This window comes from Nostoc sp. LPT (genome assembly GCF_017115165.1).
Classification (GTDB): domain Bacteria; phylum Cyanobacteriota; class Cyanobacteriia; order Cyanobacteriales; family Nostocaceae; genus Nostoc.
In genome coordinates, this window is sequence record NZ_JABXKF010000005.1 from 57,672 (window position 1) to 115,342 (window position 57,671).

The following is a 57,671-nucleotide window of genomic DNA, read 5'->3' on the forward strand; positions in this document are numbered from 1 at the left end:
CTGGATGTTGTGTGCAAAACCTAGAAGGGCATCAGCACTGGATAAAAGCGATCGCCTTCAGTCCAGAAGGGCAAATGTTAGCAAGCGGCAGTTTCGATCAAACTATAAAACTGTGGGATTTACATACCGGGATGTGTTTGATAACTTTGCAGGGACACGCAGGAGTTGTCACCTCGCTAGCGTTCAGCCCCAAGGGTGAACATCTGGTAAGTGGCAGCTATGACCAAACCGTGAAGATTTGGGACATAAACAAAGGGAAATGTTTGGATACATTGGAAAAGCATACAAATCGGATTTGGTCAGTTGCTTTTCACCCTCAAGGGCACTTAATTGCTAGTGGTGGAGACGATCACGCGGCTAGAGTCTGGGAACTTCAGACGGGACAGTGTACCAAAACCTTCCAAGGACACAGTAATGCTGTTTATGGGATCGCACACAGTTGGCAGCAAAACTTACTTGCTAGTGGACACGAAGACCAGACAATTAAACTCTGGGATGTCAATTCTCCGCAACACTTAAAGCTTGACCTCCAGCCGTTTCGTGTGCTACATGGACATAGCAATCGTATTTTCTCTGTTGCCTTCAGTCCCAATGGACAGTTTCTGGCCAGCGCCAGTGCAGATCGGACTATTAAGCTTTGGAGTCCCCATACAGGGCAATGCCTTAAAACCTTGCATGGTCATGTTAGCTGGGTCTGGGCAGTTGCTTTTAGTCCAGACAGTAATTTTCTTGCTAGTGCCAGCTACGACCATACAATCAAGATATGGGATGTGCGTTCTGGTGAATGTTGGCAAACATTGCAAGGTCATCCTGGTTCTGTGTTGGCGATCGCCTTTAGCCTTGACGGAAAAACTCTCTTCAGTAGTGGCTATGAAAAGATTGTTAAACACTGGGATATTGAAACAGGAACCTGTCTTCATAGTTGGGAGGCAGACTCCAACCGTGTTTGGGCAGTTGCGGTAAGTCCAGATACTCAATACGTTGCTACTGGTGGTGATGACTGCTTAGTGCGACTGTGGGATATTGACACAGGGGTTTGTCTGCGTACATTCTCTGGACATACCAGCCAGGTACTTTGTATTCTATTCGCCGATGATGGCGATCGCATGATTACCAGTAGTGGCGATCGCACGATCAAAATTTGGAATACACTTACTGGAGACTGCCTTGCAACACTACAGAATCATTTCAATTGGGTGTGGTCGCTTAGTCTAGTCCCAGATGCTCAAACTCTTCTCAGTAGTAGCTGGGATGAAACAATCAACTGTTGGGATATGACTACAGGGCAATGTCGGCAAACGTTAAAACCAGCCCGCCCGTATGAAGGCATGATTATTACTAGGGTGAAAGGGTTGACTGAAGCAGAGGTAGGAACTTTAAAAGCTTTGGGTGCGTTAGAAGTATGATATATAAGACTCACTCATATTTGATTGCGTGAAAAAAACTCAGTACACCTTTATTCCTTCTTAAGAGTCCCCAGTCTCTACGAGTAATTCACCGAATCAAATCGGATTGCTGTATGTTCCAGTCCCTAATCCCTAGTCCCTAATGCCCAGTCACCAGTTCACTTAGTTGAAAAACGTTTCAAATCTTGTAAAACTGCGGTGGCTGATTGATAGCGATCGCTAAAATGATAGCAAACCATTTTATCTAAAATTGCCGCTAATTCTTCGCTGACTGGCGCTGTTTGTCGCCAGATCACATTCCCTGTTTCTGGATCTGGGTGGAGTTCTTGCGGTAGTATCCCAGTTATGGCTTGAATCGCAATCATTCCTAAAGCATAAATGTCACTACATAAACGGGGATGACCAGCAAATTGTTCTGGAGGTGCATAACCCCGTGTCCCGATGGCTACTGTCGCTAATTCTGTTTGCTCGCTACTCGGCGGTTGCATCAATTTGACAGCACCAAAGTCAATCAATACCAGCCGATTATTTTGAACGCATCTGATAATATTAGTCGGTTTGAGATCGCGATGAATCACTCGATGTTGATGAACAAATTCTAGAACTTCTAAAACTTGTTTGAGCATTTCCATCACAAATAATTCGTTTTGCACATTTTGTACAGGTGGTAATTCTTCGCTTAAAGTATGTCCCTCAATATATTGTTGAATTAAATAAAATTCTTGGTTATCTTCAAAATAAGCAAGTAGTTCGGGAATCTGATGATGTTTACCCAAAGTTTCTAAAATTTCAGCTTCACTATGAAACAACCTGCGAGCGACTTGCAAAAATCGTGTATCTTGACGGGCTGGCATTAACTTTTTAACTACACAAGTAGGATTACCCGGTCGTTGAGTATCCTGTGCTAAATAAGTCCGACCAAATCCACCTGCACCAAGAGTTTTAGAAATTTTGTAGCGTCCACTCAAAAGCAAATCACCTGATTTTGTTTCTGGTGAATCAATTGGGGGAAGAAAGTCAACAGAGGAATCGGGAAGTGCTGTTTTATCTTCTAAGAGTACATTTAATTGGGCGATCGCTTCTTGTTGTTTTTCAACTTGCAGAACAATCACCTGAGTTTGTCGTTGATTTTGGTAGCTAGTATAAGCAATTACACAGATACTACTAATAACTAAAGCAAGAGCAGAGGGAATTAATGGTACCCATCCAGCTTGCAAAAACAAAGCAATGCAGATTACTACTAAGCCAAGTAGAGTTATCGCTTCCATCACTAGCAACAGCAACGGATTTTGCCACCGCCATGCTAAAACACTACCTAATAGCGACCAGCCCCACATCCAAATAAGTTCTGCCCAATCAGGCCAATACCAAATCAAGGGTCGCCCATCCAACACTGTACTGATGAGTTGACTTGCTATCTGTGCATGAATAAACAGAGCAGGCATTCTGGCTGGTTGATCTGGTAAAGCGCTGTAGGGCGTATAAAAGCCACCTGGAGGAATGTTAGCCGCTGTAGTGCCAATAATTACCAGACGGTCTTTAAATAAACTGGGGTTGACTCGACTACTAAGAACATCTGTAAGGGTTACTTGGTCGGCGAGGCTGTTGGGGTGACGGTAATTTAATAATATTTGATAGCCATGTGCATCCAAATGTTGGTAGCTAGCAGAATTAGGTTGTAAACGCACAAACAGGGTTTTACCTAACAGAAAATCTCCTTTCTCAGTGAAATCGTATTTAATGCCTTGTTTGTCCAGATAATTAATTGCAATTAATGCACCAAATGCAAATGATGTTGTACATTACTTGTCTGTAGAGTTAGCAAATAATAAAGTACGGCGGAGAATTTGGTCGTTTTCATTGTCAGGAACTACATCGCTAAACCCAACATTATCTATAGGAGCATTCGGCGGTGGGGGAATTTCATTTCTACCCAAGCTGCTGAACAAACAGGTAGTGACAATGTTATCTTGATTTTGGAGATTGGCCGCCAAATTATTGTCTTCTGGTCGGAAAAGATATAAACCAACAATTCGCGGTTGATAAGACTCGATTTTCTTTAATAGCTGATTGATTGTCCGATCTGATATGGGCCATTTCTCTCGTTTGATATCCTCATCAGTAATTTTTACTAGCAAAATCCGCCGATCGGGTGCTTGTGGGGGACGCGATCGCAACATCTGGTCATAAACTCTTAACTCCCAAGGTTGTAACCATTTGAGTTCTCGAACTCCCCAGATAAAGGCGGTGACTCCTATACTGGTAACAAAAATAATTTGCAGCCATGTGCTCTTAGAAGTTTCACGGGAATCCTGAACTTTGACAAAAGGTACACGGAGTTTTTCTAATAGTCTACTAATCACGGCGTTGAGGCGGTAGCCTGAATTGGGTAGATGTTGCAGGCGCAGAAGTCAATTTTCGGAATCTAGGTTAAAAGCTAGTTAACCTGAAGCTCCTATTAATGTAGTAATTTACTTGCTAGTTAGAGACTTTGACGTATTCTTACTTTGAAAGTAAGCTTACGCCCTGTGTCAACTATAGAATCAGACAAGCGCTAATTATCTGTTTGAGATGTTTTAACATCTTCAACAGGACTGGTAATTGGGAAAGAAATCGGATTAGTAGATGGAGTTAGTGAATCTAACTGGGGTTGTTCAAGTGATGCTTCCATGCTTGAATCAGCAAAATAGGAGCCAACGATCTTATCATAGTTAGAAGCAACAGCTAAAAAAGCGCCACCCAAAATATAGATAGGTAATGGCAGATTAAATTCTTGCAACCAGTCAAATAGTTCCGCTAAGGCAAACAGCACTAAAAAGCAGGAAAGCCAAACCTTCATATTCTTATCCCTTGAATTGAAACAATTCTATTACTAGCTTAAATAGCTTGAACGATAGTTGATGTAGTATATAATCACCAACTTACAACCTCTATAACCTTAGATGGGTGCAGTTAGAACTATAGCATCTGCTATATTGCATTAGAAAAATAAAAATATATTTAAATTGAGCTTATGCCAGCAATCGAACAGCCAAGGATTGACAGTTGGTTCGTGAGACTCGGCAGCGCCTTAAATTTACACAGGTAAAACTGGCAACGATATTAGAGGTTCCCCTCCACAATAGAAATCAATGGAAAAATAGACGGATACAATCTTCGCTACTGGCGATGAAACAAATTAAAGAACTACTACAGCAGATGAGAAAACCTGATGAGTCGCTTTTAGCCAAATACTTTTAAAATGAGTGAGAACCTGAAAGCTCAAGAGGTTATTGAATTGCAGCAATATTTGAGCGAACAGCAAGCTGCACTGCGCGATAGTGAAGCACGTTACCGTTCACTGGCAGAGGCAAGCGCATCAATTGTCTGGAGGGCAGCACCTTGGGGCAACGTTGTTGATGATATTCCAACTTGGCAGGCGTTCACAGGGCAAAATCCCGAACAATATAAAGGATGGGGTTGGGTTAAGGCACTGCACCCAGAAGATCGTGCCTCGATAGCGGAAATTTGGAAACAGGCATTTCCTACACGCAGGGTTGCAGTTGCTGAGTATCGAGTTCTGCGGCATGACGGCGAATACCGTTATATGAATATACGCGGTGTGCCCATACTCGACGAAACAGGTGAAATCCGCGAATGGGTGGGAATGTGCGTCGATATTACCGAACGCAAACAGGCTGAGGCCAAATTGCGCGAGAGTGAGGCGCGTTTTCGGCTACTGGCTGAGAATTCAACTGATATTATTTCCCGGCATACAGTCGATGGAATTCTTCTCTACATTTCACCAGCTTGCTACACAGTGCTGGGATATCAACCAGAGGAATTAGTCGGTCATCCCAGCCATGAGTTAGTCCACCCTGACGATTTGGTAGAGATTGCGAGAAATTACCCAGTCAATGGCGATTTACCAGATATTTATACTATTACCCACCGTGCGCGTCACCACCAGGGGCATTATATCTGGTTGGAAGCAACTATTCGAGCGATTCGCGATCGCCAAACTGAAGAAATTTTAGAGATGCAAGCATCTTCGCGAGATATTACTAAGCGCAAACAGGTGGAACAAGAGCAGCGTTTTCTGGCTGAGGCTAGTGGGATTTTGGCTGCATCATTAGACTACGAGACAACCTTAGCAGGTTTAGCGCGTTTGGCAGTGCCGGAAATCGCTGATTGGTGCTTAGTTGATATCATTAGTGACAATCAATTACTCCGTCGGGTTGCAGCAGCCCATGCCAATCCGGGGAAACAAGAATTGGTAGAACAGTTACAAAATTATCCGCCTGATTTGGCCCAAACAGCAGGTATTGCTGAGGTAATACATACAGGCAAATCACAAATTACTCATTTTATTTCTGATCAACAGATCCAAGGGTTAACCTACAACGCCAGTCACTTAAAAATATTGCAAGAACTAAATCCGACATCTGGTATGAGTGTACCGCTAATCCTTCGGGGACGGGTGTTGGGAGTTATGACTTTGGTATCTTCTTCAGGTCGTCGCTACGACATCAAAAGCCTGATGTTAGCTGAGGAGTTGGCTGGGCGGGCGGCGATCGCTGTTGATAATGCCCGACTCTACAAAGAAGCACAGCAATCTCAACAGGCGGCTTTACACGCAGCATCTCGCACTACCCGCCTGCAAACCATTACCGCAGCCCTTTCTGAATCTCTAACTCCGACACAAGTCGCTGAAGTAATTGTAGAGCAAGGTATAGCGGCTTTGGGAGCTAGCTTTGTTTTTGTCGCACTACTGACTCAAAGCGGCACTGAATTAGAAATTGTCCGAACTGTTGGCGATCAACAAGAAATAATCGATTCATCGCGTCGATTCTCGATTAATGCACCCGCGCCACTGGCAGAAGCAGTAAGAACTAAGCAACCTATTTGGCAAAAGCCAATCGAAACAAGGATGGCTCGTTACTCAAATCTGCCTCAGGAATACGCCCAGTACAACTACGGCGCTTGGATTTCGATTCCATTGATCATCGAGGGACGAGCTATCGGGGGAATGTCTCTAGCTTTTACCGAGATTCAGAAGTTTAATCAAGACGATCGAGCCTTTATGCTGGCACTAGCACAGCAATGCGCTCAAGCGATGGAACGTGCCCGCCTATACGAGGCAGAGCAAACCGCACGGAAAGCAGCAGAAAACGCCAACCGGATTAAAGACGAGTTTCTGGCAGTACTTTCTCATGAATTGCGATCGCCACTCAACCCAATTTTAGGTTGGTCAAAGCTACTCCAAACTAAAAAACTTGATGAAAAGACAATTCCTCAAGCGCTGAAGACTATTGAGCGAAATGCGAAGTTACAGGCTCAACTGATTGAAGACTTACTGGATATCTCCAGGATTTTACAGGGTAAAATCAGCTTGAATATCTACCCAGTCGATCTGACATCTGTGATTTCCGCAGCAATGGAGACAGTGCGGCTATCGGCAGAAGCTAAGTCAATTAAGATGCACATCAGCCTGGAACCAAGTTTGGGACAAGTTTTGGGAGACTCCAGCCGATTGCAGCAAATCGTTTGGAACCTGCTCTCAAATGCAGTTAAGTTTACACCAGAGGGCGGACGGGTTGATATTCGACTATCATCATGTCCTAAGTCAAATTCCAACTCAGCAATCATTCAAGTCAGCGACACAGGGAAAGGCATCGACCCCAATTTTCTGCCTTACGTGTTTGAATATTTTCGCCAAGAGAACAGCAGCACCACCAGAAAATTTGGTGGACTGGGGTTAGGATTAGCGATTGTCCATCACTTAGTCGAACTGCATGGCGGCACAGTCCAGGTAGAAAGTGAGGGCGAAGATCAAGGAGCAACTTTTACTGTCAGATTACCGTTAATCCAAAATCAATTAAAGATTAAACAAGACAGTAGCGACTCAGAGCCATCTTCAAATTTGAATGGTGTGAAAATTTTAGTAGTGGATGATGATACAGATACGCGAGAATTTATTGTCTTCTTACTAGAACAGTATGGGGCAAATGTGACAGCAGTAACATCAGCCAATGAAGCCCTAGCGACTTTAGCCCAATCCCTGCCAGATATACTTTTAAGCGATATTGGGATGCCAGAAGTAGATGGATGCATGTTTATGCGACAGTTGAGAACACTGCCACCAGAGCAGGGGGGGCAAATTCGAGCGATCGCACTTACCGCCTATGCTGGAGAAATGAACGCTCAACAGGTACTAAAAGCCGGATTTAACAAGCATATTGCCAAACCAGTAGAGCCAAGCGAGTTAATAGATGCGATCGCCAACTTAATCGCTGAATAAACCGCAACGCGAGAGTCATTAGTCATTAGTTCTTGAGATACCACGCCCACTGGCAGTGCCTTCGCCCACAAGGAGGGAGGTTTGTACCTTTTCCGGCTACCTTGTCCCCTGCCTCTATAGCAAAGTGCTGAGTGCTGTTAGCGGAAGCGGGGCGTTTAGCCCGTGCTGAGTGCTGAGTAAAAACCCAGTTTTGTCAAGGCTTTGAGCGATCAACACTGTCCTAACATTGGTGACTACGGCTATAAGTGCTGATCGTTATTTGAGACGAGCAGGCGTAATAGCTACATTTAGTTGAGTAGGAAGGATTGCATCTCTAATATCTATTTTACGGGGAATGATTTTTTCTTGGAAATAAAAGTCAGCAACGCGCTGTTGTTCGGCAATGATAGCAGGTGTAAGTTTTCTCAACCTAAAAGTACGTCGGCGTGCCACCTTTTCTAAAACTGATACCTCTAATTTCAGTTCGGGAGCAAAAGCTTTGGCAACTCCAGTTGGGTTTTTTTCAGCCCATTCTCCTACCTTGTCTGCTTCTTCTAAAAATACTCGCACCAATTCGGGATTTTGGCTGACAAATGCACGCCTACCAAGATAAAAGCCGCCTAGAGTGTTAATTCTTGCTGCATTTCTCAGATTACGAATTGGGATAATTTTTTCCACAAGAGCCAAAAAGGGGTCACTAGCTACCCAAACTTCAACTTTGTCTTGAATAAAAACGTCACGGGCTTCAGATGGAGTCAAACCAACAATTTTAACATCTTTAATTTTTAACCCCACCTCTTGCAAGGCTTTTGCTAATAAATAGTGTGCATTCGACCCCCTTTAAAAAGCAATTTTCTTACCTTTAAGATCCGCTACTTTCTTAATAGAAGAATTAGCTCTGACTACAATCCCTTGGTTTTCACCCTTACTGGGTGTGCGTCCAGCAATATAAATAACTTCTGTGATACCTGCGGCTTGGGAAAATATTGGCGGTGTCTCTCCCACATTGCCGATATCCACCTTACCTGCATTCATCGCTTCTATTAATTGCGGGCCAGCTGGGAATGGCCCAACCCAATTCACGGTTACGCCTAATGCTTTAAAACGTGGCTCAACAACTTTTTTGACTTTGACAATATCGCCAGAAGTTTGATATGCCAAGTTGATGACTTTAGCAGTATAACCAGTTTTTTTTTGTGCTTGAGCGTTATTTACTAAGCTGCCTATTAAGGAAGTTGATAGAGTAAACAATCCCAATATAGAAAATCGGATAATGCGTTTTAAAACTGTGCGGCGTTGTGGAATAAATGGTATTTTCATCACTGGAATATTTTAGTTAAAACTAATTGTCAATCCCAAATCATATTTGTAAAAATATTCGCGATCGCTTGTTTCTTCCTTAGTTTTTACTTAAGCAGACAATAGGCTTAACAAGTTAGTTGAGCAACTTGTTAAGCCCCTTGTTAAAGTTAGGCAAACTTTCGCTACAGTGTAATAGCTAGCTAAGTTAATAGCTAAATAAACCTGCCTCTACCTGTTTACCGTTAATTGATATTACCAGGTATGATCGCTTTATATTCTAGATCAAAAAGAATCCCTTCTTTGATATTTATCTTACACGAGATGACTTTTTCATCAAAATAAAAATCAGCAACGCGCTGCTGTTCGGCAATGATCGCAGGTGTAATTTTTCTCAATTTATAAGTACGACGGCTTGCCACCTTTTGTGCAACTGCTAGAGGTAATTTCTGTTCATCAGCTAAAATTTTGGCATAATCGCTTGGATCTTTTTCAGCCGCTTCTCCTACCTTCTGTGCTTCCTCTAAAAACACTCGCACCAATTGCGGATTTTGGGTGACAAATGCACGCCTGCCAATATAAAACCCGTTGAGAGTGTTAATTCCTTTTGCATTTCTCAGATTCCGAATCGGGGTAGTACTTTCCACAGCAGCTAAAAGGGGATCGCCACCCACCCAGGTGTCAGCCTTGTCTTGAAGAAAGGCGTTTCGGGCTTCAGGTGGAGTCAAAGCAACGATTTGAATATCGCTAATTTTTAACCCTACCTCTTTCAACGCTTTTGCTAGTAAATACTGTGCATTCGACCCTACCTGAAAAGTAATTTTCTTACCTTTAAGATCCGCTACTTTCTTAATGGGAGAATTAGCTTTCACCACAATACCTTGGTTTGTACCATCGGTGGGCGTGCGTCCAGTAAGATAGACAACATTAGGGATGAGGCCTGGGCGTGCGGCTTGGTCAAATATTGGAGGTGTCTCTCCGAGAGTACCGATATCCACTTTACCTTCATTCAGCGCTTTTATCAATTGCGGCCCTGCTGCAAATGGCCCAACCCAATTCACGGTTATACCCAATGCTTTGAAACGTGGCTCAACAGCTTTTTTGGACTTGACAATATCACCAGAAGCTTGATAAGCCAAGTTAATTACTTTGGCTGTCTGCGCTTGGGTACTTTGCACAAGGCTACCCACCAAGGAAGATGATAAAGTAAACAGTCCCAATGCAGAATATTGGACAATACGCTTTAAAACTGTACGGCGTTGTGGTTGAAATGACTTGTTCATCAGTTGTGATTTTCCTTGTAAGTTTTAGCTTTTAGTTGTCAGTCTTACTTTCTTTCAGCAAGTAAGATAATAGGAAGTTGCTATTTAAACCTCCTAAAACACCAATTCATGAGAAGAATTTGAGATTATGCTAATTTAACAAATCTCCTTTTTCATTTAGTAAATTTGTATTTGAGTTTGTTTAAAAAAAAACAAACTTCATATCTGATTATTCTCTAATTTTCACTTATCAGTGTTGGTGGAGTAATAGCTGCATATTCTTGAGGCGTGAGTAATGCTTCTTTAACATCAATTTTTTTGGGTAAGATTTTTTCGTTATAGAACAAATCAGCAACATTTTGTTGAGCTTGCATTAGTTCTGGAGTAATTCCTTTTAAGCGATAAGTAGCACGGCTAGAAATTACTTCCTGAATAGGTAAATCAATTTTGAGTACAGGTGCTATGAGTTTCGCTACTTCTTTACGATTCGCTTCTGCCCATTGACCATTTTTCTCAATTTCTTCTAAAATGATGCGAACTAATTCGGTATTTTCCTTAGCAAATTCTCGTGTTCCTACATAGTATCCGCCTGGAGTGCCAATATTGGTTGCATCTCTCAGCACACGCGCACCGTGGAGTTTTTCTACCAAAGCTAAATGAGGATCACCAGTTACCCAAACTGGAATAGTACCCTGAATAAATGCACCATGAGCTTCGACATTGGGCATACTCAAAACTTGAATATCACTATATTTTAAACCTACTTCTTTTAAGGCTTGGATGATAAAATAGTGAGAAGCAGAACCTTTTTGAAAGACTACTTTTTGACCTTTGATATCAGCTAAAGTTTTAATTGGAGAACTTTTAGGAACTGCGATCGCACTACCTTTACCTGAATTAGGACCAAGTCTTCTACCAGCCAAATAGATGATTTTTGCACCCGCAGCTTGGGCAAAGATCGGAGGCGTTTCTCCAACTGAGCCAATATCAATTTTGCCCACATTCATCGCTTCCATCAGCTGTGGCCCTTGAGCAAATTGTGACCACTCTACTTTCAAGCCCAAAGGCTCCAAACGTTTTTCCAAAACTCCTCTGACTCTAACTAAATCACCAGAGCTTTGATACCCTATTCGCAGTAACTTTGTTTTAAAAGTTATAGTTTTAGCCCCTGCTGGTTCTGCTTTTGGCTCAGTTCCTGTATTTGTGTTAGATACAGTTGACGTACAACTGATTAAAGTAGTAGATAAAGCTAGAAAACCAGGTATTACAAATAAGGCGAATTGACTGATTACTGTTGTCTTAGCTTTTCCGAAATTATTAAACATTTTTGCACCTCAATTTTTGATTAACTACTGATTGAAAACATTAATTATTAACGTAAGTTTTTCAATTTTTTAAGGTTGATTACAATTATTTACTTATTAGATTTAATTGAATCAGGTGTGAATGCTGCATATTCTTCTGGAGTAAGTACTCCATCTTTGACATTAACCTTTTTTGGTAAAAGTCCTTGTGCATACCACAAATCAGCTATTTGTTGTTGTTTTTTAATAACTTCATCGGTGATTGGTAGCAAACCATATGCTGCTTTACTATGAATTGTTTTGAGAGTAGGTACATCAATACCAACGTCACCAGTCTCAAGTTCTGCTAACTTATCAATATTTTTCTGCGACCAATCTTCAGCTTTGATAAACTCCTCTAGAAAAACTTTGAGAATCTCTGGATGCTCTTTGGCAAATTTATGTGAGGTAGTATAAAAGCCACCAAGATCCTGAAGCCCTTGTCCATCTATTAATACACGACCAAGATTTTTTTAGACATTTCTGGTAATGTAAGGTTCCCAAATTACCCAAACATCAATTCCTCCCTGACTAAAAGCCACATTTGCATCTGGAGGTGGGAGAAAAAGAGATTTTACATCACTTAACTTTAGTCCCTCTTTTTGCAACGCTTTTAGCAAAACATAGTGGGCAATAGAGGCTTTTTGAAAGGAAATTTTTTTGCCCTTAAAGTCAGCAACACTTTTAATCGGAGAGTTTTTTGGTACTAAAAAAGAAACTGCTCCACCATTAAATCGAGTCGTTGCAATATACACAAGAGGTGTACCTGCAGCTTGGGCAAATATTGGTAGTGACTCAGCTGTAGCTGCGATGTCAAGGGAACCAGCATTTAACGCTTCTAAAGCTTGTGGGCCAGCAGCAAACTCTAGCCACTTTACAGTAAAATTCTTTGCTGCCAAACTTTTTTCTAGAGTCCCTTGCTTTTTCATCACTGCAAGAGAACCAAGCTTAGAAGAAACAACTCGTAGCTCTTGTTTTTGGAGAGTATTAGAAACTGTTTTACTTTGAGATTGTGTACTAATTGGGGATAGTTCGTTTTGAGTCTTTTTAGTTTCTTGGCTACAACCAACTATAACCATTGGTATGGTGAGAGTGCAAGCAGCGATTAATAAAGATATATGTTTAGGCTCACTTTTATATTTGGTTTCTATAGGTTTAATGTTTAAGCGGTACTCACTTACCATCTTGGTATTTATAATTTTTGATTGTGGAGTTTTATTGCTAGACAATTTTAGCTTTTGCAAATATTTTAAAAGCCCCATAATATATATTTTCTGTAGTTAAATTTAATGATTTTTGTTGGAGCGTTTTAATAAGTGCTAACAACTATCAATTTCAGTTTAGAGTGTATCAAGTTTGGTCTGAGAATAAAGTATTCATTAACACTTGTTTTGAAACAAAAAATATTTTTTTACTATTTTTGATTTACAAGCATAAAGTACGATCTTCAGATAAGTTTTATTGGTCAATAGTCCAGAATAACTCTTGACTCTTGACCAATAAAATGTATATTTAAACGCCCATTAGCTTAATCTTCTGAGCTATATAATCCTAAAAGGGACGACTACCTGCAAGACTAACCCGCTTTAATACTCGTCGCTCATTCGGATTGAATGCTTGGCGGTAATGTAAGGTAGCTTGATTATCCCAGTAGACAATATCGCCTACAGACCATTTGTGTTGGTAGTAGAATTTGGGTTGATTTAGATGTTGCCTCAACTGTTCAATCAGTTTAGATCCTTCTTCTGGCTCTAACCCGACAATTTCCACTTCTGTAGCAACATCTAAGTAAAGATGCTTTTTACCACTCTCTGGATGTGTTCTAACTAAAGGATGGGGAAAAACAGGACTGATTAAAGGAATATTCTTATCCAAACGATATAAAGGGCGCGGTGCATTCCGGTCTTGTAAGAATGGGTTGTAGGTAATTAGCTGTAAATCTGCAATCCGTTCTTTGGTGGCTTCATCTAATGCTTGATATGCCAAATTGGTGTTTAACCAATAAGTATCTCCACCATGAGTTGGTATTTCTAAAGCATAAAGAAGCGAACCGCTAGATGGGGTAGGAGTCCATTTGTGGTCAGAATGGAAAGTCAGTTCTCCAGTACCGGTATAGCCGCCATCGACGTTGGAAATCGGAATTACCACTGGGGTTTTTCCCGGTTTAGAAGCTAAGACTGGAGTTTCATCAGATGGTACAAATAGTGCCCCAAAGTATAGAGCGAAGTTCAAAAGCTGTTGATCAGAGAGCTTTTGGTCTTTGAATATTAAGATGTGGCGATCGCGCAGAGCTTGCTTAAGTTGTAATATAACTTCAGGTGCGATCGCTTGACTGGCATCAAAATCGGTAACTATAGCCCCCAAAGGGGCATCAATAGGGTTAATTTTAACCTTTGTCAAAGTCGAGGTAGCCATAATACTCTCCTGTGCTTTAATTTTTTCTTCAGATAATTACTTATTCGCTAGAACGTCAGAGGGAGTGATTTTGCTGTACTCTTCAGGCGTTAAAAAGCCATCTCTAACATTTACCTTTTTGGGGATAAGTCCGAGGCTGTACCACTTATCTGCAACTTCCTGTTGCTTGATAATAGTTTTCTCGGTAATTGGTACTAGCCCATAATCATATTTCTTATGCATTATTTCTAAAGTCGGCGGATCTAGCTGAGTTACAGGAGCAAGCAGTTGTGCTACTTCTTTGGGATGATCCTTAGTCCAGATTTCTTTCTTTTCTAGCTCCTCTAAAAACACTTTGATTACATCAGGATGAGCCTGATAAAATCGGCGCGAGGTTGAGTAAAAGTTGCCCGTATCCCTCAACTTCCCGCCATCTGCTAAAACACGAGCGATTTTATTTTGTACATTTCTAGTAGCAAATGGCTCCCAAATATACCAAGCATCCACCTTATTTTGACTAAATGCGGCATTTGCGTCGGCTGGTGGTAAAAAAACTGATTGGACATCGCTCAGTTTCAGTCCGACATTTTCTAATGCTTTAACTAATAAGTAGTGGCCGATGGAGGCTTTCTGGAAAGCTACTTTTTTACCCTTCAAATCAGTAACACTTTTAACTGGAGAATTTACAGGAACTAAAAGTGAAATAGCTTTACCACTAGGACGCGTAGTAGCTAGATAAACAAGAGGCGCTCCTGCTGCTTGTGAAAATACAGGAGGCGATTCGGCTGTAGATGCGATATCCAGTCCATTTGCATTCACGGCTTCTAACTGTTGTGGACCAGCCGCAAACTCAGCCCACTGCACTTTAAAACCCAGAGGCTCTAATCGCTTTTCTAAGGAACCCTGTTTTTCTAAAACTGCTAAAGCGGTAAGTTGTTTTGAACGTACAATCCGCACTACTTGCTTCTGTGTTGACTTCTCTGTAGTGCTAGATGAAGCAGCCGATTCAGGCGAAGTTGCCGACTGTTGAGTGTTATTTTTGGCTTCACCACAACTCGATAAGACCGTCGATAGCATTAAGCAGTAGCCCAGAGCAAACAACAACGAACGGCGTGTTGCTCTCTGGTTTTTCCTGAATTCAAACTTTCCTTTTAACGCTGGCATGGGTTGTTTTATTTATTCCTCTATCGGTGGTTAAAACGATTATGATTAATTGCGAATTAAATAATCCCAAGAACTCTTCCTTTCCCCTAAGACCTCTCATAAGAAGACAGGGAAGCTTGGTTACTCCTGAATTCTGAATTCTCTTTTAATAAATCAACTTTTAGGTTTCCATACTGCATCTTTGATTTGAAAAGTTTTAGGAATCAGTTTTTGATTGTAGAAAAGTTCAACGACCTGCTGTTGTTCAGCGACAAATTCATCAGTTATATCAAACACCCCAAAGATAGGCCGTTTTTCTAAAGCCCATTTCCAAACTTCTGGTTCTTGTCTAGTTTGCGCTGCTAATAACCTAGCAACTTCATTGGGGTTAGCTTTAGCCCATTCTTCTACTTTCCTTTGTTCTTCCAAAATCACCTTCACTAAGTCGGGGTGATTTTCAGCAAAATTGCGTGTAGCGATATAGTAGGCTCTTTGGGGAGCGACATCAGAACCTTTGGCTAGAGCTCGTATTTCATTTGCTCGCTCTTTCCGAGCGTAAAACGGATCGCTAGTAGGTAAAACATCAACCCTGGCACTTTCAAAAGCAACCTGACTTTCTGGAATAGTCAGGTAAACAGGTTGAATATCATTGAGAGTTAATCCGGCACTTGCTATAGCTTTCAAAAGCAAATATTGCAGAGCAGTTCCTTTTTGGATAGCAACTTTCTTACCTTTGAGTTCAGCAAGAGTTTTGATTGGTGAATCCTTACGGACAATAACTGCTTGAGCGCCTGCGTTGGAGCCAGTTGCAGCAACATAAACAATCGGATTATCACCAGCTTGAGCAAAAATTGGTGGTAGATTCCCAACGTTGCCAATATCAACACTGTTTGCCGCCATTGCTTCCATCATTGGAGGACCGCCCCGAAATTCTATCCACTTGATAGCAATACCATCAGAAGCAAAGCGCTTTTCCAAATAGCCCTGAGCTTTGAGTAGATTCAAACCTGGTGTACCACTCTGATGACCAATGTTGATAACTTCTAGTTTTTTTGAGCTTGCAGTAGTTGGCTCAACTTGGGGAGTATTGCTTTGAGTGCTTGGAGAGCTACAGCCTGTAACTAACAGAAAAGTCGTAAACGCCAGCAAAAAATAACGACCTATATTCGCAGGCAACCATGACTTTCTGTAGCTTATGAACATGATTAAATCTAATTTCTTGAGGTAAGTGGATATTTTGAGTTTTTATTTTGTTAGACTGAATTTTGGAATGTCTAAAATAGAAAAGAGAGTGGGTATTACCCACCCTATAACGACTCGAGGAACTGAGAATTTAAGAGTTGAGAGGGAAAAATTTAGGAAGTGGAGTGAGAAAGGCCCACTCCAGGGTCGTGCTAGTGGAAGATTGAAATTTGTGGCGTCTTGATTCTGACCAAAGGCGGAGCGTCTCCGGTTCAGCTTCTGTTAGCGGTAGCGGGGCGTTTAGCCCATTCTGACTTCTAAATTCTTCAATCATGTTCAATTTTGCTAGTGCTTCCAAGCGACTAAAATTGTAGCTTTGAGTTCTTCTGTAAAGTGTCCAGACGGCTCAACTGCTAGTAGCGCTTCTCTGAGATCCTTTTCAAATGCTGGAGCGTTATCACCATAGAAAATTTTTAGAGAGAAGGCTGTAGTGTATAAGTAGCCAAGATAGCTATCGACAGTCCAAGATTTTTCAAATGGCACTTCATAGGTTTCTTGACGAACAAAAGCCAAATTGCCAATGACGACTTCATGGGGAGGATCGACTGGCTTACGAGTGCCTTGTCCTCGTTGTCCAGTTCGGCGTTCTTCACCTAACCATTTCTTTACTATTCCAACAGCAGCTTGTTTCCAAGGTAGATTGCTTTCCCAAGGGTTGTCATTAGTCTGAAGCAGTGCTAGTCCACCATCATCAGTTAGCAATTCGTAAAGGCGCTCAAGCACTAGTTCGCGTTCCATCCAGTGGAAGGCTCTACCAATAGTGGTTAACTTAAATTTCCCTAAACTAGAATCGATGAATTCGGCTCCTTGTTCTAACCAAGTAATATTATTTGCTCCGACTGCTGCTGCTTGCCGTTTGGCTTCTGCAATCATTTCTGGATCGGGATCGATCGCCACAACTTCCTCAAATCTAGTTCGTAGAGGAATTGAAATTAATCCTGGCCCAGTACCTAAATCAAGGAGTCGTCCTTGACCATTGAGATGAAATATTTCGGCTACTTTGTCGAATACAATCGGTGGGTATTTGGTTCTATATTGAGCGTAGCCCTCTGCGGCTCCCTCAAATAAACTGGGGTCGTAGGTAGGAAGTGTTTTTAGTTGAGTCATATCAATTTTGGATTTTAGATTTTAGATTGGTAAAAGGGAGTGAGGAGTGGGAGTAGGAGCAGAGGAGAATAACCAATGACAAATGACAAATGACAAATAACCAATGACAAATGACTAATGACAAATGCCCTAAGAATATTGCGTGATAACCGGTAGCTGCTCGTTAAGTACCCAATCGCCGATCGCTCGCAATTTGTAGTCCACAGGATCGTGGAGGGTAAAGGTTCGTAAATCCCGCCAGTAACGATCAAATCCATATTTAGTTGCTGTGGCGCGAGTTCCAGTAACTTCAAAGATGCGGTTAGTAATATCTATACCTACACGGCTAGCTAATGCCTTAGACGCAGAAACTGCGATCGCTACTTCTCCCCTCTCTTGATGAGTGAGGTCTACATCTTTTTCCCAGGCTGCTTGCACCTTCTCGGCTGCTCGGTCAGCTAGAGCGATCGCAGCTTGAATTTCCACCCAAAAGTCACCGTAATGATGCAGAATATATGGATCTTGAGTAGCACTATCTACCCCCGATGTAATCCACGGTTTAGTAGTAGTTTTAGTATATTCACGAGCGGCGGCGAAGGCTCCTTTGGTAATTCCCAGATAAACGTTGGTTTTTGTTAGCTGGGCAATAATGCCAAGAAAAGTTGAGAAGGCACTATCATGAGGATTTGGTGGCCCCAAAATCTCATCTTTTTCTACTAGGACATTATTAAATGTATAACTACTACTTTCAGTGCGACGTTGCCCAACATTGTCCCAATCTTGATTGGAAACTAACCCTTCCCTTTCTTTGGGAATTATGAATATGAAGGGCAATTCTACACCATCTTCCAAAGCTGAGAATACCCGATAATCTGCAACAGAAATACCTGTACCAAAGCTTTTAACACCATTAACCCGAAAGTTCTCACCTTCTGGATTAATTTTCAGCCTAGTGTCTTTTGTATTGATGGCGTTTGCCCAAAATAAGTTATTTTTAGCAGTTTCTCTATAATATTTTTCCTTTTGAGACGACGTGCCGGAAACATGACCTAAAGCTGTCAAATTGAGATGATTACCATATAATTGACCAATTGATCCATCTGCTTTTGATAGCTTTCTAACAATTTTCAAGGCATCAATCCAAGTTGCACCAATGCCACCATATTGCTTGGGTACAATCAGTGGTAGCAAGCCCGTCTTACGCAATCGATTAATTTCCTCTTCTGGAATTCCAGCTTTGGCATCCCGTTCAACTGCGGATTGAGCAAGTTCCTTGGATAAAGAAGCTGCTATGTCAATGTAGTCCTTTGTTTTTGTAATATCTAGCACCATAATCAAATCATCCTTATAATTCGTAATTAGGGCAAACACAGAAAAATGCTTATTAATAGAACTTAGGAATTTCCCAAAAATAAAAATAAACGAACCACACAGGCGCAGAGAATACAGAGATAATTTTTGCGTCAGTTTTGGAATATTTTTTAAGCTTTTATTTCTCTCTGTCTTCTGCGGTAGCCTGCGGTAAGTGTCTATAAGTCCTATTTGTGAAATTGGCATTAGATGCAGAATTTAGGAGAAATGCAGAGTGGGTAAGACCCCACCCTACAAGTGAACAGAGGAAATGGAACATGGAACGTTGTAAAAAATTGTCCTTTGTCATTAGTCATTTGTCCTTTGCAAATGACCAATGACTAATGACTAATGACTAATGACAGATATTCATCTGCGGCTTTCTCAACACCTGTACCTTTGAAGAAGTCTTGATTAAGACTGGTGTACAACTCTAAAGGATGGATTGAGAGGAAGTAACGGAGGTCTTCTTCGGTAATGATTTCGCGTTCTGCCATTGAGTAGGCGTTAGCAGTAACGGCGGTGATATCAGGCACATCCCAGTGACCAGAATCGGAACCTAAGAAGGCTTTAACTCTGTCTCCAAAGGGATTAGCGGCACGATTAAAAGCTTGGCTTACACGGGTATCATCTGATTCTGTACCGAAGTAGAAGTGATTCAAAAAGCGATCGCGCACATCTTCTGGCTGATCAATTCCCGCTAGTTCAAATTCGTCGAGTTCGCCTGGATTTTCTGGAGCCAATAGTTGATGGTGGAATCCTAAACCGTCACCAATTTTATCTAAGCGTCCATCTACTAGTTCGCCACCGTAGCGGGTGTACAACTCAACAAGTGCTTCCTTGTCGATAATAGCAGGATTGTTATTTGACAACAAATGTTGTTTGTTGCGGGTTTCCCAGTGCCAAATAATATCAGCGTATAGACTAGCACCCCAAGCTGAACCACCTTCTAAGAAGGCAAACTTTAATTGCGGGAAGCGGCGAGTAACTCCACCAAAGAACAGCGATTTGCATAATGCTTCCGCTGCAAAGGCAAAGTGATTTATGTGATTGTACTGGGCGTTGGTGACAGAACGCTGTGTTGTCCAACCTTGGCTAGAAGCGTGAGTTGTGGGTACAACTTTCAGTTCTACGCACTTAGCCCAGAATGGATCGTAATCATATTGGCTATCTAAGCCAAAGTTATCAATCCAAACCACTTCGTTAGCGACTTCTTTGCCATACTTCTCAAAGGCAGGAATTGGTCGACGAACGTAACCGGGGATTTGTATCGCTTTGAGTCCGAGAACATTCACCGCATATTCCAATTCTTCAATCCCTTCTTCGGGAGTGTGCAGGGGAATGGCGGCGATGGGTGTGAGGCGATCGCTATAAGGGCGGAAAATATCAGCATGGTAGTGGTTAACTGCCCGACAAACAGCCCGCCGCATTTCTTCGTTGCCGATATTTGGAGCCATTGTTGCCAAGTTGGGGTACACAACGGCAAAGTCTGTACCTGCTTCTTCCAAACGTTCATGCAGCAACTTGGGTAAGCTAATGGTAGCCAAATTCAAAGTATTTTTTGTGGGACGACCCCACCAGTTAGGGCGATTGCTGCGATAAGCAAAACGTTCTTCCCAACTTTGTTTGTACCACTTGAAGCGGGAAGCTCCTGGTAAATTCTCTTTGAAACGTTCGACAAGTGCAGTTCCACCAACTTGCTCTAAATAATCCAAGACTGCTGGTTCAAATTCCTGGGTATGTACATCGGTGTCAATTATCGGATAACCAAGTTTTTCCCGAATTTGAGCAGACCTGGTTTTTTGTGGGCGGTCTAGAGCGATCGTCATGATAGTGTCCTAATTTGAGTCATAAGTGGTGAGTAATGAGTAATAGTTTATGAATTACGCATTACTTGCTCGTGGAAAGTAGAAATCTGCTGCATAAAAAAGAGTGAGCCGAGAATACAGAAACTCGCACCAAGGATGATACTATTGACAGCACCGATGCGGCTTGCCAGTGCACCAGCTATCAAGTTGCCTATAGGTACTGCGCCTGTAGATGCCATAACGTAAAGACCCGTGATTTGCCCACGATTTTCATCGCTCACTAACAACTGAAGTAGAGTTCGTCCAGCAATTATCTGCAAAATAAAGCCGAAACCAGCCGCCAAAAGTGAGAGGAACGAAAGCCAGAACACACGGGATAGGGCAAAGACAATCAGGCTCACTCCCATAAAAGCTATGCCCAGTACCAAAACTTTACCTAATTCATTGACATTTCCTTGCCTAGTTAAATAGATACCACCAGCTAAGGTTCCTAAACTAGAAGCTGTCATCAAGAAACCAAAGGTGTTAGGCCCGCCTTGTAAAACCTCCTTGGCAAAAATCGGCCCCAAAGCTAAGTAAAATCCCCAGACGCAGCAGACTAAAGACGAACCAATCAAGATAGAACGAATTGGCAAAAACCCTATGGCGTAGTTAAAGCTAGTTCTCAATTCTTCTAGAGGTTTGCGTCTGGAAATGACAGCTTTTTTGGGATCAAGCTTTATTGCTAAAAGAGCAATAATTACAGCAATGTAACTGATACTATCGACAAGGAAACACAACCCTGATCCTATAGCCGCAATCAATAAACCTGCGATCGCTGGCCCCAGCATACTGGTGACACTCACCAGGGAAGAGTACAAGGCAAACGCATTACCGAGATTTTCCTTACTGACTGTTTCCGGTAAAAAGGCTTGTCGAGTTGGAATATCGAAGGCGTTGATTATCCCCTGCAACACACCAAGAAACGCAATGTACCAGATGTTAATCGTACCGCTTAGGGCTAGCCAGGTTAGAGCTAAAGCACCGCAGCATTCCCAAAATTTGGGCGACAAGGAGAATATGGTGACGCTTGGAGCGATCGGCGATGATTCCACCCAGAGGAATTAAAACCAATGTGGGAATTTGGCTGGCAAAACCCACTACACCCAATAACAAAGCCGAATCAGTAAGGCGATATACCAGCCAGCTAGTAGCTACCTGGGTCATTGACGTACCAATCAGAGAAATTGCTTGACCTGTGTAGAACAGGTTAAAATTTCTAGAATCAAAAGCACGGAGCATGACTTGTGATTTTTTGGTGTCTGTCGCCATACATCATCCCTTTGTTAGTCCTCAGTCTCTATTTCCTAGCCAATTTCTTCAACGCTGAAAAAATGAGCCAACCAAGAGTAATAAGTTATGAGTTTGCTTGATCTCCCCCTACTCCTTGCTTGCCAAAAATTCATCTGCGGCTTTCTCGACAGCCGTACCTTTGAAGAAGTCACGATTCAGGCTGGTGTATAACTCCAAGGGATGAATTGACAGGAAATATTGCAAATCTTCTTCGGTGATAATCTTGCGTTCTACCATTGAATAGGTATTGGCAGCGATCGCAGTAATATCAGGTACATCCCAGTGACCAGAATCAGAACCCAAGAATGCTTTAACACGATCCCCATAAGGATTAGCTTTACGGTTAAAAGCTTGAGCTACACGGGTATCATCTGATTCTGTACCAAAGTAGAAGTGATTCAAGAAGCGATCGCGAATATCCTCTGGCTTCGTTACTCCTGCAACAGCGAATTCATCCAAATCACCTGGCTCTAGGGGAGATACCAAGTCAGCGTGGAAACCTAAACCACTGCCTAATTGATCCAAACGACCATGTACTAGTTCACCACCATAGCGGGTGTAGAATTCTACCAGTTCTTCATAATTAACATTGGCGGGATTGTTATTTTCCACCAAATGGTCTTTATTGCGGGTATCCCAGTGCCAAATCAAATCGGTGTACAAACTAGCACCCCAAGCTGCACCTCCTTCTAAAAAGGCAAACTTGAGTGTGGGGAAGCGGTGAGTTACACCACCAAAGAAGAGAGATTTACATAGTGCTTCCGCAGCCGATGCAAAGTGACCAATATGGTTGTATTGGTAATTGCTAATCGAACGCCGATTTATCCAGCCCATACCGGAAGAGTGGGTGGTGGGTACAACTTTCAGTTCTACGCACTTCGCCCAGAAGGGATCGTAGTCATATTTGCTATCCAAGCCAAAGGTGTCAATCCAGATGGCTTCGTTGGCTACTTCTTCGCCATATTTCTCGAAGGCGGGAATCGGACGGCGGATATGTCCGGGGATTTGAATTGCTTTGAGTCCCAGCACTTTCACCGCATATTCCAACTCTTCAATCGCCTCTTCAGGCGTATTCATCGGGATAGAAGCAATGGGTGTTAAGCGATCGCTATAAGGGCGGAAAATATCAGCGTGGTAAGTATTAGCTGCCCGACAAACAGCCCGCCGCATCTCTTGATTGCCGATGTGGGGTGCCATCGTTGCCAAGTTGGGGTACACAACAGCAAAGTCTGTACCAGCTTCTTGCAAGCGTTCGTGCAACAACTTTGGCAAACTAACGGTAGCTAAATTTAGCGGATCGTTAGTGGGACGAGTCCAGAAGGGAGGGCGGGCGGTGCGGTTAGCGCGGCGTTCATCCCAAGATTGCTTAAACCATTTAGAGCGAGATGCACCGGGTAAATGTTCCTGAAAACGCTGTGCGATCGCAGTTCCAGCAACTTGCTCTAAATAGTCTAAGAATGCTGGGGGAAATTCTTGGGTATGCACATCAGTATCGATGATCGGATAACCCAGTTTTTCCCGAATTTGAGCAGACTTGGTTTTCTGTGGACGGTCTAGTGCAATAGTCATAGCATTTTACCTGAATTTTTAGATAAATTAGTCAAAAGGCATGAGCCAGGAGAAAAACAAAAAGCTTTTGAGCTTGGAAGTTGAGCCTCTGAACCTGGAAGTTGCACCTTTGAGCTTGGAAGTTGAGCCTTTGAGCCTGGGAGTTGCACCTTTGAGCCTAGGAGTTGCACCTTTGAGCTTGGAAGTTGAGCCTTTGAGCCTGGGAGTTGCACCTTTGAGCTTGAGAGTTGCACCTTTGAGCTTGGAAGTTGAGCCTTTCAGCCTGGAAGTTGCACTTTTGAGCTTGGAAGTTGAGCCTCTCAGCCTGGGAGTTGCACCTTTGAGCTTGGAAGTTGCACCTTTGAGCTTAGAAGTTGAACCTTTGAAAGACTTAATTACAGAAATTTGTTTTTCTTGCTGAAAAAAGTTACTGATTTCTGCCTCCTCATCTCCCTCATCTCCCTCATCTCCCTCATCTCCCCCACTCCCCATTTCCTATTTTTCTTCAGTAACCCAGTCTGTTAATTTAAAGTCCGACTTTGCTAAACCCTGCGAGACTAAAAATTTCTTTGTTCCCTCTAAAAGTTTCACTCCCTCAGCTGGTAATGGTTCTTCTGAGACCTGTTTGAGTGGGAACGATACTTTGATAATATCGATGGGATATTTAGTAGTTTGAGCATGGTACTGATAATATTCTTCAGAATTAGCTTTTAAATCCTTAGCTGCTTCTGTGAGAATTGCATTAAATTTTTGGGGAAAATCAGGCTGTTTAGCCAGAAAGCTTTCTGTTGCAACAACTAATGATGTCCCGGAAAGACCCTGATGATTTGCTGAAGAATCAATCACTGGAAACCCTTGCGATTTCAGAAAAGGCCCCAGATCACTTGAAGTTGCATAAGCTGCTATATCACCACGTTCTAAAGCAGCTTTTGCCTCAGTAGTCATCAAGTGAACAACTTTTACATCCTTGGCAATTTTAGCTTCAGCTAACAGACCCAGCAAGTATCGATGCATATAAGAGCCTTTTTGGGTAGCTATTTTTTGACCTTTAAGTTCAGCAAGCGATCGCGCCCCATTCTTTTTCGCTACTAACCAGGCCGTTGTATTAAATTGGCTAATTCGCAGCAGTCGGGTTTCCTGACCCCTAGCTTTCAAAACTATGGCTGGTGTATCTCCTAAAGAACCAACATCTAATTGTCCGGCGACAAGCGCCTCATTTAGATCCGGCCCGTTAGGAAATCTTGCAAAAGTAATGTCTTTAAACCCAGCTTTTTGCAGTTCGCGCTCTAATATTCCCTTTTTTTTTGCCCAACCAAGTGACCCTGTAGGTTCTGCACTACCTACATAACCTATTCGTAGGGTAGAAATGTTATTAGATGCAGCGACAGCATTGTTGACATTAACAGCCTCAATGGATTGAGCAGATTTAGTTTCGCCTTGGCTACATGCTGTAGTTAGTAGCAATAGAACACAAGCCACTGAGGTTGATAATCTGGAAGTAAGTTTATTTTTACTGATAGAACCTGTTCCTACTGGTAACAACAGCATAACTATTTTCTTGGCTGCACTATTTCATTTGCTTCAAAATTTGGAATGTTTGATCCGTTTTGGCTGTTGAAGTGCGTTTATGTCCCCAACCAACGTTTTCCCGATAACTACCCAGTAGCCCAACTTCTGCCAATTCTGCCTCGTTGACTGAAGTCGTCACATCGCTTTCTGGTGCTACATAAAGAGCGTCAACTGGACAATACAATTCGCACATATAACAGGTTTGGCAGTCACTTTGTCGGGCAATGGTTGGCGGCGCATCAGGTACTTTTTCAAACACATTAGTTGGACAAATATTCACGCAGATATTACATTTTATGCACCGCGATTCGCTGACCAACTCAATCACACTGCTGCTCCTATTTTAGATAAAGATTTTTCTGTACTTTGTAAAGGCTGACTTTTCACCCAGACTCGATCTAATCCGCCACTAATCAGGTGATGTTGCTGGTTAGCATCAAGTTCTGGATAGTCTTGATGTTTGTGCATCCCACGAGTTTCTTTACGTTCAATGGCACTGCTGTACATCCATCGCGCTGTGGCTACCATTGCTGTAGCTTCTCGCGCCCGGATTAGCTCTTTATTTGATGTTACCTGGCTACTGCGGAGTTCTTGCCAAAGATGATTTAGCTTACCCAAAGACTCGGTTAAGCCTTGTTCTGTACGGAAATAGTTCTTTTCGTAAGGGAATACTTCGGCTTGGACTGCTTGAATAATTTCATCAGTTGCCAAAGTTTGGGAGCGATCGCTCCCACTCTGTAATCCTACTTCTCCAACTCCCTTAACATGGCGTTGAGTTTTGTATTCCCCCAAACTGCGGGTGTATTCAGCAGCCGATTTCCCCGACCAATAGCCAGAAGATATTGCCCAAGCTGCATTATGACTACCACCGCCAGTAAATCCGCCACAAATTAGTTCCCGTGTAGCGGCATCTCCAGCCGCATAGAGTCCCCGTACAGAACTGGCACAACTCTCATCTACAATCCGAATTCCCCCCGTACCGCGCACAGTTCCTTCTAGGCGCAAGGTGACAGGGAAACGTTGAGTAAATGGATCGATACCTGCACGATCAAAGGGTAAAAAGAAGTTGGGCTGTGCTAAACGCATAGATGCCCGCATCGATTCCGCCGCTTTGTCTATGATGGCGTAAACTGCCTGTTGCAGTAATGTCTGGGCAATTACTGAACGTCTATGAGAACTTGCCCCCGGAATCACAGTACCGTCTTCGTAGGTAAAAGTTGCCCAATTATAAAACAGGGTTTTGGTGACTGAAGAAAAGGCGGGAGAGATGCCGTAAGCATTAGAAAATTCCATACCCGACATCTCGGCTCCTGCTTCTGCCGCCATCAGATAACCATCCCCTGTCAGGACGTTGCATCCTAACGCTTTACTGAGAAACGCACAGCCACCTGTAGCAATGATTGTGGACTGCGATCGCACTATCCATTTCTCACCAGTCTGACGGTTCACACCTGTTGCACCAGCAACAGCACCATCGTCATCAACCAGTAATTCTAAGGCGGGGCTGTTATCTAAAATCTTGACTCCAGCGCGTTGAATTTGCCGCCGCATCAGCCGCATATACTCCGGCCCTTGCAGCGATCGCCGATAGGGTTTACCTTCATCGTCGGTAGGGAAGGGATAACCCCACTCTGCTAACTGATTAACGTTTATATAAGTCTGATTCAGTACCCGATCCATCCAGTTGCGATCGGCTAAAAACCCACCCAACGATTCCCGACTCGCCTTTGCTGTTTCCCGTGCTTCTGGATCGGGTGGCACATACCACACACCATTTCCAGATGCAGCAGCGCATCCAGTTGTGCCGCAATACCCTTTATCTACAAGGATCGCCTTAGCTCCATTTGATGCAGCACTCCATGCCGCCCAAGTTCCAGCTGGCCCACCTCCAATTACAAGCACATCTGCTTCTAAGTCGAGTTCAAAATCGTTTGTTAACGTCTTCAGCATCTACCATTTCCCCCCACTTATAAAGTCTTAAGCATCAAGTCTTCATCCCATCCATGCTGCAAAATAAATATTTAAAATCTAGGAATTGCGATCCTTAATACAGGTTCTCACTAGCTTGATAATGCATAAATACTTTATCTTGATCGGTAAACCGTAGTTTAACATAATAAAGTTTTTCACAGTTTGCGACAAAAAGCAAGCATTTTACTAAACAGCTTCAAACATAAATTTATGTAAACTCAACGCAGTTATTTTTCTCAATAACTTGCTTTTTACCGTATTTTGTGATTTCTCCAATTTTTGTTCATAAAATAATAAAATACTAAATTTCGATAAATTTGCAGTATTTTAATAAATTTTTCTAAACGGTTTTGTCTGGATAGTAGAGACGCGAAATTGGATTGGGCTTTGTCTTGTGTAACGTGTCTCATTTGTGGGTTAAAAGCCAATACAGTTCAGTTAGAGCTAAAAACCTGATTCTTGCGTAGGTTGGGGAGCCACTGCGTTGGACGGGAACACCTGCTTGTACCCCTGCTCTTAAGCAAGCTACGCGCAGCGTCTCCCCTTCTCCCAAAGGGAGAGGCTAGCGCCAAGGGAGAAGCATGTGGCGTTTAAGGAACGAAACCCAACATTTTTGTGGGTTTGTTGGTTTTCACTTCGTTCAACCCAACCTACAAATATTCTTAACCCAAGAGTATTGGGTTAAGAGCGATCGCTCTCTTAAGACTTAAGAATCCCCGGACTTTTAATTAAACAAATGTAAAAATTTTTATTCAGTCCGGGGAGTACCATTCGGTTAAAACCTAAAGACAGTACGAACCCAAGCAAATAAACTATCAGGATTGCTGGCATCCGAATCAGGTGCAGTAATCCAGATCAAACCTGGCGTCACCTCAATATTATCTCCGATTTTGTATTGGTAGAATGCCTCAACGTGCAGAGAAGTATCTCTGTCCGCTTGTCCTAAACCTTTTCCCAAATTTACATTATTACTAAGACTGGTGAGTTTTGGCTCCATACCAACTAAAATCCCCCCTAGAGCACCTTCACTAAAAAGATCCGGGAATGCAAGTCCTACGGCCCAATCCATAGCTTCAGCATCTCCGCGCCCCAAATAGCGGTGTACCCCATAACTTACCCACGCATTGATTGCCAACTTGGAACTAACTTGATAGAACGCCTGTAGACCATAAAGGTTGCCTAGAGTTGCTACTCCAGGCACGGTACTGTTTACTAGGTTACTCCCGACTGCTGGGCCGAAATTTGTTCCGCTAAAACCTATGGTATTTGGTGGACTATAGGTATTAACGTAAGTTGCAGCTACCCGAAAATTCCTATTACCGGAGTAGTATATTAACTGTGCTAAAGCTAAATATCTGCCTGTAAATAAGCCGTTATTAGGTGTGGGATTACCACCGTTTGGTGCGCTGTACGCTATCCCGAATTGAAGCTGTTTGCCTAATCCCTGGAGTATGGCAATTCCGGGGCCGCTATCTCCATAGTTATAGACCAAAGACCGCCGTGAAAATCGTGAAATCCCATTAGCACCAGTCACAGAAGACGATTCAAAATATGGGTTAACCGGACCAGAAAGACCTATCTCACTAGCTCCGTCAGACAAGGGATAAATGTTGACTTGAGTATTTGGAAAAGGTAGAAACCGATAGCGAACACCACTGAGAATAATAGTATTGCGTGCAAAAGTAATACTGGAGTTATCAGCAGTTCTCCCCTCATAAGTTCCCAATAATCCACCTGTTGGATTTTGCTGAGTAGGTGGTGCTTGTCCCAATGATTCAATATTTCCACCTCCTATTGTTATACCTAGTGAATCTTTACCGTTAAAACTGGTGTTTAACCGTAAAGAAGTTGAGCCTTGAAGTGTGACATTGTGAGGTGCTGGTCTCTTAGTGACGACGTTATTGCCTGCTATAAGTTCGCCAAGGACAATCTGAGATCGAGCTATAAGTTTGGTTGTGGTCGTAAACTGAGTTGATTCTAACTTCGCATTTCGTACTTCCAAGCTATCTAAGCGTCCCCGAAGTTGAGCGAGTTCTGGAGAAAATTGTTCTTGTAGTTTTTTGATGGTATCCAAGTCTTCGCGTTTGACTAAATCTGTTGTCGAAGTCGCTATTAGTTCATTGAGGCGATCTAAAGCTGCATTCAACCCAGCTGCAAATTCATAGCGCGTTAGGGAGCGATCGCCTTTAAATGTACCATCTGGATATCCTGCAATTACACCGTAGCGCTCAACTAGAGACTGTAATGCTTGAAATGCCCAATCTGTCGGCTTAATATCTGATAGTTGTGAGACGGATGTTGTTTGCCCTGCTGCATTATTTGGAACTTTTTTGTTAGCTGGCGGTGCAACTTGCAACAATTGCGAGACAGGTGTCACTCGATCTCGGAGATCGTTTGGAGCTTTTTTACGAGTGACTGGTGCAATTGAAGTGTCTACTGTTTGATTGACAACTGCTTCTGGAGCTTTGTTCTCTTCTACTTCAGTCGCAGATACATCAGATTTAGGCAGTTCAGCCTGACTTTTGGCTGGATGAAAAACCAGGATAGCTAGAATATCTAGCAACAAAACCAGGAACACTATAGAGCGATAATTCCAGCGAAATTTTGACATGACTCCTTAACTCCTCAACCTTAAAGATGAATAAGTTAGCCCTTGATTAGACAGGAAAACCAAGGCAAATTATGGTTCTAATATTTATATAAAACGATTAGAACATAGACTCACCAAAGCTTTAGCTGCTGAAAAAAGCGCAAGATTATGATAAATCTCGAAATCAATACTAAGTACTTTAATGTCCAATCCAGAATTCGCCGCAAACTAGCATTCTGATGCTTAAAAGAATCCTAAAAACGTCTTGATATTAGACAATAATGGACTTAGCAAAGACTTCCTATTTTTAAGAGGAACTCAACCACACACTATATGAACTGATACTTTTGAGACATCCTAAAGTCCATTTTTCTAGTTATGCTGTACAAAGTTCATCAATGGCTACTGACATTGACGAAAGCTTGATTTCAATTCAAGCGATTATTTGCCGATTAACATTAGTTGAAAACACTATTTTGTAATCAGCTATATTTTGACAGCATCAATCATCTAAGTACGATACTTCTATCGACTTACCGTATATTATTAGGATTATCTTTGCATAGAGCTTGGTACAATGCAAGACCTAGTATTTTTCCATAAGGCGAAATGTCAAAATTCTTGGCTAAGTCAATTCCAGCAACTGCGACGCCGAATAGCCCGTCGTAGACATCGCCGGAAATAGTCAGTCGGGAAAAACGAATAGACCTCTTGTACAAATGGAAAATTCGCCCTCATCCCCCAACCCCTTCTCCCAATTTTGGGAGAAGGGGAGCCAATTTCAAAATCCCTCTCCAAGCTTGGGAGAGGGATTTAGAGTGAGGTCTTTTTAGGATCTTCTAAATTATTTAGTTTGTCAGAATTACTCGTTGAGTTAGAGGATTTGCGATAAAAACCACCTACCTCTGCCAATGTATAGAGGGGTCTGGCTTTAACTTCTTCATAGATGCGCCCTATATACTCGCCTAAGATGCCAACACTGACTAACTGCACAGATCCGAGGAAGAAAATTGCCATCAAAATAATCGTAAACCCAGTTAAAGGCGAATGGGGGACAAAAAGACGCCAATACAAAACTAATAAAGCCATGAAGATGGCCGCCGCCGCCGCTACTAACCCTAAGTAAGTTGATAACCGCAGTGGCACTATTGAAAAGGACACTAGACCGTTGATAGCAAGGGCTAAGGATTTGCTAAAAGTGTATTTAACTTCCCCAGCAAAGCGGGGGTTGCGCTCGAACCGAATTGCTGTTTGCTGAAAGCCAACCCAAGAACGCAGACCACGAATATAACGGGTACGTTCTGGCATAGAATTAAGAATATCTACGATCTGCCGATCCATTAGACAAAAATCACCTGTATCAGTAGGAATTTCTACATCTGCAAGCTTTTTGAGGATGCGATAAAAGAAGTAGGCAGTAAAACGCTTAAACCATCCTTCCTTAAGGCGTTGAGTGCGTTGAGCGTAGACGACCTGATAGCCCTGTCGCCATTTTTCAACCATGTCGGGAATTAGTTCTGGTGGATCTTGGAGATCGGCATCAAGGATAACGATAACTTGACCCCGGACAAAATTAAGACCAGCAGTAACTGCTATTTGATGACCGAAGTTACGAGCAAAACTCAGATAGCAAATGCGCGGGTCTTTTTGATGAAGGTCTCGTAGTAATTGTAGGGAGCGATCGCGGCTACCATCATTGATTAAAATTAATTCGACAAGCCCATCCATCCGATTCATTACTGCACTCAGTCTGCGGTATAGTTCTGGAATAATTTCTTCTTCGTTATAAATTGGAACAATGAATGAATACTTTGGTAGCATCTATAAATATGGTTTAATTTTTGAACAGCCAAGCTAACAGACTGCTTGCGATCGTAAAGGTTTGCTTCACAGTATACCTAGCAAGACTCAAGTTAGATTCCCATAATTTATTTCTTCTTCGCGTTGACGTTATCTGAAGAATCTGATTCTTTAAGACTTTCTACAGCTTTTTTGGGAAAAGTCCGACGATGGCGATACCAAGTAGACCCTGCTACTAGCGTTCCAGTTAAACCTAATGCAAGTATTAGCGGCAAAAAATCGCCTGTATTCACTGCCTTCAGACCAGAACTACCCAATAGTACAAAAGGTAAGACGCTGGGAACAGTACCAAGTGTTGTACCTAGAACATAATCTTTAAAACTGATCGAAGTCAGTCCCGCGACAAAGTTGACCAAACCATAGGGCATGATCGGTACTAATCGGATGGCAAACATATAAAAAAGCCCTCCACGTCGCACCTCAGCATCCATCACTTGCCAGCGTCCTGCTAATCGTTTTGCAACTGTTTGGCGTCCAATAGTCCGAGTAAAAACAAAGGCAATTATTGCTGCAATCACTGCTGCCATACTAGTCCAGGCAGTACCCAGCCAAGGCCCAAAAATTGCACCTCCAGTCAAATTAAGCACCGTTGAGGGCAAAACTAACATAGTTGCTACAACGTACAAAGCAATATAAATAACAGGTGCCCAGATACCAGAAGATTTCAGCAAAGCTTGAATTTGTGCTGGTTCAATGCCGCCAAGAAGATATACTGCTATACCAGTCGCAATTATGCAACTCAGTGTGAGTAGCAAAATACCAGCTTTCAAGTTCCACACTAGAATACTCCTACTTTTTTTGTAACCCAACCCATCTTTCTCAAATTTCCCCTTTAATTAATTCTTGAAAACTTTGGTTCTGGAAACTAGTACTTTGCTAGATTAATTTTGATCAAAACAGAATTCAGGAGTCAGAAGCCAGAATTCAGAATGAATTTTGTGCGAAAGAGCGGATGAATCAAGGGCGTTTTTGCACCCCCACGCTTATCGAACGCAAGAGCGTCTCTGAAAGAGAACATTTAGTGGTGCAACAATTCAGTGGCGGGTCTAAATCCCCCACTATAAGCGTTGCGTTAGCGAGTCTTCTCCCAAGGGGAGACACTACGCGAACGAGCGTCTTGATTCTGAATTGTGAATTCTTCTTCAAAAATTCGTAGTGTGGCCACATTGTACTAGAGGAAATACAGCAGTTTTCTTTTACATAAAGTACAAAGCTATGGGTTTTGAGGCAGGAAGTAGAAACTCTTTATGTCTTTTGTACCTCATCTAAGTAGGTCGGCGTAAATATTTGTAGTTGGGATAAGGTAGTTGTTGGTGGAGACAGAAGGGAAGAGGATTGTAGGCTAGTTAATTTTTCTTCACATAGTTTGATTTTTTCCTGTTGACTTATCTACCTAAAAACTGCTGTATGTATTAAAGGAGTCCAATCATCCGCGATCGCAACCTTTATTAAAACACAGACTAAGAAACTGCAAAGTAGCAAGGCTTCTGTCGATGAAACCGGAAGCGAACACTTCCAAGTCACAAAAATGTTGGGTAATTGACACAAAACTTGTATTCTTCACGACAGCCATTGTTGCAACAAAAGTGTCATGATTATCAAGTTTGTGTGTGAAAACGTCAATTTGTAGGCAGTTATTCTTTATGAATCGTTAATCTATACTGGTTTTTTAAATAATTTCCTGTAAAATACTGATTAAAAACTACGGTAATTGTGTCGATTTGCCGTAGTTATAAACCCTCATACCTTGACAAACATGCAAATTCTCTGGTTTATTCCTACTGGATCTCATGACGGACGCTATTTAGGCACAGATATTGGCTCTCGTGTTGCCACACCTGATTATTTGCAGCAAATTGCCCAAGCTGTGGATAGTTTAGGCTACACGGGCGCATTGTTACCCACAGGGAGTTCTTGTGAAGATGCTTGGATAACCGCCGCCGCTTTCATATCTGTCACCAAGCAGATGAAATTTCTCGTGGCAATTCGCCCAGGAATTACTTCCCCAGGTGCTGCTGCACGAATGGCAGCAACATTTGACCGGATTTCTAAAGGAAGATTGTTGATTAATGTGGTGACAGGTGGAGATCCTGTGCAACTGGCTGGGGATGGCTTGCATCTTAGTCATGATGATCGCTATGATTTAACCGATGAATTTCTCACAGTTTGGCGGGGTATCGTCAGTGGGGAAACAGTCGATTTTAAAGGAAACTACCTGGATATTAAAGGTGGTAAACTCCTATTCCCACCAGTTCAAAAACCCTATCCACCTTTGTGGTTTGGTGGTTCATCTGCTGCTGCCAAGCGAGTTGCTGCTAAACATATAGATGTTTACCTGACTTGGGGCGAACCTCCACAACAAGTGGCCCAAAAGATTGCTGAAGTTAGGAAATTGGCGGCTGAACAAGGTAGAACAGTCCGTTTTGGGATTCGCTTGCATGTAATTGTGCGAGAAACCGAGTCTGCTGCTTGGGATGCTGCCAATGAGTTAATTAAGTATGTGGATGAGGATGCGATCGCTAAAGCTCAGAAAGACTTAGCTATTTCTGATTCTGAAGGACAGCAGCGCATGAGTCAACTACATAGTGGTAGTCGAGAAGCCTTAGAAATTAGCCCCAACCTCTGGACAGGAATTGGATTGGTGCGGGGTGGTGCTGGTACGGCCCTAGTTGGAGATGCCGACACTGTTGCCGCTAGGATGCTGGAATATCGCAATTTGGGCATAGAAAGTTTCATTTTCTCTGGATATCCCCATTTAGAAGAAGCGTATCGCACTGCTGAATTATTATTTCCACGCCTACCTTTGCAGAGCGAACCTGCACCTTTAACGCCACCAGTCTTGAGTCCTGTTGGCGAAATTGTCACCAATGAAAAATTTGCTAAACAACTAACGAGTGCTTCATGACTATTACCTTTAAACACACCAAAAGCAACAATAATATATCCCTGAGCGAGGTGTTAGACAACCCGCAAATCGAGAAAATAGTTCCCTGGATTGTCCCCGTTCTAGTGCTAGTACTTTGGGAACTTGCTTCCAAAACTGGTTTACTCTCAACCAGAATTTTACCAGCCCCTAGTGGCGTAATCGCTACAGCGATTAAACTAGCCTCCACTGGAGAACTTTTTCAACATATAGGAATTAGTGCTGGACGGGCAGTATCTGGTTTTATAGTTGGTGGCAGTATTGGGTTCGGTTTAGGATTGCTCAATGGCTTTTCCCGTGTAGCAGAAAAGTTATTAGATAGTTCCCTGCAAATGCTGCGGACTATCCCTAATTTGGCATTAATTCCGTTGGTAATTCTCTGGTTTGGTATTGGCGATCAAGCTAGATTATTTCTAGTGTCTATGGGGGTATTTTTCCCGATATATCTCAATACATTTCATGGTATCCGCAGTGTTGACCCTGGACTGATTGAAATGGGAAAAGTTTATGGATTGAAAACACCACAACTTCTGTGGCAAATCATTTTTCCAGGAGCCTTGTCTTCGATTCTCATTGGTGTCCGTTTTTCTTTGGGGATTATGTGGCTGACACTAATTGTGGCAGAAACGATCGCAGCAGATTCCGGTCTTGGTTACATGGCAATGAATGCCCGTGAGTTTATGCAAACTGATGTTGTGGTCTTGAGTATTGTGATCTATGCATTACTGGGTAAATTAGCAGATGCTGTTGCCAGAGGATTAGAAAAAAAATTCTTGGCTTGGAACCCCAATTATCAAAAGTCATAAATGCCAAAGTTCCCAAAGTCAAAAGTTGAAAAGTCTTGATTTTAACTTTTGACTTCTATTCATTTGGAGTGTGATTTGCTTTCTTCAACGCCTCATCAAATAATCAAATCCCGATTGTTCTAAAAAAGGAGATTTTGCAAGTGAGTCCTAATGTACAAGGTACACAACTAAGTATTTTGGATTTGACGAAGGCTTTCGGCAAGAAAACTGTTTTAAACTCGCTGAATTTAGAAGTTAAAGCAGGTGAGTTTGTAGCTATTGTCGGACGTAGTGGTTGCGGTAAGAGTACCTTATTGCGTCTTGTGTCAGGATTAGATAAAGCAACTGCAGGCGGAATACTACTAGATGGAGAACCACTGCATAAACTCAGCCGCTCCGTAACAGTGATGTTTCAAGACTCCCGCTTGCTGCCGTGGAAGCACGTTGTTCAGAACGTGGGGTTGGGCTTGGAAGGTAATTGGCGTGAAAAAGCTTTGTGGGCACTCGATAAAGTCGGACTCAAAGATCGGGCTGATGAGTGGCCGTATGTCTTATCTGGTGGACAACGGCAACGGGTATCATTGGCAAGAGCGTTAGTCAGTCAGCCCCGTTTGTTGTTGCTAGATGAACCTTTGGGAGCATTGGATGCTCTAACTCGCCAAGAAATGCAGCATTTGATTGAAAACTTGTGGCAAGAGCGAAGATTTACTGCATTTTTGGTTACTCACGATGTGGAAGAGGCTGTGGCGTTGGCAGACCGAGTGATAGTGATTGAACAAGGGCAAATTTCTCTTGATCTGCCTGTGAGACTTTCACGCCCGCGAGATAGGAGTAGCGAAGTGTTTGTCAATATCAGAGAAGCAATTCTCAAGCGAGTAATGAGCCATGAAGATACTCAGCCAAATAACCAATTGTTGCAGTTGAGTAGTTGAGATTTAGCTTTCGTTAGTTGATTAATATAATGCTTGAGGTAGCTGCAGTAAAATAGGCTACTTTGAGAATCAATATTATTAATATCTTAGGATATTCTAGTTTTGAAAGAGGCTGTAAAATTTAATGGGATCATTCTTGCTTCTAGTAGTCTGTCAAGTTTAAAATGATAAATAAGCAAGTTCGTAGTAAGGACTTTAGTCCTTATTTTTTAAGCACGCTTTGTACTTCCTACAAACCCTCTTGCACTAGCTTTACAAAGTAGTAGTACAGCGGGCGCGTAAATCGAGCTACCATCTCAATTAACTAGATAAGTAGAGGCAATTCATGAATTGCCTCTACTCAAGCAACTGGTTAAAGATAGGCAAATTTCCGCCACAGTGTACTAAAGACTTTATACATAATAGGACTTACGCACTGTACAAATTAATCATGGTATGCATTTACAAAAATAGGTCGTTTCAGGCTTTTATTAATCATTCTTTGATGGTAAATAGACCCGCACCCTACGGGCACAGCATTGCTTACAAGTGTCAACTTCAGCTGAAACTCCTTTAAAACCTCGTTTCCAGCCTCTTGCTAGGAAATGCTGCTCCTGGCGGCTCTGCCGCCAGCAAGAGAGGGGGAGCCTTTCTTGCTGGCATTCCCAGTCTGAGACTGGGAACGAGACAATATCTAAAAGCTTGTTCTAGGCTGGCTTTCACGTTAAGTTGACACCAATGAGCATTGCTGTGCCCCTACGAAAGATGTGGTTTTTCAAATCATACATATTTAGTCTTTCCTGTCAATGCGTAAGTCCGATAGAATTAAAAATAATTATTAAAATTAATATTAGTAGAAAATAGAACTTAATTTATTAGTGAAACAGAAGCAATTTCTAGAGATAGTCCTGTAAATAGGAAAAAGGTTATCTACCATGAAACTGATCTTACCGCTCGATCTCGTTGCTGACATTGAACCTCATCTACCACCTGATACAGAGGTTGTCAGGGTAGATGTTGAAGGGAATTTAGACGGGGATGCTAGTGATGCTGAAGTTTATTTCAGTTGGTTTTTATCCAGAACTCCGACGCTGCATAAAATAATAGAAGCAGCACCTGCACTGCGTTGGCATCATGCACCAAATGCAGGCGTGAATCACATCCTGACACCAACTTATTTGTCAAGAGATATCATCCTTACAAATGCGGCGGGAGTGCATGGAATTCCGATCGCAGAATTTGTGATCACTTATATACTGGCTCATGCCAAGCATCTACAGGAATTATATGCTTTACAAGCAGAACGTCACTGGAAAAGAGGCTTTGCCATCCAAGAGTTGACAGATGCTACTTTGCTAATTATCGGCGCTGGTGGTATTGGTCAAGAAATTGCCGCCCGTGCTAAACCCTTCGGCTTAAGAATTATTGGCAGTCGCCGTCATCCCCAAGAGTTACCAAATTTTGATAAAGTAGTGGGTGCTGATGAATGGCGATCGCTCCTGCCAGAGGTGGATTATGTAGTTATTGCAACACCTCTAACTCCCGAAACCAAAGAATTTATTGATGAATCTGTATTGCGATCGCTCCCAAATCATGCCTACCTAATTAATATTGCTCGTGGTGGCGTAATCGATGAATCGGCATTAATAAAGGCGCTTACAGAAGGCTGGATTGCAGGTGCAGCATTAGACACAGTTAACTCCGAACCGTTACCACCAGAAAGTCCTTTGTGGTCACTTCCTAACATCTTTATCACACCTCATACTTCCGGTCATTCACCCAAGAGTAAACAGCGTTCAATAGCGCTATTTATCGACAATCTAAAGCGTTACCAAGCTGGTCAACCATTACGAAATGTAGTAGATAAAAAAGCAGGATACTAAACAATTAAAAATTAAAAATGAAGAGGTGCTGCCGATTGGGTTGCACAATCCAAAATCCAAAATGGAATTAGGGAGTAACTAATGGTGAAACTAATTTTACCCGATCATCTCATTGCAGATATAAAGCCACATCTACCATCTAATATAGATGTCGTGGAGGTGGATAGTGAAGGTAATTTTGATGGTGATGCCAGTGATGCAGAGATTTATGTCAATGGATTTTACCTGAAAACCTCTACCCTTGACAAAGTACTGACAGCAGCACCCGCGCTGCGTTGGCAACAGTCACCGAGTGCTGGCGTCAATCACATCCTCACGCCAACTTTTTTACAAAAGGAGATTATCCTCACCAATGGCGCAGGGGTTCACGCAATTCCAATTTCGGAATTTGTACTGGCATTCATGCTCTATCACGCCAAGAATCTGCGGAAATTGCAAACTTTGCAGGATGAACACACTTGGGTAAGAGGAGTGTTTCTCGAAGAGTTGGCAGACGCGACTTTATTAATTCTCGGTACAGGAAATATCGGTCAGGCGATCGCATCTCGTGCCAAAGCCTTTGGAGTCACAGTTTGGGGTAGTCGCCGCCATCCCGAACCCCTAGCGAATTTTGACAAAGTTGTGGGTGCCGATGAGTGGCGATCGCTCTTGCCGTCAGCAGACTATGTAGTTATTGCTACACCACTGACTCCACAAACTAAAGGCTTGATCGATGAAGCTGTATTGCGCTCTATGCGTCAATCTGCTTACCTAATTAATATTGCTCGTGGTGCGATCGTGGATGAAGCCGCATTACTTACCGCACTACGTGAGGGATGGATTGCGGGTGCTGGATTAGATACGGTTGCAACCGAACCTCTGCCGCCGGAAAGTCCCTTGTGGTCGTTGCCGAACGCCTTTATCACACCCCATTGTTCAGCCTTGTCGCCACGCCTGAGAGATCGCATAGCACAACTGTTTATCGACAATCTCAAACGCTATCAAACCGGTCAGCCCTTGCGGAATGTCGTAGACAAACAAGCAGGATACTGAGCAATTCAAAATTCCAAAAAATTAATTATTGCTCCTATAACGATGCGATAGCACGTAAATATTGAGGCACTACGATGTGTGCAAAGGGATTTGGGCAATCTCATAACCCAAAAATCAACAAGCTAGTACACCACGGCGTAAATAGAGCAACCATTTAAAATACCTAAAAAGCCCATTCCATAATACTTTTGAATGCGTGACTTTTGAATGCGTGACTTCCGCCTTGCGGTACTAGTCTTAAAGGGAGTCAGCTATTGCCAGCAACGTAGTCCAGAAGCTTCAATTAAAAGCATTTGCTTCGTTATGTCGCTTGAATAAAAATAAATGATAGAGTATATAGCGATCGCTATGCAAAAAATGTAAATAAGATATGGCTGACCAAAAAGATAAAGCTCAAGAAAAAAACCGCCTTGAACAGCTTCAAGAAGAACAAGGCAACACAGATTCTAAACACTCAGGGGGTGCTGGCGCTTCTGGCGGCAACTCAGGTGCAGGCAAATCTGGCACATCAAAAATTTCTGCCACTGGTACACCTGATGATATCGAAAAAATTGATCAGGAGTAAAGCTAACTCCGACAACAAGTCAAGGTTTAACTAAGTAGGTCGGCGTAAATAATTATTATTGGGATAAGGGAGGGGGCAGGGAGCAGGGAGCAGGGGGAGAAAGAGTTTGAGGCTTCTTTACTTTTCTTCACACAGTTTGGTTTTATTGCACCGACTTACTTACATCGGCTCTAATTAGTAACTTAACTCAACCAAGTCCTAATTGTTTTAAGGGAACTGAATTGTTTTAAGGGAACTGAGCATTGAGTATGGAGAAAGATTCCTTTCTCCTGCTCACCGAAGAGGCAAAGGGTAAGGGGGCTCTTAGCAGTTCTTGAGCAAGCCCAACACTCTGCGCCAAGCGTTGCGGAGCATGAGTACGTTCGCGGAGCGTTTCGTTGGCGCAGCCTCTCGTAGAGAAGAGAAGCCCCGCCGTTCCAGGGCGCTCGGCTGGGGAGGGGTTACAAGCTTCGTCCCAGCCTCTCTCTCCTGCTTCTTTTGACTGCTCTTTGTCCCTAATCCCTAGTCTTTAATCACTTGACTTTCAGTACAGACTTCCCTAATGACTGGCAAATAACATCATTCTGTGGTGTATGTATACGGCTACATAGAACGTCACGGTAGTGACGCTCTAAAGGATTCCTTTTTAATAAACCAGGATTACCAGTTAGTTCTAAGGCAATCTCCACAGCACGAATCGAGTTTGTTGTGGTGAGGTATTTAACAGCCTGTGCCTGTAATCCTACGTTAGGCTCATATTCACCCTTGTCAATATCTTGAGCCAAACTATAAATCAATCTATTATTAGCAAATAGCAGTGCTTCTATCTCACCCACGGCAGCTTGGAAGCGTGGCAGAGTTGCCAGTGGCTCTTGGAGATTAGAAGGCGATCGCTCCCAAAGATATTTAGCAAGCCAGTCTCGCGCACTAATCGCAACACCGAGATATAAGGCACTCACTGTCAAACTGCCCCAAGTGGAAATTAGCGGATCAAAAGATGGCGCAGCAGATATGGGGTTGATATTTAGAGCATACTCTGAGGGAATTAATACATTCTCTAAAATGAGGTCGTGGCTGCCTGTAGCCCTCATTCCCAAGTGATCCCAGGTTTCAATAATTCGCAAACCAGGCAGATCGCGCGGAACTAGAAAATTCCCAACTTGTGGTTCATCTTCAGTTGTCCGTGCCCAAACAACAAAATAGCTGAGGATGGGACTGCCCGTGGTGTATTGCTTATGTCCTGTTAAACGCCAGCCCTCTGTTGTTCGTTCGGCAGTTGTCGCAGGTAATCCGCCTCTAGCTGGCGTTCCTAACTCTGGTTCAACCCGGGCAGCATTCAGCAGAGCAATGCCTTCAATTGATTCACGACACAGCTGCTTATAGACTTCTGGATGCCAGCGACGGCTACGGGCTGCATGAGCATGCTGAAGATAGTGCATTGTCAGTACTAATGCGGTCGAAGCATCGCCACGCGCTATCCCTTCAATCACCCGGCAGATAGTTGCCAACCCCAAATACTGACCACCGAATTCACGTGGAATGGTGAGGTTGAGCAATCCTGCCTCATCCAAAGCTGTAAAATTCTCGAAGGGAAAGGAAGCATCTCTATCGTGTACCCCTGCGCGGGTGGCAAAATCTTTGGCCAGAGCCTCAACTCGGTCGAAAATATGAGGGAGAGTTTCTAAGCCTTTGGCTACAAAGGTGTCTGGCACTGCTTGCTCCAACTGTGACATAAATACTCCTTCACAATTCACTGTACTACTAAACCAGAGATGTTTTTCAATATGGGAATCTCAAGTTTGCAGGAACATCAATTTTTCGCACAACGGCAGTCTCCCCTCAATCCTCAATCCTGATTGTGCTAACTGTATTACTTCTAGCGATCCTGAAAATCCTACTTAAAATCGACCGGAATTTAGTAATTAGTAATTACTGTAAGTATGACACAAACTACTTTCATAGAGCAAGCCAAGCAGAGAATTCAGCGATCGTCCCACAACTCTTAAGAAACAAGGCAGGAGGCAGGATAGCGCCGGCGGCAAGCGAGTCCGCGTTCGCGCAGCGTCTCGTAGAGAGCGTCGGCAGGAGGCAGAAGGGAAGAGGATTTGACTTATTTCTTCCATCAATAACGGAAGCAAGCGCGTCCGTAAACAGCTTATATCATGTCCGGTTAAAGACTTATCATGATTGTCCGCTCCAGGTGCAGAGGGGAGGGGTTTTTGAGCTTTCTGCATAGAGAAAGGGAATCATAACGTGCGATTCGTTGAGCGGTGAATCACAGTACTCAGTCTGTAAATAGCCTCTCCAACTCACAAGAGTTGAACTCTCAGATAGATGTAGGTTTGAGTCTTTTTCAAAGCCCTACTCAAGCGGCAAAGCTAAAAAATCCTAGTTTGGAACCAAGCACGGAGAAACAAGCGTTTAATATTCTCTGTTGAGATAATATTAAATATCTTTGCATAACAGAGGGATAATTTTATCATCAAGTAGATTTTCCAATGGATAAATATGCAGCAACGGCATTGCCGATCGCAACCAACGTGATATTGGTTGCTTTGATAGCGGTTTCTCTGCTACTGAGGTATAACTGGACCTGATATATAAATTTTTTAACTTTGAGGATGTACCTCATCTGATTGAGAACTGCTATAGATGATTTCCGATATTTTACCAAATCTATGGTGTCACACTTTCGTCAGGGCACTGGCTCTATAACCACCATTTTTATCCATTTATTACTTTACTCGATCGCATCGCAATCTTCGGTTTTAAAAGACGAATTTGCGACTTATTGTCATTTTTTGAACTATAGGCACATTTAAACATGACGGTTATTTCTCAACTTCTATCAAGCTGTAATATGTATTGCTGCTATGCCCTTGATGGAAAAAAAATGCTAAGATTACCGTAGTTAACTAGTGTGTGTGCTCGATCACAACATTCATGTGTTTTATCTCACAGCTAATTCAAACAACTTAAAATATCACTTTTAAGCAAACAATAGTCGCCGTTATGACTCTCATCATGTTATGCCGCCTAGCTATTTAAAGATTTAATGTATAAATGGTTGTGAAATATATTTTTTGTGTTAAAAATCATCTATTAAGTGACTTGTCAGAAAATTTACATTAAGAAACTCCTAAAATATCTAAATTTAAGAGCTAATGAGTGTAAACTAATTATGTAAATATCATGTTTGTATGTAAATATGATGTTAGTAAGTCTCTTTTAGTAACTTGCATTTATTACACTATAGGAGGTATAATACAAACGTTAAATGACTTGCTAGATGTTCCATTAAAGATACTAAGTAGTGCTGGGAAAAGATCCATCTTGGAATCTCCAAGCAAACTTAATCAATATTTGTTTAAGTGGAGTTTTGCTTAATTGGTAAAATACTACATTAAACAAAAATTGCGATGTGCTTTTATAGCTTTATAGTTATCTGTTTCTTGTAGCCTACTCAAAACCCTGTTTTGATCGAGGTTGCACGATAAGGATGAGGCTATCCCGGAGACTAATCCCCCAGACTTACAAAGCACTAAGGGAATATGCCGGGAGCTAATTACACATTGCGTAAATTTCTGATTAACACTATAAGGTTAGTCAGATTTGTAGTTGTGGTTTTTTTGCTGTCAGGCTTTGTTCACACAACTGCAATGAATTACCTTTTTCCATAATTTACGACTCAATACAATTTATAACTACAATTATGTCACACCATAAGTCCAGACAATGCTGTTAAAAAGTTAGGAATGTCTGAAAACATTCTTTTAAAAATTCTTCCGAGTCAGGTGTTGTTCAAGAGGATGAAAGCTAACGTTCAGCCAGAAAATTGTCCCGAACTAGAAAAAACTTCGAGAGTTTGTGATTGAGAAATAAAATACTTTGCATAGCTATTGTTGCATATAGCAAATTACGCTCCGAAAATAATTCCTCTTAATCATCACTTACAACCGCCGCTGATTGCCAAAATGAGTAATCCATATTTGTGTGGAGTATGTCAATGCAGTTAGTTGCTCTGGAAGCTGAATGTAGGTAAACAAAGCTATAGCTCGATATTTTGACATTTAGACTAGTTATTGCCACATCAATAACTGGCTGCAACAAGTGGGTTGTCCACTTCATAAAAATCCTTTAATGTACTTTATATGTAAAAGATAGATGCTTTGCTACCAGGCTATTTCTTTCTAACTTTACTCTAAGAAAGCTTATAGTTTCCTCGGTGAAAACACGGGATTAAATAATAATATTTTTAATGAATTTTGAAATTGCATTTAGACTGATAACTAAATTTTTTTGTGGAGATTAGAAAATGCCACCAGTGCTTTCTGAGCAACATGTGGGTGAAAGACTTTTGTACACCTTGGATACAAAACTTTCAGAAAAAGAATTAGAGAACTTCTTGGCAGAAATGGAAATTGTGGAGCCACCATCAGCAAAGCAATTCTGGCAATCTGCACAGACGAATCCTGGTATATACATTATTCTTACAGGTAAAGTTCGACTGTTAGATAGTTCTGAGAATTTAATTACTACCTTTGGTGCATGGTCTGTTTTTGGTGAATTGACTTTGTTTCCCGAAGCTAACTTTAGTCCTTATGTAGTTAGAGCTTCGACAAGCTTAAAACTTGGCTATTTCAGACAGGAAGCATTGCAAAGGTTGATAGACAAGTATCCTAACATTCGCGATCGCCTATTCGCCCGTGCAGAACTTTGGGATTTATTGTTGTTATGTCGCCAAGTATCACAATTTCCACGCCATACATCACAAGTTTCAGGAATGCTCAAAGCCTTATCTTTGTTTGAGCGACACCAGTTAGAAACTGGCTCTGTAAGTCCACAAATATCCCAAGATTCACAGTTGTGGCTATTATACAAAGGTCAACTGCGGCATTCTGAAGGCCATTCTTTGACACCAGGTACAATCTTTGCTCAACCAAAACAAGGAGATTGGCAAACAACGCAACCAACGATTGCTTACATTCTGAAAAATGACCAGATGCAAACAGCACTAGAATACTTCCCGGAGTTGGGGGAGTGGGCTTTTGCCATGAGCGTCAGCGAAACGGAATCGGAGACTGAGGACACAACGACCGGCTCAGTGCATCGCTGGGGACTGGGTACTAGAGAAAAAACTTCCCAATTTCCAAAATCTAAAATTATTCCTTTTCCCCAAAGAGAGAAGCAGTCACAAGAACAGCCAACAAAAAAATCACGTTTTTACTTTCCCAGTCCGAAAGTACAAATGGGGCATTGGTGGAAACGCATCACCAAAAGCTATCCCTTCTATGCCCAACAAAGTGCAGCTGATTGTGGCTCTGCTTGCTTGGTGATGATTGGTAACTATTGGGGCAAACATTTTAGTATCAATCGCCTACGGGATATGACCAATGTCACTCGCAACGGTGCATCCCTAAAGGCGATGGCAGCAACAGCAGAATATTTGGGTTTTGCCACCCGTCCAGTGAAAGCTACTCTTGATAAATTAGCAGAACAACCTTTACCCGCAATTGCTCACTGGGAAGGTAAACACTTTATTGTTGTCTATGAAATCACTAAAAAGCGGGTGATTGTATGTGACCCAGCTCTTGGTCAACGCAGTCTGACAAAAGCTGAATTTCAAGCAGGTTGGACTGGTTATGCATTGTTACTGCAACCTACAGCTCTACTAAAAAGTGCTAAGGACGAAAGTAGAAGCTTCTGGAAATTTTTTGAGTTAGTCAAACCTCACTATCGAACACTGGTAGAAATTTTCATAGCTTCGGTAATAATTCAATTATTTGGGTTAGTAACGCCAGTATTTACCCAGTTGTTGCTCGACAGAGTACTTGTACAACGTAGCGTTCCAACCTTAAACGCCATTGGTTTGGGAATGATTGTTTTTGGGTTGTTTGGTGTTGCTGTTAACGGTGTACGGCAATATCTCTTATTTCATACTGCTAACCGCATTAGTATCGCCTTACTCGTAGGCTTCATCAAACATACCTTCCGTTTACCCCTTGCTTATTTCGAGTCGCGTTTCGTTGGGGATATAATCTCGCGCATCCAAGAAAGCCAGAAAATTCAGCATTTCCTCACTGGTCAGACACTCTCCATTGTGTTGGATATGCTGACATTAGTGGTTTATCTGGCTTTGATGTTCTCCTATAGCTGGCGGATGGCATTATTCGTGCTGTGTACTGTACCGCCATTTTTTATCTTGGCGCTGGCCAGCACAAGTATTTTGCGCCGCATCTCCAGAGATATTTTTAATGCAGGTACTAAAGAACAAAGCTATCTCATAGAATCCCTAAACGGAATTCGTACCGTCCGCTCATTAGCAATTGAACAGACAGTGCGTTGGCGTTGGGAGGAATTGCTGAATGATTTAATCAAAAAAGACTTTAATGCTCAAATAATTGACAATCGCTTGCAAATTATCAGTGGCGTCATCCACACCTTTGTAAACACTTCATTGCTGTGGTACGGAGCAACCCAGGTAATTAATAACGAACTAACTATTGGACAACTAGTTGCTTTCAATATGTTGGTGGGTAACGTCTTGAGTCCTTTCCAGCGACTGGCTTTGCTGTGGAATCAATTACAGGAAATCGTGATTTCTACCGAACGGATTAATGATGTGTTGGAGGCGGAACCAGAAGAAGACTTAGCAAATAAACCCCGTAAGTCGTTGGGTAAACTCCGCGGTAACATTTGTTTTCAGAATGTTACCTTTCGTTATCACTCAGAAAGTGACACTAACGTATTAGAAAATCTCAACTTTGAAATTCAGCCGGAACAGATGGTTGCAGTCGTAGGGCGCAGCGGTTCTGGAAAAACAACTCTCAGTAAATTGATTTTGGGTTTATACCCACCGACAGATGGCAAAATACTCATTGATGGTAACGATATCACCAGTGTATCGATGCGATCACTCCGTTCCCAAGTCGGCGTTGTAGACCAAGATACTTTTCTGTTTGGTGGGACTGTTCGCGAAAACATTGCGATCGCTAATTCAAATGCTTCTTTAGAAGAAATTAGCCAAGCAGCAAAATATGCCGGAGCCGATGAATTTATTCAAAAATTACCGATGGGTTACGAATCCGAAATTGGTGAAAGCGGCGGAATGCTTTCTGGGGGACAGCGCCAACGCCTAGCTATTGCTCGTGCTTTGCTCGGAAATCCTCGGTTATTACTGTTTGATGAAGCCACTAGTCACCTAGATTCAGAATCAGAACGGATTATTCAAAACAACCTTAAAACAATTCTTAAAGGACGCACAAGTGTAATTATTGCCCATCGCCTCTCTACAGTCCGCAACGCCGACTTAATCCTGGTTTTGGATCAAGGTATTTTAGTAGAAAGCGGTACCCACGACGAATTAATCGCTAAAAAAGGTCATTACTACTACCTGAATCAACAACAGCTGTCTCAAGTTAGTTGATGGGGCATTGGGCAGTCTTCTTCTCGACGAGATTGTGCGCGTAGCTTAGCTTGCCTGTAAGGATACAATTTTGAATTTTGAATTTTGAATTGATTTCTCCCCCACTCCCCATCTACTGTTATCGGAAATAAAACCATGCCACATCCCAATAGATCGTCCCCACTTCCCCAAGATGAGCAAGATAAATATCAGGGTTACAAACAGCAAGAAGAATCAGTATTTGACGAGCAGACAGAGGCAGAAAATGAAAGTCAAGATTTGTACTACGGTACAGAAAAACTACTCAATGCCTTACCTCGAATTTGGACTCGTGGTTTGTTGTATACGCTCATCGGCTTTGCTGGTCTATTCTTGCCTTGGGCAACTCTCTCGAAAGTAGATGAAACTGGTAGCGCCAGAGGGCGTATGGAACCTAAAGGCGCAACTCAAAAATTAGATGCTCAAGCTGCTGGGAGTGTCAAAGCAGTTACAGTTAAAGAAGGAGATACAGTTAGAGCCGGGCAGGTTTTACTGGAACTGGATTCTGAGTTGCTACAAACGGAACTGCAACAAGTCCAGAGCAAATTGCAAGGGCTACAAAATCGGCAATCCCAACTGGAAGTCCTGAAAAATCAACTCCTAATGTCAACGAGTCTTTTAGAACAACAAAATAAATCCCAAGAATTAGAAAAAATGGCTCAAGTTAACCAGGTGCAGCAAAACCTGGATGCCAAACTGAGTAGCTATAACCTCCAAAAGTTAGAAAAACAATCATTAGTTAAGCAAGCAGAGGAGCAAATTTCCACCAGTAAAGATGACCGGGAATCGGCTAAAGCCCGTTTGAGTATAGATTCTGGGCAAGTCGAACGTTATAGCCAACTTGTTCAAGATGGTGCAGTGTCTGCAACCCAAGTTGATCAACTCAAAAAAGAAGAACAAGAAAGCAAACGACTCTATAACAGGTCTTTATCAGATATAAAACAAGCTCAATTGCGTTTAACCCAAGAGCTAAATAATTATCAAGTAACTATCAAAACCTTGGAGTCTGATATCAAACAGGCAAAACTCCGACTGCAAGAAGAACAAAGTAGCTATAAAAGTGCCATGCAAGCCGGAGAACTGGCTGTAATGAAAAATCAGGAGCAGTTAAAAGACATACAGGCACAAATAACAGCAACGCAATCAGAAATCGCTCAGACTAAAAGCCAGCTTATATCTACAAGATTGCAAATTCAGCAGCGAGTGGTGCGATCGCCAATTAATGGGGTGATTTTTGAATTACCCACCACTAAGCCAGGAGCGGTGGTACAAGTCGGTCAAAGGATTGCTCAAATCGCACCCACGAAAACAGACTTCGTACTCAGAGCAAATATGCCTAATCAGGATAGCGGTTTCTTGAAGGTAGGAATGCCAGTAAAAGTTAAGTTTGATGCCTATCCCTTCCAAGAGTATGGCATCGTGCAAGGAAAAGTTACTTGGATCTCGCCTGACTCGAAAGTTAGCCAAACACCCCAAGGCAACATCGAAACCTATGAATTAGAAATTATCTTAGACCAGCAGTATGTCCAAAATGGCAACAAACGTATTCCATTAGGTGCCGGTCAGACAGCAAATGCTGAAGTCATCATTCGTCAACGGCGAGTAATTGACTTTGTTCTAGATCCGTTCAAGAAACTGAAAAAGGGCGGTTTGGAGATGTAGTTAAAGGTATCGCATTGGAATCAGGAAATAAAAGAAGGGAGATTGGAGGAATAATTAATGCCCCGTGCCCAATCCCCGATCCGCTTAATTATTGGAGATATAGTGTTATGCCTCACAATTTAACTATTTCCACCTCAGATATCATTCACAGTCTTAAACTCTCCTGTCAGATACCTGCTGTTGTGGAAGCGATCGCATCGCAAAGTATTATTGCCGAAGCAGCTCAAGCGACAGGAATTACAGTCACGCCAGAAGAACTACAGCAAGAAGGAGATAACTTAAGGTTCGCCAAAAAGCTTGTCAAAGCTAAAGACACCTGGACATGGCTAGAAAAACACCACCTCTCTGTGAATCAGTTTGAAGAATTAGCCTACAACAACATCCTTTCGCGGAAGTTAGCGAATCATCTATTTTCCAATCAACTGGAAAAGCACTTTTACGAACATCAGCTAGATTATATCGCCGCCGTTACCTACGAAGTTGTCTTCGAGGATCGAGACTTGGCTTTAGAGCTTTTTTATGCCCTAGAAGAAGGCGAAATCAATTTTCCAGATATTGCTCGTCTATATATCTCAGAACCCGAAGCCCGTCGTGCTTATGGATATAAAGGACTCCGATACCGCAAAGATTTTCGTCCAGAGATTGCAGCCGCTGTCTTTGCTGCTGCACCACCAGAAGCTCTCAAACCGATAACGACTTCCAAGGGAGTGTATTTAATTTGGGTGGAAGAAATCATTCAACCGCAATTAGATGAACAATTGCGCCAAAAAATCATTACAGAATCCTTTTCTGAGTGGTTAAAGCAACAAATCACCACGATGAAAATAGTTACTCAAATAGATTCAGAAGGTTCGCATGAAGAATTAGTAGATATATTTACTAAAACTAAATAATTTATCGGATTTAAAATCTTTTTGTTGCTAACTATCTCCTCTGACTTAGAGTAGATGTCTCTAATCTTCAAAAATGTTGTAAATGCAGGTTTTGTTTGCTTAAAAACATACTAATTTTTCTTTTTTAGTGTTTTCTGAATAAATCTACAAAGTGCTAATTTAGCGTTGTTAAAAAATCAAATTAAATCGCTATAACTCTTGCTAGACAGCAATAATTTAAATTACTGCTTAAATTTATAATGCAATTTTTTCTTATTCAATTAATATTATATTGTGATAATTTCTAACTTTAAATGTATTAGTTTTGCTAATCAAAATTTTATCAAAAAAGTATTGACTTCTTTGAGAAATGAGGTATATTAAGTATGTAGCCAAACAAAACAAGTTGGTTATACAAAAGATTTCCAACAACAGTTACAAATTTTAGGAGAAACTCAAATGATTATTTCTGATCTAAACTACTTGGAAAATACCTCTGAAGAAATTGTTGGTGGAGCCAACAAGGCTTTTGCAGACGCATTTGCTAAGGCATTAGGCAAAAACACCTTCACTTTTACCGCGACTCTCGCCGAAACCACTAATAATTCTTCTGTTAGTGCTTCAAAAAGTGTTGCTATTACTAAGTAGTAACTAATAATTAAACTCTACTCGCAAAAAGTATTAACTCCTGCAAGTAGAGTTAGGCTCGAAAGCCTAATAGATTTTATAAATCGCCGAAGGTTCTTTGCTCATTTGAGCCTTCGGCTTTTACCAAAAATACACCCTTTAGTCTCAAAAAACTATTTCCGCAATAAATTTTTACAACCTAACATTTAGTTCTCAACTCAGGTTACACTAATTTGAAAAAAGAATGCGACAGATACATACTCCCAAACCTTTGTTCTGTCTGGCTTTCTTAATGCATGAATTTTGAATTGGTATTACTGTCTGTAATGTTTGCCAGCCCTGAATTAAAACTCTGGGTTGATAGTCATAAGTGAAACACTTTCTCGTAGCCGTAAGCTTCTTGATAGATCCCCGAAAGGTAGAGAAGCGTAAAATTCCTTTTAACTAAGTTTAGTAAGTAATCAAGCAGACATGATATCACTTGATTTGAAACGAATTCAGTTATAAGTTTCAAAAACTTGAGTTGTTTGCAGATATAGGAACAAAAGACACATTCATTAAATAAAAATAATTGTATAAATTATAACCCCTAAATAAAAGGATATAAACTCCTAAATTTATTTATGGGGATTGTTAATTTTGAACTCGGAGCAAAGCGACGTGACCACAATTCCTGATGCTCTTCAACTCGCTCTTCAATATCAACGAGCCAAACGCTTCACCCAGGCTGAAGAGGTTTATCGTCAAATTATAGACAAAAATCCCAAGCAGTCAGAGGCATTATATGGATTAGGTATGCTGGCACAGCAGCAGGAAAAATATCAAAATGCAGAACAATTTTTTCAAGCAGCTTTGCGATTACAGCCAGAAGCAGCAAAAATATACAACAGCTTGGGGTTTAGTCTGCAACAACAGGGCAAACTAAAAGAAGCGATCGCCTGTTATGAAAAAGCACTCTTCATTCTCCCCGACTCCATAGAAGTGCAAATCAACATCAGTAATACTCTCCATACTCAAGGAAAGCTGTCACCAGAAGAACAAGTCCACTACGCATACTTAAATCACGAGTTTGCTTTAGGTAGACACCAAGCAGGCGATTTCAAGTTTGCAGAGTTATATTATCGCCAAGCTATTGCATTGCAGCCAGATTTGGTAAAATCTCATAATAATTTAGGAGAGGTACTCCAAAAACAAGGGCGATTAAATGATGCTATCAAATCTTGTGAGCAAGCAATCAAAATTAAGCCAGATGATGCCGATACTTATCACAACTTAGGGTATTTTTTCGAGGAACAAGGGAATTTTGAGCAAGCAATAGTAGCTTATGAAAAAGCTTTAAGCATTCAACCTGATTTGGCAGTAACCTATAACAACTTGGGAAATATTCTGAAGGCACAAAATAGAATTGGTGCTGCCATAGAATACTATCAAAAAGCTATTAAACTTCGACCTGATATTGATTACATCTATTGCAACTTAGGAACAGTATTTATACCTGCTAACAAAATAGAAGCAGCAGTCCAGGCATTTGAACAAGCCGTAAAGGTGACGCCAAACTATGATACAGCTAAATTTGGTGCTTGTATCAGCCAACTACCAATTATCTATTCTAGTGTTGATGAAATTGCATTCAGACGAAATCAGTATCAACAGTATTTACAAAATTTAGCTAAAGGTTATGAATTAACTAATCAGGAAGAACGGGCAAAAGCAGCTGATGCAGTGGGAACATTTCAGCCTTTTTATTTGGCATATCAAGGCTTAAATGACCGAGATTTACAGCGAACTTATGGGGAAATGATTTCCCAGATTATGTCGAGTTGCTATCCCCAAGATAGCCAGCCGCTTGTTCTGCCAAATTTAGATCAAAATCAAAAGGTTCGTGTTGGTATTATCTCTGGGTTTTTCTCTAGCCATTCTAATTGGAAAATTCCTATTAAAGGTTGGGTAGAAAATCTAGATCGAAGTGAATTTGAATTATTTGGTTATCACACTGCCGTCAAAAAAGATTCTTCAACAATCAGTGCCAACAAGAGTTTTGATAAATTTGTCCAAGGTGTTCGCTCAGTTGAAGAATGGTGTGAGGTAATAACAAAAGATAAATTACATATCCTGATTTTCCCAGAATTTGGCATGGATTTAATGACAATCAAACTGGGTTGTCTGAGATTAGCACCAATTCAAATGACATCTTGGGGACACCCTGAGACTAGTGGACTGCCGACAATTGACTATTACTTGAGCAGTGACTTAATGGAACCAGAAAATGCTCAAGAACATTATACAGAAAAATTAGTTAGATTACCAAATATATCGATTCATTACATACCTTTAGCAATTAAACCCCAAGAAATTAAGAAACCAGATATAGGTTTAAAAGAGGATGATATTTTCTTCTGGTGTTGTCAGTCCCTGTATAAATATTTACCTAATCATGATGATGTTTTTCCCTCCATTGCTAAAGAGTTAGGGAATTCTAAATTTGTGTTTATTGAAAACCCAACTGAAGAGCTTACAGAAGTATTTCGCCAGCGCTTAAACCATGCTTTTGCAGCATTAGGGTTGGATTATCAAAATCACTGTTTATTTTTGTCTCCCCTGAATGAAAGGAAGTTTGCTGGGACTACAGCCTTAGCAGATGTCTTTTTAGATAGTATTGGTTGGTCTGGATGTAACTCCACGCTTGAATCTATTGCTTATAATATTCCGGTTGTCACTTTACCAGGAGAACTGATGCGATCGCGGCATTCTCTGGCAATTTTGCAGATGATGGGTATAGAAGAGACGATCGCTTCAAATAAATCAGAATACGTCCAAATCGCCATCCGTCTAGGGAAAGATGCTAACTATCGGCAATATATTTCCCAGCAAGTTGCAGAAAATAAATATAAATTATATGGCGATTTAAAGCCAGTTAGAGCGCTGGAAGATTTCATTTTACAGCTGGTTAATAAACCAAGACAATTTAACGCTAAAGATGTTGCTGAACTCTTTCAACTTGCACTTCAAGCTCATCGAGCTAATCATCTAGATGCAGCCGAACAGCTATATCGTCAGGTGATAGAAAAGCAACCAGACTATTCAGAAGCATTATACGGTTTAGGGATGCTGGCACAGCAGAAAGGTGCATTGCAGGAAGCTCACAAACATTTAAGTGCAGCTTCGCAATTTCAGCCTAACTCTGTGAAAATTTGGTTTAGTTTAGGCAATTTGCTTCAAGTCCAAAGACAGCTACCAGAAGCTGAAGCTGCTTACCAAAAAGCTATTGCTTTGCGACCAGATGCAGGGACAATTTACAACAATTTGGGATATACCTTGCAACAACAAGGTAAGTGGGAGGAAGCGATCGCATCCTATCAAAAAGCTCTGGAATTTCAGCCCAACTGCATAGAAGCGAAAATCAATTTAGGGAATGCGCTTTTTGCTCAAGGGAAGCTTTCAACAGAGAAACAAGCCTATTATGCAGAATTGAATTATCAGATGGGTATTGCCCACCAAGAAGCAGGTAATTGGCAAACTGCTGTTGTTTACTATCGAGCTGCGATCGCAATACAGCCTGATTTGATAGAAGCCCATTATAACTTGGGGGTAATACTGCAAGAACAAGGGAACCTAGAAGAAGCGCTCGCTTGCTATCAAAAAGCTTTGGAGTTTAATCCCCAACACCAGGAAGCCAACATGAAATTAGGAGAGATTTACCAAACCCAGCAACAAGAAGTTACACAAGTGAACCCACTAAAATTTTATGGCTAGACGTGTTATTTCATGCGATTGTCAGGAAACAAAAATCTAATTACTATAGCAAAACAGGAGAAATTATGTCATCAACAATTTTTGAGAGAGTTAAAGAGTTCCTGATCAGACTAGTTAAAGACGAAGCTTTTTACACTCAATTGATGAGTGATAAACTTGACGAAGTAATAAAAGTAATTGAAGAAGGTGGCTATAATTTTTCTCAAGAAGAATTTGAAACAGCCTCCATTAAAATATTGGAATTAAAAGAATTAGGTCAGTTTGACGACCTCAGTGAAGAGGAATTAGTAGGAGCCTTTGGCGGGCTTACAAACACAGTCGCTCAACCATTGTATGGTGTTGTAGTCCCACCTCCACCTGTCGACCAAGAATGTGGAAAACCACCAATTAAATGTAAATGGATTCCTAAACCAAATCCAAAGCCATGGCCACTTCCTTGCAAAGCAATAGATCCACCTGTGCAAGCGTTATATGGAGCAGTTGTTAGTTCAACAGAAGTACAATAACCCGATAAAACGATGAAGAAATAGAATGCGTTCGTTTATTTTGAGGGTTGAGATTGAGAGTTAACCTATGACATATCACCGCAAAAGCTATGCAGTTTGGGAAATTACCTTAAAATGCAATCTAGCTTGTAGTCACTGTGGTTCCCGTGCAGGACATGAGCGCGCCAAAGAACTTTCCCCAGAGGAAGCTTTGGATCTCGTCAAGCAGATGGCAGAAGTTGGAATTAAAGAAGTTACTCTCATTGGTGGTGAAGCATTTCTGCGTCCAGACTGGCTGGAAATTGCCAAAGCGATTAACGAGGCGGGAATGTTATGTGGTATGACTACGGGCGGTTATGGCATTTCGTTAGAAACCGCCCAAAAAATGAAGGAAGCAGGAATTCGTACCGTCTCTGTTTCTATTGATGGCTTGGAAGCAACTCATGACCGCCTGCGGGGAAAGAAAGGCTCTTGGAAATATGCATTTAAAACCATGAGTCATCTGCGAGAAGTGGGTATTTCTTTTGGTTGCAACACCCAAATTAACCGCCTGTCAGCGCCAGAGTTTCCGTGCATCTATGAATGCATTCGTGATGCTGGTGCTCGTGCTTGGCAAGTTCAGCTAACTGTACCAATGGGAAATGCAGCCGATAACGCAGATATCCTCCTCCAACCCCATGAACTGTTAGATATCTACCCCATGCTTGCCCGTGTGGCGCGTCGTGCTTACCAAGAAGGCGTGCAACTTCAGGCGGGAAATAACATTGGTTACTACGGCCCTTATGAACGACTGTTGCGGGGACGGGGAAAGGAGCATGACTTCTCATTTTGGCAAGGTTGCGGTGCAGGACTCTCCACTTTGGGAATTGAAGCTGACGGAGCGATTAAAGGTTGTCCCTCACTACCGACTACTGCCTATACAGGTGGTAATATTCGAGAACAAACCTTGCATGATATTATCGAAGGTGCAGAAGAATTACGCTTCAATCTAGGAGCAGGAACACCTGAAGGCACAAAACACCTGTGGGGTTTCTGTAAAACTTGCGAATATGCTGAACTTTGTCGTGGGGGTTGCAGTTGGACTGCCCATGTTTTCTTTAATAAAAGAGGTAATAATCCTTACTGTCATCATCGCGCTCTTGTTCATGCCAAACAAGGAATGAGAGAGCGTGTAGTTCCCAAAGTAAAGGCGCAAGGATTGCCATTTGATAATGGCGAATTTGAGCTAATTGTCGAGTCTACAGATACTTTATTGCCAGCAAACGATCGATTACACTTTACTGCTGACAGTATTCAGTGGTCGGAAAGTTGGCAACAAAAACCCGAATTTTATTACTCTCTTGTCAGATAATAAATCATGGCAGAAAATTCAGAAATTACCACAATTTCAGAGAACAAAACTGACCTTAAGTCATCACCATCTCAAGAATTAGAGAAAATCCCACTACTTCCACGTTCAGCTTGGAATAGTCAATTAAGCTATTTAAAAGTGCTGTTAAAAGCAAAGCAAGCCCTGGATAAAAGCTGACAGGTTTATTAGGGTAGGGATATCGAGAGATTTAGCTCGTAAATTAGGAGAGAATTACTCCCCGAATATTTACGCACAAATTTGTTAACTAACAAAATCAACACAGGTTTTTTATGGCATCAAGAGTAAGTCTAAAACTGACGACCCAAAAGTTACTTTCTTTCAATGGTAGAACTAATCTCAATAATAGACCCGATCCCAAGCCCGATCCTAGTCCTAATTTTGCTACCGCTGAAGGGGATGCTACTTTTTCTAACTATAGTGAAGGTGCTGCAAGCATTCTAACTGCTACCCAGGCAGATACATTAGTTCAAGGTGGCATAACTGCTGCAATTGCTGATGCTCAAGCAAGTTTTGATCCAACTTTTTCATCACTTTTCACTCAGGCTGCTGTCGTTGGATTAAGTGGTCAATTTGAAGGTACTTCCAACAGCGAAGCAAAGGTACTTGCTAGTTTTGCGGTTGCTCGTAAAGAAAGCTTCTCTTTTGATTTTTCAGCAGATTTAAAATTGGCAGCTAAAGAAATTGAAAATCCTGACGTTGAATATAATAAGGGTCAGTCTACAACCACTTTTTTGGTATTAGATACCACAAATCCTAACAAGGCCAGAGTTTTAGATTATTTTGGCATTCAGGGTAAATTAGTCTCCTCAGATCAAATCGGGGATCTAAAATTTGGTCGTAGTCGCAATGTCACAATTGACAGTCGTGATAAAGATTCTGATATTGATGGCGACAATGGTACTGACTTCTTGAATGGTAGTGCTGTTGGGACTTATGAGCGGAATTTTAATCGCGATACCAACCTAACTATAGTTAAAATTAATACTAGTTCTGTGGAATTGGCAGGAGATACTTTAATCGGCAACCTGGGTAAAGATGTTATCTATGGCACGATTCAGAAGGATAATCTGACGGGAACCAACAGGGCGGACAAACTTTATGCCAGCTTGGGAGATGATAAGCTATCTGGAAACAGAGGTAATGATGACCTCGACGCCGGACAAGGTAATGATTTGCTAAATGGTGGCGATGGCAATGATACACTCTATGGCGGTAAAGGCAATGATACTCTGAATGGTGGTAGTGGTAATGATGTCTTAGTTGGTGGCGATGGTAATGACACATTTACTTTCAAACGTACCGATAGCTTGCTTAAAAAAGACTTTGATGTCATTCAAGATTTCCAGGTTGGTGTTGATAAGCTTGTATTAGATGGCTGGGTAAGTCGAGGTAACATCACAGATACCAACGATGGCGCTCTTCTCACCTTAAATTCTTTGTCTCTCGATAATTCTTTGTCTCTCGGTAATTCTTTGTCTCTCGGTAATTCTTTGTCTCTCTTTAATAATCCTCAACAAAGCATACTATTTTCAAACGTCAGTGCCAGTGAGATCAGCTCGGTAATATAATTTGCTTAAGGCTAATTGCTCTCCAGAAAAACTACTCTGATTCTGGATAATTCTCACCTGAAAAAGCAGAGCTATTTCATCCCTTAAAAGACTCTGATTTACAAGCATCTCAGTCAAAACAATCAGGTAAGTAAAAAATCTGATTGGACAATAAAATGTTGATAGCTTTTGTGGGAGAGACTTTGCCAACAGTAACCCCTATGGTGTACGTACCGAAATTTACTTGAGTTGGTAATTTTTAGATTACTGATTTCAGGCTAGTTTTTCGTACATACTGTTGACAAAATATCTCCCTTGTCTAATGAAATAGCCTTGCTTTATTAACAGATAAAAATAGGTAAAATATTA

42 protein-coding genes and 1 pseudogene (1 of these 43 only partly in view) are annotated in these 57,671 nt (G+C 41.8%); 18 read left to right on the forward strand and 25 right to left on the reverse strand.

The features are described 5' to 3' along the window. On the forward strand, nucleotides 1-1,406 hold the 3' end of the coding sequence (locus tag HWQ58_RS01055) for an NB-ARC domain-containing protein (protein ID WP_292856721.1). It extends 2,146 nt beyond the left edge of the window; 1,406 of the gene's 3,552 nt are visible here — the last part of the coding sequence; its start codon lies beyond the left edge, outside the window; the stop codon is at nucleotides 1,404-1,406. Nucleotides 1,407-1,564: 158 nt separating this feature from the next. Here HWQ58_RS01055 and HWQ58_RS01060 read toward each other — a convergent pair. Together HWQ58_RS01060 and HWQ58_RS01065 are read right to left on the reverse strand one after the other, a co-directional pair. Further along, a pseudogene (locus HWQ58_RS01060) lies at nucleotides 1,565-3,769 on the reverse strand (CHASE2 domain-containing serine/threonine-protein kinase). Nucleotides 3,770-3,960: 191 nt separating this feature from the next. Continuing rightward, a complete protein-coding gene (locus tag HWQ58_RS01065) occupies nucleotides 3,961-4,245 on the reverse strand; it encodes a hypothetical protein (RefSeq protein ID WP_292856723.1) in 285 nt (94 codons plus the stop codon). Nucleotides 4,246-4,451: 206 nt separating this feature from the next. Here HWQ58_RS01065 and HWQ58_RS01070 point away from each other — a divergent pair, with 206 nt between their 5' ends. Together HWQ58_RS01070 and HWQ58_RS01075 are read left to right on the forward strand one after the other, a co-directional pair. Further along, entirely contained in the window at nucleotides 4,452-4,646 is a 195-nt protein-coding gene (locus tag HWQ58_RS01070) for a transcriptional regulator (protein WP_292856725.1), read from the forward strand. Between the two features lies 1 nt (nucleotide 4,647). Beyond that, nucleotides 4,648-7,686, forward strand: a complete 3,039-nt coding sequence (locus HWQ58_RS01075) for a PAS domain S-box protein (protein ID WP_292856727.1) — start codon at nucleotides 4,648-4,650, stop codon at nucleotides 7,684-7,686. Between the two features lie 255 nt (nucleotides 7,687-7,941). Here the strand turns inward: HWQ58_RS01075 and HWQ58_RS38280 are convergent, their stop codons facing one another. The 22 genes from HWQ58_RS38280 to HWQ58_RS01180 form a co-directional block, all read right to left on the reverse strand. After that, nucleotides 7,942-8,460 (reverse strand): hypothetical protein, encoded by a 519-nt coding sequence (locus HWQ58_RS38280; RefSeq protein ID WP_366837135.1) that lies wholly within the window; start codon nucleotides 8,458-8,460, stop codon nucleotides 7,942-7,944. A 45-nt stretch (nucleotides 8,461-8,505) separates the two neighbouring features. Continuing rightward, nucleotides 8,506-8,985, reverse strand: coding sequence for a PhnD/SsuA/transferrin family substrate-binding protein (locus HWQ58_RS38285; RefSeq protein WP_366837137.1), 480 nt, complete (start codon nucleotides 8,983-8,985; stop codon nucleotides 8,506-8,508). Between the two features lie 224 nt (nucleotides 8,986-9,209). Next, nucleotides 9,210-10,247, reverse strand: a complete 1,038-nt coding sequence (locus tag HWQ58_RS01085; RefSeq protein WP_292856729.1) for an aliphatic sulfonate ABC transporter substrate-binding protein — start codon at nucleotides 10,245-10,247, stop codon at nucleotides 9,210-9,212. 215 nt (nucleotides 10,248-10,462) lie between these two features. Beyond that, nucleotides 10,463-11,551, reverse strand: coding sequence for a sulfonate ABC transporter substrate-binding protein (locus tag HWQ58_RS01090; protein WP_292856731.1), 1,089 nt, complete (start codon nucleotides 11,549-11,551; stop codon nucleotides 10,463-10,465). An 89-nt stretch (nucleotides 11,552-11,640) separates the two neighbouring features. Then, nucleotides 11,641-11,802, reverse strand: a complete 162-nt coding sequence (locus tag HWQ58_RS01095; protein WP_292856733.1) for a hypothetical protein — start codon at nucleotides 11,800-11,802, stop codon at nucleotides 11,641-11,643. A gap of 240 nt (nucleotides 11,803-12,042) precedes the next feature. Beyond that, nucleotides 12,043-12,753, reverse strand: coding sequence for an ABC transporter substrate-binding protein (locus HWQ58_RS01100; protein ID WP_292856735.1), 711 nt, complete (start codon nucleotides 12,751-12,753; stop codon nucleotides 12,043-12,045). 367 nt (nucleotides 12,754-13,120) lie between these two features. Continuing rightward, nucleotides 13,121-13,984: a TauD/TfdA family dioxygenase gene (locus HWQ58_RS01105; RefSeq protein WP_292856737.1), complete on the reverse strand. Its 864-nt coding sequence runs from the start codon at nucleotides 13,982-13,984 to the stop codon at nucleotides 13,121-13,123. Between the two features lie 36 nt (nucleotides 13,985-14,020). Further along, a complete protein-coding gene (locus HWQ58_RS01110; RefSeq protein WP_292856739.1) occupies nucleotides 14,021-15,127 on the reverse strand; it encodes an aliphatic sulfonate ABC transporter substrate-binding protein in 1,107 nt (368 codons plus the stop codon). 153 nt (nucleotides 15,128-15,280) lie between these two features. Then, nucleotides 15,281-16,309 (reverse strand): aliphatic sulfonate ABC transporter substrate-binding protein, encoded by a 1,029-nt coding sequence (locus tag HWQ58_RS01115; protein WP_292856741.1) that lies wholly within the window; start codon nucleotides 16,307-16,309, stop codon nucleotides 15,281-15,283. A gap of 324 nt (nucleotides 16,310-16,633) precedes the next feature. Further along, on the reverse strand, nucleotides 16,634-17,455 hold the full coding sequence (locus tag HWQ58_RS01120) for a class I SAM-dependent methyltransferase (protein ID WP_292856743.1): 822 nt from the start codon (nucleotides 17,453-17,455) through the stop codon (nucleotides 16,634-16,636). 129 nt (nucleotides 17,456-17,584) lie between these two features. Continuing rightward, nucleotides 17,585-18,766, reverse strand: a complete 1,182-nt coding sequence (locus HWQ58_RS01125; RefSeq protein WP_292856745.1) for an acyl-CoA dehydrogenase family protein — start codon at nucleotides 18,764-18,766, stop codon at nucleotides 17,585-17,587. A 359-nt stretch (nucleotides 18,767-19,125) separates the two neighbouring features. Beyond that, nucleotides 19,126-20,613: an amidohydrolase family protein gene (locus HWQ58_RS01130; protein ID WP_292856746.1), complete on the reverse strand. Its 1,488-nt coding sequence runs from the start codon at nucleotides 20,611-20,613 to the stop codon at nucleotides 19,126-19,128. 47 nt (nucleotides 20,614-20,660) lie between these two features. Beyond that, nucleotides 20,661-21,644 carry an MFS transporter gene (locus HWQ58_RS01135; protein WP_292856748.1) on the reverse strand — a complete coding sequence of 328 codons (984 nt, stop codon included), beginning with the start codon at nucleotides 21,642-21,644 and terminating at the stop codon, nucleotides 20,661-20,663. Further along, entirely contained in the window at nucleotides 21,574-21,903 is a 330-nt protein-coding gene (locus tag HWQ58_RS01140) for an MFS transporter (RefSeq protein ID WP_292856750.1), read from the reverse strand. The genes HWQ58_RS01135 and HWQ58_RS01140 overlap by 71 nt, the downstream gene beginning before the upstream one ends. 108 nt (nucleotides 21,904-22,011) lie before the next feature. Beyond that, nucleotides 22,012-23,493, reverse strand: a complete 1,482-nt coding sequence (locus HWQ58_RS01145; RefSeq protein ID WP_292856752.1) for an amidohydrolase family protein — start codon at nucleotides 23,491-23,493, stop codon at nucleotides 22,012-22,014. 27 nt (nucleotides 23,494-23,520) lie between these two features. Beyond that, nucleotides 23,521-23,964, reverse strand: coding sequence for a hypothetical protein (locus tag HWQ58_RS01150; RefSeq protein WP_292856754.1), 444 nt, complete (start codon nucleotides 23,962-23,964; stop codon nucleotides 23,521-23,523). Nucleotides 23,965-23,967: 3 nt separating this feature from the next. Beyond that, nucleotides 23,968-25,020, reverse strand: a complete 1,053-nt coding sequence (locus HWQ58_RS01155) for an ABC transporter substrate-binding protein (protein WP_292856756.1) — start codon at nucleotides 25,018-25,020, stop codon at nucleotides 23,968-23,970. Between the two features lie 19 nt (nucleotides 25,021-25,039). Beyond that, nucleotides 25,040-25,369: a 4Fe-4S binding protein gene (locus HWQ58_RS01160; RefSeq protein WP_292856758.1), complete on the reverse strand. Its 330-nt coding sequence runs from the start codon at nucleotides 25,367-25,369 to the stop codon at nucleotides 25,040-25,042. After that, nucleotides 25,366-26,991, reverse strand: coding sequence for an FAD-binding protein (locus HWQ58_RS01165; RefSeq protein WP_292856760.1), 1,626 nt, complete (start codon nucleotides 26,989-26,991; stop codon nucleotides 25,366-25,368). The genes HWQ58_RS01160 and HWQ58_RS01165 overlap by 4 nt, the downstream gene beginning before the upstream one ends. 796 nt (nucleotides 26,992-27,787) lie before the next feature. Beyond that, a complete protein-coding gene (locus HWQ58_RS01170) occupies nucleotides 27,788-29,623 on the reverse strand; it encodes an iron uptake porin (protein ID WP_292856762.1) in 1,836 nt (611 codons plus the stop codon). Nucleotides 29,624-30,415: 792 nt separating this feature from the next. After that, nucleotides 30,416-31,423, reverse strand: coding sequence for a glycosyltransferase family 2 protein (locus HWQ58_RS01175; protein WP_292856764.1), 1,008 nt, complete (start codon nucleotides 31,421-31,423; stop codon nucleotides 30,416-30,418). 107 nt (nucleotides 31,424-31,530) lie between these two features. Then, nucleotides 31,531-32,241 (reverse strand): TVP38/TMEM64 family protein, encoded by a 711-nt coding sequence (locus tag HWQ58_RS01180; RefSeq protein WP_292856766.1) that lies wholly within the window; start codon nucleotides 32,239-32,241, stop codon nucleotides 31,531-31,533. Between the two features lie 977 nt (nucleotides 32,242-33,218). Between HWQ58_RS01180 and ssuD the strand changes: the two genes are divergently transcribed. From ssuD to HWQ58_RS01210, 6 genes are all read left to right on the forward strand, one after another. Beyond that, nucleotides 33,219-34,367: an FMNH2-dependent alkanesulfonate monooxygenase gene (gene ssuD / locus HWQ58_RS01185; protein ID WP_292856859.1), complete on the forward strand. Its 1,149-nt coding sequence runs from the start codon at nucleotides 33,219-33,221 to the stop codon at nucleotides 34,365-34,367. Next, nucleotides 34,364-35,191, forward strand: coding sequence for an aliphatic sulfonate ABC transporter permease SsuC (gene ssuC / locus HWQ58_RS01190; protein ID WP_292856768.1), 828 nt, complete (start codon nucleotides 34,364-34,366; stop codon nucleotides 35,189-35,191). The genes ssuD and ssuC overlap by 4 nt, the downstream gene beginning before the upstream one ends. A gap of 140 nt (nucleotides 35,192-35,331) precedes the next feature. Further along, nucleotides 35,332-36,102, forward strand: a complete 771-nt coding sequence (locus HWQ58_RS01195) for an ATP-binding cassette domain-containing protein (RefSeq protein ID WP_292856770.1) — start codon at nucleotides 35,332-35,334, stop codon at nucleotides 36,100-36,102. 914 nt (nucleotides 36,103-37,016) lie between these two features. After that, the gene (locus tag HWQ58_RS01200; RefSeq protein WP_292856772.1) at nucleotides 37,017-37,964 is read left to right on the forward strand and encodes a D-2-hydroxyacid dehydrogenase; all 948 of its coding nucleotides are present in this window, start codon (nucleotides 37,017-37,019) and stop codon (nucleotides 37,962-37,964) included. An 81-nt stretch (nucleotides 37,965-38,045) separates the two neighbouring features. Next, nucleotides 38,046-38,996, forward strand: coding sequence for a D-2-hydroxyacid dehydrogenase (locus tag HWQ58_RS01205; protein ID WP_292856774.1), 951 nt, complete (start codon nucleotides 38,046-38,048; stop codon nucleotides 38,994-38,996). A 370-nt stretch (nucleotides 38,997-39,366) separates the two neighbouring features. Continuing rightward, entirely contained in the window at nucleotides 39,367-39,561 is a 195-nt protein-coding gene (locus HWQ58_RS01210) for a hypothetical protein (protein ID WP_138502135.1), read from the forward strand. Between the two features lie 512 nt (nucleotides 39,562-40,073). Here the strand turns inward: HWQ58_RS01210 and HWQ58_RS01215 are convergent. After that, nucleotides 40,074-41,273 carry an acyl-CoA dehydrogenase family protein gene (locus tag HWQ58_RS01215; RefSeq protein WP_292856776.1) on the reverse strand — a complete coding sequence of 400 codons (1,200 nt, stop codon included), beginning with the start codon at nucleotides 41,271-41,273 and terminating at the stop codon, nucleotides 40,074-40,076. 2,582 nt (nucleotides 41,274-43,855) lie between these two features. Between HWQ58_RS01215 and HWQ58_RS01220 the strand changes: the two genes are divergently transcribed. From HWQ58_RS01220 to HWQ58_RS01260, 9 genes are all read left to right on the forward strand, one after another. Next, nucleotides 43,856-46,966: a peptidase domain-containing ABC transporter gene (locus HWQ58_RS01220; RefSeq protein ID WP_292856778.1), complete on the forward strand. Its 3,111-nt coding sequence runs from the start codon at nucleotides 43,856-43,858 to the stop codon at nucleotides 46,964-46,966. 135 nt (nucleotides 46,967-47,101) lie between these two features. Next, nucleotides 47,102-48,646: an HlyD family efflux transporter periplasmic adaptor subunit gene (locus tag HWQ58_RS01225; protein ID WP_292856780.1), complete on the forward strand. Its 1,545-nt coding sequence runs from the start codon at nucleotides 47,102-47,104 to the stop codon at nucleotides 48,644-48,646. 107 nt (nucleotides 48,647-48,753) lie between these two features. Then, on the forward strand, nucleotides 48,754-49,539 hold the full coding sequence (locus tag HWQ58_RS01230) for a peptidylprolyl isomerase (protein ID WP_292856782.1): 786 nt from the start codon (nucleotides 48,754-48,756) through the stop codon (nucleotides 49,537-49,539). Nucleotides 49,540-49,977: 438 nt separating this feature from the next. Next, entirely contained in the window at nucleotides 49,978-50,166 is a 189-nt protein-coding gene (locus HWQ58_RS01235; protein WP_292856784.1) for a hypothetical protein, read from the forward strand. Between the two features lie 639 nt (nucleotides 50,167-50,805). Continuing rightward, the gene (locus HWQ58_RS01240; protein ID WP_292856786.1) at nucleotides 50,806-53,898 is read left to right on the forward strand and encodes a tetratricopeptide repeat protein; all 3,093 of its coding nucleotides are present in this window, start codon (nucleotides 50,806-50,808) and stop codon (nucleotides 53,896-53,898) included. Nucleotides 53,899-53,963: 65 nt separating this feature from the next. After that, nucleotides 53,964-54,404, forward strand: coding sequence for a Nif11-like leader peptide family RiPP precursor (locus HWQ58_RS01245; RefSeq protein WP_292856788.1), 441 nt, complete (start codon nucleotides 53,964-53,966; stop codon nucleotides 54,402-54,404). Nucleotides 54,405-54,471: 67 nt separating this feature from the next. Beyond that, the gene (locus tag HWQ58_RS01250) at nucleotides 54,472-55,734 is read left to right on the forward strand and encodes a nif11-class peptide radical SAM maturase 3 (RefSeq protein ID WP_292856790.1); all 1,263 of its coding nucleotides are present in this window, start codon (nucleotides 54,472-54,474) and stop codon (nucleotides 55,732-55,734) included. A 6-nt stretch (nucleotides 55,735-55,740) separates the two neighbouring features. Next, nucleotides 55,741-55,911: a hypothetical protein gene (locus HWQ58_RS01255; RefSeq protein WP_292856792.1), complete on the forward strand. Its 171-nt coding sequence runs from the start codon at nucleotides 55,741-55,743 to the stop codon at nucleotides 55,909-55,911. Between the two features lie 113 nt (nucleotides 55,912-56,024). After that, a complete protein-coding gene (locus HWQ58_RS01260) occupies nucleotides 56,025-57,323 on the forward strand; it encodes a calcium-binding protein (RefSeq protein ID WP_292856794.1) in 1,299 nt (432 codons plus the stop codon). Nucleotides 57,324-57,671 lie beyond the last annotated feature (348 nt).

Bases quoted from the DNA above. Each gene is read 5' to 3' on its own strand.
- HWQ58_RS01065 (WP_292856723.1), bottom strand. From the start codon at position 4,245: ATGAAGGTTTGGCTTTCCTGCTTTTTAGTGCTGTTTGCCTTAGCGGAA.
- HWQ58_RS01075 (WP_292856727.1), top strand. From the start codon at position 4,648: ATGAGTGAGAACCTGAAAGCTCAAGAGGTTATTGAATTGCAGCAATAT.
- HWQ58_RS38285 (WP_366837137.1), bottom strand. From the start codon at position 8,985: ATGAAAATACCATTTATTCCACAACGCCGCACAGTTTTAAAACGCATT.
- HWQ58_RS01085 (WP_292856729.1), bottom strand. From the start codon at position 10,247: ATGAACAAGTCATTTCAACCACAACGCCGTACAGTTTTAAAGCGTATT.
- HWQ58_RS01090 (WP_292856731.1), bottom strand. From the start codon at position 11,551: ATGTTTAATAATTTCGGAAAAGCTAAGACAACAGTAATCAGTCAATTC.
- HWQ58_RS01100 (WP_292856735.1), bottom strand. From the start codon at position 12,753: ATGGTAAGTGAGTACCGCTTAAACATTAAACCTATAGAAACCAAATAT.
- HWQ58_RS01105 (WP_292856737.1), bottom strand. From the start codon at position 13,984: ATGGCTACCTCGACTTTGACAAAGGTTAAAATTAACCCTATTGATGCC.
- HWQ58_RS01110 (WP_292856739.1), bottom strand. From the start codon at position 15,127: ATGCCAGCGTTAAAAGGAAAGTTTGAATTCAGGAAAAACCAGAGAGCA.
- HWQ58_RS01115 (WP_292856741.1), bottom strand. From the start codon at position 16,309: ATGTTCATAAGCTACAGAAAGTCATGGTTGCCTGCGAATATAGGTCGT.
- HWQ58_RS01120 (WP_292856743.1), bottom strand. From the start codon at position 17,455: ATGACTCAACTAAAAACACTTCCTACCTACGACCCCAGTTTATTTGAG.
- HWQ58_RS01125 (WP_292856745.1), bottom strand. From the start codon at position 18,766: ATGGTGCTAGATATTACAAAAACAAAGGACTACATTGACATAGCAGCT.
- HWQ58_RS01130 (WP_292856746.1), bottom strand. From the start codon at position 20,613: ATGACGATCGCTCTAGACCGCCCACAAAAAACCAGGTCTGCTCAAATT.
- HWQ58_RS01140 (WP_292856750.1), bottom strand. From the start codon at position 21,903: ATGGCGACAGACACCAAAAAATCACAAGTCATGCTCCGTGCTTTTGAT.
- HWQ58_RS01145 (WP_292856752.1), bottom strand. From the start codon at position 23,493: ATGACTATTGCACTAGACCGTCCACAGAAAACCAAGTCTGCTCAAATT.
- HWQ58_RS01150 (WP_292856754.1), bottom strand. From the start codon at position 23,964: ATGGGGAGTGGGGGAGATGAGGGAGATGAGGGAGATGAGGGAGATGAG.
- HWQ58_RS01155 (WP_292856756.1), bottom strand. From the start codon at position 25,020: ATGCTGTTGTTACCAGTAGGAACAGGTTCTATCAGTAAAAATAAACTT.
- HWQ58_RS01165 (WP_292856760.1), bottom strand. From the start codon at position 26,991: ATGCTGAAGACGTTAACAAACGATTTTGAACTCGACTTAGAAGCAGAT.
- HWQ58_RS01170 (WP_292856762.1), bottom strand. From the start codon at position 29,623: ATGTCAAAATTTCGCTGGAATTATCGCTCTATAGTGTTCCTGGTTTTG.
- HWQ58_RS01175 (WP_292856764.1), bottom strand. From the start codon at position 31,423: ATGCTACCAAAGTATTCATTCATTGTTCCAATTTATAACGAAGAAGAA.
- ssuD (WP_292856859.1), top strand. From the start codon at position 33,219: ATGCAAATTCTCTGGTTTATTCCTACTGGATCTCATGACGGACGCTAT.
- ssuC (WP_292856768.1), top strand. From the start codon at position 34,364: ATGACTATTACCTTTAAACACACCAAAAGCAACAATAATATATCCCTG.
- HWQ58_RS01200 (WP_292856772.1), top strand. From the start codon at position 37,017: ATGAAACTGATCTTACCGCTCGATCTCGTTGCTGACATTGAACCTCAT.
- HWQ58_RS01205 (WP_292856774.1), top strand. From the start codon at position 38,046: ATGGTGAAACTAATTTTACCCGATCATCTCATTGCAGATATAAAGCCA.
- HWQ58_RS01210 (WP_138502135.1), top strand. From the start codon at position 39,367: ATGGCTGACCAAAAAGATAAAGCTCAAGAAAAAAACCGCCTTGAACAG.
- HWQ58_RS01215 (WP_292856776.1), bottom strand. From the start codon at position 41,273: ATGTCACAGTTGGAGCAAGCAGTGCCAGACACCTTTGTAGCCAAAGGC.
- HWQ58_RS01220 (WP_292856778.1), top strand. From the start codon at position 43,856: ATGCCACCAGTGCTTTCTGAGCAACATGTGGGTGAAAGACTTTTGTAC.
- HWQ58_RS01225 (WP_292856780.1), top strand. From the start codon at position 47,102: ATGCCACATCCCAATAGATCGTCCCCACTTCCCCAAGATGAGCAAGAT.
- HWQ58_RS01230 (WP_292856782.1), top strand. From the start codon at position 48,754: ATGCCTCACAATTTAACTATTTCCACCTCAGATATCATTCACAGTCTT.
- HWQ58_RS01235 (WP_292856784.1), top strand. From the start codon at position 49,978: ATGATTATTTCTGATCTAAACTACTTGGAAAATACCTCTGAAGAAATT.
- HWQ58_RS01245 (WP_292856788.1), top strand. From the start codon at position 53,964: ATGTCATCAACAATTTTTGAGAGAGTTAAAGAGTTCCTGATCAGACTA.
- HWQ58_RS01250 (WP_292856790.1), top strand. From the start codon at position 54,472: ATGACATATCACCGCAAAAGCTATGCAGTTTGGGAAATTACCTTAAAA.
- HWQ58_RS01255 (WP_292856792.1), top strand. From the start codon at position 55,741: ATGGCAGAAAATTCAGAAATTACCACAATTTCAGAGAACAAAACTGAC.
- HWQ58_RS01260 (WP_292856794.1), top strand. From the start codon at position 56,025: ATGGCATCAAGAGTAAGTCTAAAACTGACGACCCAAAAGTTACTTTCT.